This window comes from Bradyrhizobium sp. Pha-3 (assembly GCF_042258325.1).
Classification (GTDB): domain Bacteria; phylum Pseudomonadota; class Alphaproteobacteria; order Rhizobiales; family Xanthobacteraceae; genus Bradyrhizobium; species Bradyrhizobium elkanii.
On sequence record NZ_CP170151.1, the window covers coordinates 1,526,086 to 1,582,731 of the forward strand.

Genomic DNA, 56,646 nt, shown 5'->3' on the forward strand with positions numbered 1-56,646 from the left:
GGTCGCGATGGCCGACGGCTTCAGCCGCGCCTCCGGCAAGCTGGTCGCCTGCAATGTCCATGTCGCACCCGGCCTCGGCAACGCGATGGGCTCGCTCTACAATGCGAGCTTCACCGGCACGCCGCTGATCCTCACTGCCGGGCAGCAGGAACAGGGCCATGGTCTGACTGAACCGGTGCTCTATGGCCCGTTGGTGCAGATGGCGACGCCGCTGGTGAAATGGGCGGTCGAGGTGACGCGGCTCGAAGACCTGCCGCGGATCGTGCGTCGCGCCGCCAAGATCGCGACCACGCCACCGACCGGGCCGGTGTTCATCTCGCTGCCCGGCGACATCCTCAATTCCGAAGCCGGCATCGAGCTCGGGCGCTCCACCCGGATCGACACGCGCGTCCGGCCGTCGGAGGAGCCGCTCAAGGCGCTGGCCGCGCGCATCCTGAAAGCCGAGCGTCCCGTCATCGTCGTCGGCGACGAGATCGTGAAAAGCGATGCGCTGCGCGAGGCGGCCGATCTTGCCGAGACGCTGGGCTGCCCGGCCTGGCAGTCGCCGACGCCCTATGGTTCGCACTTCTTGTCCGAAAGCCCGAGCTTCATGGGCGCGATCGCGCGGCTGCAGAAGGTCGCGCGCGACGTGCTGGCGCCGCATGATCTTCTGATCGCGCTCGGCGGTGATCCGCTGCGGATGTCTGTTTACAGCGAGGTCGATCCGCTGCCGGACGGGCTCTCGATCGTGCAGGTCGGCCTGGTCGACAGCGACCTCGCCAGGAACTATGGCGCCGAGATCGCGGTGAAGGCGGACGTCAAGGAAACGCTGCGCGCGCTGGTTCCTGCGTTGAAGGAGGCCGGCGGCGGCGCGCTGGAGACGCGTGCCAGGCAGGGACTCGCGGCGTTGTCGACCAAGAACTGGGCGGCGAAGCGCAAGGCGCTGGTCGAGCAGATCTCGAAGGCGGGCCAGACCTCGCCGATCGATCCGGACTGGCTCGCGTTGCAGGTCGTGGAGGCGATGCCCGACAACGCGATCCTGGTGGACGAGGGCCTGACCTCGTCGCGCCAGATCATCGCGCTGCGCGCGCATCGCGATCGCTACGGCTATCACGCGCTGGCCTCCGGCGGCATCGGCTGGGGCCTGCCGGCCGCGGTCGGCGTCAGCCTCGCCAATCCGCAGCGCCCAGTGGTGTGCTATTCCGGCGACGGCTCGTCGATGTATTCGATCCAGTCGCTGTGGACCGCAGCCAATCACAAGCTGCCGCTCAACTTCGTCATCGTCAACAATGGCGGCTACCGCATCATCAAGCAGCGCCTGCTCGCCTTCCACGGCGATGACAATTATGTCGGCATGGATTTCATCGATCCGCCGGTTGACTTCACCGGCGTCGCGCGCTCGCTCGGGCTCGAGGCGATCAGGATCACCGACCCGCAGGAGCTGAAAGGCGTGATGAAGTCGGCGTTCAGCCGCCCGGGCGCTAAGCTGATCGAGGTGGTGGTGAGCAATGCGGTGAATTGAGCGCACCGGGCGCCTCTATCACCGTCATCCTGAGGTGCGAGCGAAGCGAGCCTCGAAGGATGTACGGCCCGCCTGGTGGCCGTCGATCCTTCGAGACGCGCGCAAGAGCGCGCTCCTCAGGATGACGGGATGGGCAGATGTGTGTGCCGCGTCATTGCGAGGAGCGAAGCGACGAAGCAATCCATAATCCCGCATATGCGGAACGATGGATTGCTTCGCTTCGCTCGCAATGACGGCGCGGATCACTCCGCCGCAGCGCTACGCTTCACCCGATATCGGGTCGCCGGATGAGTCGCGTCCAGCCTCGCACGCCCTTCGCCGAACAACTTCTCGCGCAAGGTGCCCTTCGCATACTCCCGCTTGTAGCGGCCGCGCTTGACGAGCTCCGGCACCAGCATGTCGGCGATGTCCTCGAAATCGCCGGGCGAGATCGCAAACGCGACGTTGAGGCCGTCGACGTCGGTGTCCTCGAACCATTGCTCGATCTTGTCGGCGACCTGCTCCGGCGTGCCGACCACCACGGGCCCGGCGCCGCCGATGCCGACATGCTCGGCGACCTCGCGCACGGTCCAGACCCGGTCGGGATCGGCGCGGGTGACGTTGTCCATCGCGGAGCGGCCGGCGTCGTTCTGCACGTGCCGCACCTCCTGGTCGAGCGAATAGGTCGAGAAGTCGACGCCGGTCCAGCCCGACATCAGCGCCAGCGCGCCTTCATGGCTGATATGGCTGCGATACTCGGCGTACTTCGCTTTCGCCTCCGCCTCGGTCGGCGCCACCACGATGCACATCATCGAGAACATCAGGATCTCGGCCGGGTTGCGGCCCTTCGCGGCCGCGAGCTCGCGGATCGCCGACACCCGCGGACCGATCACCTTCGCCGACGGTCCCGACATGAACACGCATTCGGCGTGCTCGGCGGCAAACTGCCGGCCGCGCGGCGAGGTGCCGGCCTGGTAGAGCACCGGCGTGCGCTGCGGCGAAGGCTCCGACAGGTGGATCGCGTTGAGCCGGTAGTTGTTGCCGTCATGGTGTACCGGATGCACCTTGCTCGGATCGGTGAAGATGCCGCGTGCGACGTCGCGGATCGCGGCGTCGTCCTCCCAGCTGCCTTCCCAGAGCTTGTAGACCAGCTCCATATATTCGTCGGCGAGCTCGTAGCGGTCGTCATGCGCGGTCTGCTTGTCCTTGCCGGCGCCGCGCGCGGCACTATCGAGATAGCCGGTCACCACGTTCCAGCCGACCCGGCCGCCGGTCAAATGGTCGAGCGTCGACATCCGCCGCGCGAACGGGTAGGGCGGCTCGAAGGAGAGATTGCTGGTGACGCCGAAGCCGAGATTTTCCGTCACCGCGGCCATCGCCGGGATCAGCATCAACGGTTCGTTGGCCGGGGTCTGCGCCGCGTTGCGCAGCGCTGCATCCGGACTATTGGCATAGACGTCGTAGACGCCGAGCACGTCGGCGAGGAACAGCCCGTCGAACCGGCCGCGCTCCAGCGTCTTCGCCAGATCGATCCAGTAGGACAGCTTGTTGTAGTCCTTGGTGCGATCGCGCGGATGGGTCCACAGCCCCGGCGACTGATGCGCCACGCAGTTCATGGCAAAGGCGTTGAGCCGGATTTGTTTTGTCATTGTCGAAAACCTTGGTCGAAACCTTGCGCGCCGCTTCGATTGCTGCCCGGTCGATGCCGGGCGTCCCGCATCAACTTGTTGCGACTTCCCACGTTTTGGCAAGGCCCATTCGCATTTCGCGCCCTTCCGGTCGTGAGCCGATCCCGATAGGTTGCGCCTCTCCAGAAGCATGATCGGGGCGCAAAGCGTCGCGTTCGGGTGGGATCATGCCAAGACACGACCGGACGAAGGAACAATCATGGCGACACGGGCCGACGCAATCGCAAACGTGCGAGAGCATTTTCAATCGGGACAGTTCCTGAAGGAGCTGGACCGCAGGGTCGGCTACCAGACCGAGAGCCTGAATGCCGACAAGGCCGCTGCGCTGCGCGCCTATCTGGTGGAGAATCTGCAACCGGCCTTCGCTGAGCTCGATTTCAAGACCCACCTGATCGAGTCGCCGACCGGCCGCGGGCCCTATCTGATCGCCGACTATCAGGAAGACGCTTCGCGGCCGACCGTGCTGACCTATGGTCACGGCGACGTCGTCGACGGCATGGTCGGCGAATGGCGCGACGGGCTCGATCCCTGGCAGACCACGGTCAAGGGCGATCGCGTCTATGGCCGCGGCACCGCCGACAACAAGGGCCAGCATTCGATCAACGTGGCCGCGCTGCGGGCGGTGAAGCAGGCACGCGGCGGCAAGCTCGGCTTCAACGCCAAATTCATCATCGAGACCGGCGAGGAGATCGGCTCGCCCGATCTGCGCGAGGTCTGCGAGGCGCATCGTGAGGAGCTGAAGGCCGACCTGTTCATTGCCTCCGACGGGCCGCGGTTGTCGGCGGAGCGGCCGACCATCTTCCTCGGCTGCCGCGGCGGCAACCGCATCCATCTCGACGTCAATCTGCGCGAGGGCGGCAACCATTCCGGCAATTGGGGCGGCGTGCTCGCCAACCCCGCGACGATCCTGGCGAGCGCGATCGCGAGCCTGGTCGACGGCAAGGGCCGCATGAAGCTCGAGATCCTCAAGCCCCCGCCGATCTCCAACCGCGTCCGCGCCGCGCTCGCCGACGTCGAGGTCAAGCCGTCGGCAGACGAACCGGCGCTGGCGGAAGACTGGGGCGAGGAGGGCCTGACCGCGGCGGAGCGGCTCTATGCGTGGAATACGCTGGAAGTGCTGGCGATGTCGTCGGGCAATATCGAAAAGCCCGCCAACGCGATTCCCGGCAAGGCCAATGCCGTGCTGCAGCTTCGCTTCGTCGTCGGCACCCGGCATCTCGAGGTGATCGACGCGGTGCGGGATTATCTGCACAACAACGGTTTCCCGATGGTCGAGGTCTCGGGCACGCAGCGCTTTGCCGCCTCGCGCACCGACATGGACAGCCCGTGGATCGACTGGGCGGCGAACTCGATCCGCGCCACCACCGGCAAGGCGCCGGCGGTGCTGCCGAACTTCGGCGGCTCGCTGCCGAACGACGTGTTCTCCGAAGGCCTCGGCCTGCCGACGATCTGGGTGCCGCATTCCTATCCGGGCTGCTCGCAGCACGCCCCCGACGAGCACATCCTGCTGCCGGTGACCGAGGAGGCGCTGACCATCATGGCCGGCCTGTTCTGGGACCTCGGCGAGGCGCCGCACAAGGGGTGAGGAGCGAGGCTCGCTTGTTCCCCGTCATCCTGATTTTCCCCGTCATCCTGAGGAGCGCGCTCTTGCGCGCGTCTCGAAGGATCGACGGCCACCGGCGGGGCCGTGCATCCTTCGAGGCTCGCTCCGCTCGCACCTCAGGATGACGGGGGGAAACGAGGATCGTCAGCACATAGGCGAGCGGACGCGACGCCGTTCTTGAATAGCCATACCCGGCTATGACGAGTTGAAGGCTGGTGCCTGCACTGGCAAAGGAAATCTGATGACGCTACCGACGCCGACCGCAATGTCCGGCCCAGACGCCACAACCAAGAAAAACATCACCCGCCTGATCGTCGCGACCTCGGTCGGCAATGCGCTCGAATGGTACGACATCTCGGTCTACGCCTATTTCGCGGTGTATCTCTCCAAGGCGTTCTTCCCGGCCAATGATCCGACCACCTCGCTGCTCCTGACTTTCGGAAGCTTCGGCCTGTCGTTTCTGATCCGCCCGATTGGCGGCATCATGCTCGGCGCCTATGCCGACCGTCACGGCCGCAAGGCCTCGCTGATGCTGTCGATCGTGCTGATGACGTTCGGCACGCTGGTGCTGGCGCTGATGCCGACCTATCAGACCATCGGCATCCTGGCGCCGATCGCGGTGCTGCTGGCGCGGCTGGTGCAGGGCTTTTCCGCCGGCGGCGAGTTCGGCTCCTCGACTGCGTTCCTGGTCGAGCACATGCCGGAGCGGCGCGGCTTCGTGGCGAGCTGGCAGTTCGCGAGCCAAGGCGTCAGCGGGCTTCTGGGCGCGGGCTTCGGTGCGCTCCTGACCTCGTTGATGAGCCCGGAGGATCTGCAATCCTGGGGCTGGCGGCTGCCGTTCCTGTTCGGCGTCTTGATCGGCCCGGTCGGCATCTACATCCGCAACCATGTCGACGATGCGACCCCGCCGCCGGCCGCGAAGCAGGAATCGCCGGTCAGGGAAGTGTTCGCGCGGCAGAAGCTCGCCACGATGCTTGCGATCGGCGCGCTCGCGGTGTCGACCGCGGTCAACTATTTGATCGTCTACATGCCGACCTATGTGGTGAAGACGCTCAACCTCGCGCCGTCGGTCGGCTTCATCGCCTCGTTCGCCGCGCAGACCGCGGTTGCGCTGCTGGCGCCGATCGCAGGCATGGTCTCCGACAAGATCGGACGCACCACCCACATGATCCTGTTTGCGCTGCTGCTGCTGGTGTCGATCTTCCCGGCCTTCCTCTTGCTCACCGGCAAGCCGACGCCTGTGATCATCCTGATCGGCGTGCTCTGGCTCGGCGTCCTCAAGTCGCTGTATTACGGGCCGCTCGCCGCGCTGATGTCGGAACTGTTTCCGGCGGCGACGCGTGCGACCGGGCTCGGTCTCAGCTACAATATCGGTGTCACATTGTTCGGCGGCATGGGGCCGGCGATCATGACCTGGCTGGGCGGCTTCGCGGCGATCGGCGAGCTCGCGCCGGGCTACTATCTCACCGCGGTCTGCATCCTCAGCCTCTGCGCGCTGTTCACGATCCGCAGGATGCGGCTGGCGTAGTGCATGATCCGAAAAAGTGCGAAGCGGTTTTTCGAAATGATCATGCGCAAATCGCATCAGATTTCGTGATGCGAAATTCAGATATCCTTATTGTTGCACAGCAACGTAGATAGTCGAAATGAAAGTTTCATCTGACGAAAGTATACGGTGTCCGGCGCACGTCATCCGTCCTAGGATGATGTCCGCCGGGCGCCTCTCTTCGTCGTGCCCGGTTCAGGATCTGGAATTGACGGCAAGGAAGGCCATGGCATGAATGCCTCCACGACTGCGACCGCACGGACCAGCCGCAAGAGGCCACTGCCGGAGCCCGGCCAACCCGACAAGTTCAACGCGATCCAGAAGGTCTGCGCGATCCTGCGTGTGCTGGCGCAGCGCTCGCCGCTGCGGCTCACCGACATCGCCGACACCACCTCGCTGAACAAGGCGACGGCGCTGCGTATCCTCAACTCGCTGATCGAGGAAGGCTTCGTCAGCCGCGTCGCCGGCGCCAAGACCTATGAGCTCGGCCAGGAGGCGCGGGTGATGGCGGTCGGCGCGCGCCGTTCGGTCGACATCGCCGAGCTGGCGCAGCCGAGCCTGCTCCGGCTGTCGGAGCGCTCGGCCGATACGGCGCTGCTGTCGGTGCGCTCCGGCGTCGAGGCGCTCTATCTGGCGCGCTCGGTCGGCAACCATCCGCTGCAGCCGAACTATCTGCAGATCGGCAGCCGCCGTCCGCTCGGCGTCGGCGCCGGCGCGCTGGCGCTGCTGGTCTGGCTGCCGGATGCCGAGATCGAGGCTGTGATCGAGGTGATCGTACCGCGGCTGGCGAAATCGCCGCGCATCACGCCAAAGTTCCTGCGCGAGCGGATCGCCATGGCGCGCAAGGCCGGCCACACCGTGCTGATCGACGCCGCGTTTCCCGGCATGGGCGGTGTCGGCGTGCCGGTCCGCGACGATGCCGGCGAGGTGGTCGCCGCGCTCTCGATCGGCGCCGCGTCCGACCGCATCCGCCGCCGCGAAGGCGAGCTCGCCGACATGCTGAAGAAGGAAGCCCAGGTGCTGGCCCGCGCGCTGGCCCAGGCGCCGAAGAACGGGCGCGCGGCGAAGATGGGTTGAGCGGTCGGGAGTAAGACCTTCCGCGGACTGGCTTCACCTCTCCCGCTTGCGAGGGCTTTGCGCAAAGGCGAATCTGCGATTCTCTAGGACCGATCTGAAGGGGGAGGCGGGGATGGCGTATCGGCAGGTTGGTCAAGCGAGCTTCGCAGATGCGCTGGTGTCGCGGCGGGGGAAAGGGAGTTCGGTGCTGAGGCGGATTGGCGAGCTGGTCGATTGGGCGGCTGTGGAGTGCGTGCTGCGCAGCCTTGCTGAACCGGAGCGTGGAGCGCCGCCCTATCCACGGCTGGTGATGTTCAAGGCGTTGTTGTTGCAGCAATGGTATGGGTTGTCTGATCCGGAGCTGGAGGAGGCGCTCGATGATCGGGCCTCGTTCCGCGAATTCTGCGGCTTTGTGCTCGGTGACGAGACGCCCGACCACACGACGATCTGGCGCTTCCGCGAAGCTTTGCAGCAGGCCGCTCTGGAGGAGAGGCTGTTCGGCGAGATCCTGCGCCAGATCGACGCGCGCGGGCTGGTGCTGCGCCGGGGCACCTTGATCGATGCGAGCCTGATCCCGGCGGCGGTGAAGCCGCCGAAGCCGCCGAAAGACCCGCTGCCGCTCGGCCCGGACGGCCGTGCGCCGAGCAAGCTGGTCAACAGCGAGCGGGATGCGGATGCGCGATGGACCAAGAAGGGTGGCAAGCGGTACTTCGGCTACAAGGCGCATGTCGGCGTCGACCAGGGCTCGGCGATCATCCGTCGCAGCAAGCTGACCGACGCCGCGGTCAACGACACGGTGCCGGCCGACGAGTTGATCTGCGGCGACGAGAAGGCGGTCTACGCCGACCAGGCCTATGACAAGCACGAGCGCCGCGCCCTCCTCGCGGCCCGGGGCATCAAGCCGCGGCTGATGTTCCGGCCCAACAAGCATCATCCCCTGACCGCGCGTCAGAAGCGCTTCAACGACGCCGTGGGACGGCGCCGCGCCCCGGTCGAGCAGGTCTTCGCGCGCCTCAAGGGCGTCTATGGCTGGGCGCGCGCTCGCTATCTGGGCTTGGCACGCAATCAGACCCATCTGCATCTTCTCTGCCTCGCCATGAACCTCAAACGATGGGCAATGCTGCGTCCAGCGGGAGTTGCGCTGTGACCGCCGCTCCGCAATGCCGTCAATCGGCCGCCCAAACCAAGCTGTCCACTCCCCCGCGCCCCCAGAAGCCACGCAAAAAAAGGCCTGACACTGGCCTGCACTCGCGCACGCCCGATTGCGCAAAGCCCTCGCTTGCGGGGTCGAGACGAGCGAAGCTCGCTCTTAGGTCGGATTGCGTCGAAGACGCAATCCGGGTGGGGGCTCTATCCACGATGTGACTCGTGGAGATACCCCACCCCAACCCTCCCCCGCGAGCGCAGGGTTATCGCATATGCACCTTGGCGACCGCGCAAGTGCTGGGCCTCGTGGTTCGAGACGCGCCGCAAGCGGCGCTCCTCACCATGAGGGTCTACTATTGTGCCGCAAAACAAGACCTCATCCTGAGGAGCCCGCCGAAGGCGGGCGTCTCGAAGGATGGCCACGAGGGCACCGCCACGAAATGCGATTCCCCTGCCCGCAAGCGGGAGAGGGGGCGCACCACCGACTTGATGCGACTCAACTCGCTCTCGTCGCGCGCTACGCCCCCTCATCCAGCGCCACCAGCTCGCGCTTCTTGCGCAGCGAGGGCAGCAGCGGGCCGACCAGCAGCACCAGCGCGAAGGCGAGGCAGATCGCCGAGATCGGCCGCTCCACGAAGGTCATGAGATCGCCCTGCGAGAGGATCAGCGACTTGCGCAGATTGTTCTCCAGCATCGGCCCGAGCACGAAGGCCAGCACCAGCGGCGCCGGCTCATAGCCGAGCTTGCGCATGAAATAGCCGATCACGCCGAACGCGATCATGACGTGGACGTCGAACACGTTGTTGCTGGAGCAGTAGACGCCGATGATCGTGAACAGGATGATCAGCGGGAACAGCACGTTGTAGGGCAGCCGCAGCAGCTGCACCCACATGCCGATCATCGGCAGGTTGAGGACCAGCAGCATCAGGTTGCCGATATACATGCTCGCGACGATGCCCCAGAACAGCGTCGGGTTCTGCGAGATCATCAGCGGTCCCGGCTGCAGGCCGTGGATCACGAAAGCGCCGAGCAGCAGCGCCATCACCACGTTCGGCGGGATGCCGAGCGTCATCAGCGGAATGAAGGCGCCGCCGGCCGCGGAATTGTTGGCCGATTCCGGCCCCGCGACGCCCTCGATGGCGCCGTGGCCGAAGCGCTCCGGATGCTTCGAGAGCCGCTTCTCCAGCGCGTAGGATGCGAACGATGCCACCACGGCGCCGCCGCCGGGCAGGATGCCGAGGAAGAAGCCGAGCACCGTGCCGCGCGCCACCGGCCCGGCGCTGGCCTTCCAGTCCTCCTTGCTCGGCAGCAATTGGTTGATCCTGGTCTTGATGATGTCGCGCTTGATCGCCTGCTCGGTGTTGAGCAGCACCTCGGCGACGCCGAACAGGCCCATCACGACCGGCACGAGGCCGATGCCGTCGATCAGCTCGAGGCGGCCGAAGGTCAGCCGCGGCTGCGCCGTGATGCTGTCGAGCCCGACCAGGCCGAGCACGACGCCGATGCAGGCCATCAACAGCGCCTTGGCCATCGAGCCCTGGGTGAGGAAGGTGAGCACCACGAGGCCGAGCACCATCAGGCTGAAATATTCGGCCGGTCCGAACGCGATCGCGACGCTGGCAAGCGACGGCGCCACCAGCATCAGGGCGATCAGCGCGAAGGTGCCGGCGATGAACGAGCCGAACGCGGAGATGCCGAGCGCGGGGCCGGCGCGGCCCTGCTTGGCCATCTGGTGGCCGTCAATGCAGGTGACGACGGAAGCCGCTTCGCCCGGGATGTTGACCAGGATCGAGGTGGTCGAGCCGCCATACATCGAGCCGTAATAGATGCCGGCCATCATGATGATGCCGGATTCCGGCGTGCCGGACAGCGTCACCGGCAGCAGCAGCGACATCGCCGAGATCGGGCCGATGCCGGGCAGCACGCCGACCAGCGTGCCGATGAACACGCCGATGAAGCAGTAGAGCAGGTTGATCGGCAGCAGTGCGACGCCGAGGCCGTGGGCGACGTTGACGAGAGTATCCATGGGCGCTCAACCGATCTCGAACATGCCGCTCGGCAGCTGGATCGCGAGCAGATGCTTCAGCACCCACCACATCCCGAGCGGGGCAAGGATGGACAGCGGGATCGCCAGCGACCAGCGCACCGGATCGATCACGCGGAGCAGCAACAGCATCAGCGGGATCGCCGACAGCAGGAAGCCGAGCGGCTCCAGCGCAAAGGCGAACGCCGTGAGGCAGACGATGACCAGGACCGGCTTGCCCCAGCGCGCATGCTCCCAGCGCGAGGCGAAGGTCGGGCCGCCCTCGGTGACCGCCGCGATCATGATCGAGGCCGCGAACACGCACATCAGGATGCCGGTATAGAACAGCACGTAGCCGGAGCCGGGATCGTTGATGGTGCCGAGCTTCAGCTTGAGGCCCGACCAGATCACGAAGGCGCCGAGCCCGAGCCCGATCAGCCCGCCCCAGAGCTCGGAGTTGTTGAGGCGGAATTTGACGTTGGTTTGGTCTGTCATGGGAAGCGGCCTTTAGATCACCGTCGTCCTGAGGTGGCGAAGCGCAGCCCTCGAAGGGCGGCGGTGCCCGTGTCCATCCCTCGAGGCGCGCAACAGCGCGCACCTCAGGATGACGCCTGTGCTCGTGGTGAGCCTAGCTCGATTTCTCTACTTCTTCGCCAGCCCGAGCGTGTCGATCACCTTGCGCTCGGACTCGGTGACCTCGCCCACGAACTTCTTGTAGTCCTCGGTGTTCTTGTAGTTCGGCACCATGTCGTATTTGGCGAGGGTTGCGATCACCGCCGGGTCCTCGATCGCCTTCTTGAAGGCGTCGTGCAGCTTGGCGACGATCTTGGGGTCCATGCCCTTGGGGCCGGCGATGCCGAACGGCGAGTCATAGACCATGGGGTAGCCGAGCTCCTTCAGCGTCGGCACGTCGGGATAGTTCGGCGAGCGCGCGCCGGTCCACACCATCAACAGGCGCAGCTTGCCGGCGTCGACAAGCGGCCGCCAGCCGGTGGAATCCGCCTGCAGCATGGTGTGCTGGCCGAGCACGGCGGCATTGGTCTCGGCGCCTCCCTTGAACGGCACCTGGGTCAACTTGATCCCGGCCATCAGCGCGATCTGCTCCATGCCGACATGCAGCGAGGTGCCGGTGCCGGGCGTCGCATAGGTCACCTTGCCCGGGTTCTTCTTGGCGAAATCGACCACGTCCTGCCAGGTCTTGAACTGCGACTCCGCGTTGGTGGTGACGCCGAAGGTGTAGCCGGTGAGGTGAATGATGTAGGAGAAATCCTTCGCCGGATCCCACGACACTTCCTGCATCAAGGGCAGGCGGAACACGGTGATCGGGATCTGGGCGATGGTGTAGCCGTCGGGCTTGGCGCCGGCGGCCATCGTCGCGGGGCCCACGGTGCCGCCGCCGCCCGCCTTGTTGTCGACCGCGATCGGCTGGCCCAGCACCTTGGAGGCGCTCTCGGCGATCGCACGCATCGAGATATCGGTCGAGCCGCCCGCCGGCCAGGGCACGATCAGCGTGATCGGCTTGGTCGGATAATCCTGCGCGAGCGCCGCTGTTGACACCAGCATGCCGGCGGCGGCGAGCAGGACCATCAAGCGATTGCGGTGCGACATCTCGATCTCTCCCTTGTGGCCGCGTTCGATCGTGGCCGCGTCTTGTTCGGTGTTGGCAATGATCGTCCCCGTCATGCTGGGACCGAGGGCGCATTGGACAGAACGGGGCGGGCAACGGAAGCGCGAATTGCGCTCGAAGCGCCGGCTGCGACAATTGGTCTGCCGCGACCTGCCGAGCGGCGGAATTCAATCGGCATTTGGTCTGACGGATTGGCCGTTCCCGGCAGCGAGCGAGGAGGGCGCGGGGTGTGTGCGCCTGACCGGCAAGCCGGGTTTGGTCAAGCGAATAATGAAGGGAACCCAAGGGCATCGGCGCCTTGCGGGATTGCGCGCTTGCCGTCATCATGGCGCCGCCCGCTGCAGGAACGCCGCCCGACAGATGACGCCATCGCCTGACGCCACCGACGACGCTGTGACGAGGGCGTTTGCCGGCCTTCCCGCATTGCTCGACGAGGCCCCTCGGCTGGTTGCGCGCGGGCGACTGCTCGATTGCGACTGCCTGATCGGCCCGATGGCGCGGCCGTTTCATGCCGCGATCCGCGGCGGGCGCATCGTCGAGCTTGCGCCGTCGCCGGTCCTGATGCGCTCCTGGCGCTTTTCCTATCGCGCGACGCCGCAGGCCTGGTCCGCCTATTGGCAGGCCGAGCCGAAGCCCGGCTGGCACGACCTGTTGGCGCTGACCAAACGCGGCGAGGCGGTGCTGGAAGGCGACCTGCATCCCTTCATGACGCATCTGCAATACTTCAAGGACCTGCTGGCGCTGCCGCGGCAGCATTTCGCGGCGGCCGTGTCATGAGCGGCGCGATCATGAACGGTCATATCGAGCCGATGGTCGGCCGCTACGTGCACGTCGAGATCGGCGGCGAGCTGCACCGCATCTACTTCGAGGAAAACGGCAAGGGCATTCCGCTGGTCTGCCTGCACACCGCGGGATCAGATGCGCGGCAGTGGCGCCATCTGCTCGCGGATACGCAATTTGCCGAAAATTTCCGCATCATTGCCTTCGATATGCCCTGGCATGGCAAGTCGAATCCGCCGATGAGCTGGACCGGCGATGAATACCAACTCACCACTGCGCGCTATACCGAGACCATCCGCGCTTTCTGTCGGGCGTTGGGGCTGGAGAAGCCTGTGGTGATGGGCTGCTCGATCGGCGGCCGCATCGTGCTTAACCTTGCGATCGAATATGCCGCCGAGTTCCGCGCGCTGATCGGGCTCGAGGCTGCCGATTTCCAGGCGCCGTGGTATGACACCAACTGGCTGAACCGGCCGGACGTTCACGGCGGCGAAGTCTGCGCCGCGCTGGTGTCCGGGCTGATCGCCCCGCAAAGCCCTGAGCCTGCGCGGATGGAAACGCTGTGGGCCTACAAGCAGGGCGGCCCCGGCGTGTTCAAGGGCGATCTGTATTTCTACCGTGTCGACGGCGACCTGCGCGGCCGGGTCGCGTCAATCGAGACTAAAGTATGCAAGCTCTATCTCCTCACGGGCGAGTATGATTTCTCCTGCACGCCCGAGGACACGAGGCGGACCGCAGCGGCAATAGGGGGCGCCAGCGTCACGATCATGGAGAAGCTCGGTCATTTTCCGATGAGCGAGAATCCGGAACAGTTTCGCCGCTACATCGCACCCGTCCTCGCCGATATTCTCACACAGTAAATCGACCGTTTCCACGCAAGGAGTAGACGTATGACACGCAAGTATTTCATCGGCCTCGCGCTCGCCGCCGCGGTCGGCGCGAGCCAGGCGCAAGCCCAGGAGCTGACCGGCACGCTGAAGAACATCAAGGACACCGGCGCGATCACGCTCGGCTACCGCGATTCCTCGATCCCGTTCTCCTATCTCGACGACAACCAGAAGCCCATCGGCTACGCCATGGACATCTGCTACAAGATCGTCGATGCCGTGAAGAAGGAGCTGAAGCTCGACAAGCTCGAGGTCAAGCTCAACCCGGTGACCTCGGCGACGCGTATCCCGCTGATGGCCAACGGCACCGTCGACCTCGAATGCGGCTCGACCACCAACAATGCCGAGCGCCAGAAGCAGGTCTCCTTCACCAACAGCCACTTCCTGACCGCCAGCCGCTACGTCACCAAGAAGGCGAGCAAGATCAATTCGATCGACGATCTGAAGGGCAAGACGGTGGTCTCGACCGCCGGCACCACCAACATCAAGCAGCTGACCGAGGCCAACCTTGCGCGCGGGCTGAGCGTCAATATCATCCCGGCCAAGGATCATGCCGAGGCCTTCCTGATGGTCGAGACCGATCGCGCGGTCGCCTTCGTGATGGACGACATCCTGCTCGCGAGCCTGGTCGCCGGCTCGAAGTCGCCGGATGACTACGTGATCTCCAAGGATGCATTCTCCAAGCCCGAGCCCTACGGCATCATGCTGCGCAAGGACGATGCGCCGTTCAAGAAGGTCGTCGACGCCGCCACCGCCGCGCTCTACACCAGCGCCGAGGGTCAGAAGATCTACGACAAGTGGTTCAACCAGAAGATCCCGCCGAAGGGCCTGAACCTCAACGTGCCGCTCGGGCCGGAGATGAAGAAGCAGCTTGCCAAGCCGTCGGATTCACCGGATCCGGATGCGTATCTGGTCAACTGATCGCATTGCTGCGTATGGCCTGCCGCCTCGCGGCGGCGGGTCCTGAGAGTTTGCATGTCCGGCCATTTTTGGAGGAGAATGGCCGGACATTTGCATGGACGCCGCGCGCGATGCCGGCGTAATGCCGTGACCGGCGCGGCCGCGTGGGGGACCTGTGAACTACAATTGGAACTGGCACATCTTCCTTGAGCCGAACCCGATGGGGACCGGCACCTATCTCGACCTGTTGTTGGCGGGACTGGTGGTCACCATCAAGGTGTCGGTGCTGGCCTGGATCATCGCGCTGGTGTCCGGCTCGGTGATCGGCGTGCTGCGCACGCTGCCGTCGCGGACCGCGTCGTGGATCGGCTTCTGCTGGGTCGAGTTCTTCCGCAACATGCCGCTGCTGGTGCAGCTGTTCCTGTGGTTCTTCGTGCTGCCCGAACTGCTGCCGCGGTCGGCCGGGCTGTGGCTGAAGCAACTGCCGAACGCGCCGTTCTGGACCGCTGCGATCGGCGTCGGCTTCTTCATGTCGGCGCGCGTCGCCGTGCAATTGCAGGCCGGCATCACCTCGCTGCCGCGCGGGCAGAAGCAGGCCTCGACCGCGCTCGGCCTCACCACGGTGCAGACCTATCGCTACGTGCTGCTGCCGATGGCATTCCGCATCATCCTGCCGCCGCTGACCTCCGAATTCCTCAACACCATCAAGAACAGCGCGGTCGCCATCACCATCGGCCTGATCGAATTGACCGGCCAGGCCCGCTCGATGCAGGAGTTCTCGTTCCAGGTGTTCGAGGCGTTCACGGCGGCAACCGTGCTCTACCTGCTCCTCAATTTCGTCGTGGTGACCGCGATGCGCTTCCTCGAGCGCTATGTCGCGATCCCCGGCTACATCACGGGCAAATGACGATGATCGGCAGTTTCGATTTCGACGTCATCCGCCGCTCGCTGCCCTACCTGTTCCTGGAGGGCATGCGCTTCACGCTGACCTTGACGGCGCTCGCAGCGTTCGGCGGCCTGGTGTTCGGCACGCTGATCGCCCTGATGCGGCTGTCGAGCTACAAGGTGCTCGGGCGCATCGCGGGCTTCTATGTCGACTTCATCCGCTCGCTGCCGCTGGTGCTGGTGATCTTCTGGTTCTACTTCCTGGTGCCGTATATCGGGCAGTGGCTGACCGGCGCGTCGCGGCCGATCACGGTCGGCGCCTTCGCCTCCTCACTGATCACCTTCATCGCGTTCGAGGCGGCGTACTTCTCCGAGATCATGCGCGCAGGCATCCAGTCGATCTCGAAGGGCCAGCCGGCCGCGGCCAGCGCGCTCGGCCTGACCTATGCGCAGTCGATGCGCTACGTCGTGCTGCCGCAGGCGTTCCGCAACATGCTGCCGGTGCTGCTGACGCAGACCATCGTGTTGTTCCAGGACACCTCGCTGGTCTACGTGCTGTCGATCCCGGATTTCCTCGGCGCCGCCAGCAAGGTCGCGCAGCGCGACGGCCGCCTGGTCGAAATGTACCTGTTCGCCGCGCTGGTCTACTTCGTCGTTTCCTGTATCGCGTCCTACGGCGTTCGCCGCCTGCAGGCGCGCATTGCGATTGTCCGGTAGCCAGTTATGCTTTCGAACATTCGAGACACGGCCCCCTTCACCTCTCCCATCGGGAGAGGTCGGATCGCATTAGCGATCCGGGTGAGGGGTTTTGCTCCATCGATAGACCGCAATCCCTCACCCGGCGCTGCGCGCCGACCTCTCCCGATGGGAGAGGTGGAAGCGCGCTCGCTGCAACGCCTGAGTCACGCATGATCGAGATCAACCACGTCAATAAATGGTACGGGCCGTCCTTCCAGGTGCTGAAGGATTGCACCACCAGCGTCGCCAAGGGCGAGGTGGTGGTGGTCTGCGGCCCGTCCGGCTCGGGCAAGTCGACCCTGATCAAATGCGTCAACGCGCTGGAGCCGATCCAGGGCGGCGACATCACGCTCGACGGCGTCAAGGTCAACGATCCCAAGACCGACCTGCCGAAGCTGCGCTCGCGCGTCGGCATGGTGTTCCAGCACTTCGAGCTGTTTCCGCACTTGCGGATCATCGACAATCTCCGCCTCGCGCAGGAGAAGGTGCTCGGCCGCAAGGCTGAGGACGCCACCGCCAAGGCCATGAAGCTTTTGGAGCGCGTCGGCCTGAAGGATCATGCCAACAAGTTTCCGGCGGAGTTGTCCGGCGGCCAGCAGCAGCGCGTCGCGATCGCACGCGCGCTGGCGATGGACCCGATCGCGATGCTGTTCGACGAGCCGACCTCGGCGCTCGACCCGGAAATGATCAGCGAGGTGCTCGACGTGATGGTCGACCTCGCCGGCGAGGGCATGACCATGATGGTCGTGACCCACGAAATGGGCTTCGCCAACAAGGTCGCCGACCGCGTCATCTTCATGGACCGCGGCGAGATCGTCGAGGACGCCAAGAAGGCCGACTTCTTCGGCAAGCCGCGCAGCGACCGCGCGCAGAAGTTCTTGTCGAAGATCCTGCAGCACTGAGGCGCTGCGCATCGGCCAAACCCGTCATCCTGAGGAGCGCGTAGCGCGTCTCGAAGGATGCACGGCCACCAGCCGGGCCGTCGACCCTTCGAGACGCGCGCAAGGGCGCGCTCCTCCAGCGACAAAGGCGGAGCCTTTGCGCGGGGGTGACGGTAGTGGATTTACGCACTTCACGGGCGCCGTCGGGAGGGTTTTCCCCCGTTAACAATTTGCGTATACGAAGGCCTGAAACCCCCTTCGTCCGCAGGAGAACTCGCGTGGAAAAGATCGCTTACATCAACGGCTCGTTCGTGCCGCATTCGGAGGCCAAGGTCTCGGTGTTCGACCGCGGATTCCTGTTCGCCGACGGCATCTACGAGGTGGCGGCGGTGCTGGAGGGCAAGCTGATCGACAACGCCTCGCATCTGGCGCGGCTCAAGCGTTCGGTCGGCGAGATCCAGCTCGCGCTGCCGGAGACGCTGGAGCGGATCGAGGAGATCCAGAAGGAGCTGGTTGCGCGCAACGACCTCGTCAACGGCATGGTCTATCTCGAGGTCACCCGCGGCGCCGACAAGGGTCGCGACTTCGCGTTCCCGAAGGCCGACGTCAAGCCGACGCTCGTGATGTTCACCTCGGAAAAGGACATCATCAACGCGCCCTCGGCCAAGACCGGCATCAACGTCATCACGGTGCCCGACATCCGCTGGGAACGGCGCGACATCAAGAGCGTGGCGCTGCTCGCGCAGGTGCTGGCCAAGCAGGCCGCGGTCGCGGCCGGCGCCGGCGAAGCCTGGATGATCGAGGACGGCAAGGTCACCGAGGGCGGCTCGTCCTCGTCCTTCATCGTCACCCAGGACGATGTCATCGTGACCCGGCAGAACGGCAACGAGATCCTGCCGGGCTGCACCCGCAAGGCGGTGGTCAAGCTCGCCGAAGAGCGCCAGCTGCGCATCGAGGAGCGCGCCTTCACGGTCGAGGAAGCGCTCGCCGCCAAGGAAGCCTTCATCACCAGCGCCTCGGTGTTCGTGCAGGGCGTGGTCGCGATCGACGGCAAGAAGGTCGGAGGCGGCAAGGTCGGCCCGATCACCGACCGCCTGCGCGAGATCTACATCGAGTTCGCCCGCGCGACGGCGGTCTGACACTGCGTAGGGTGGGTTAGCGCAGCGTAACCCACCGACTTTGCTCACCGCGGAGAGAATGGTGGGTTACGCCTTCGGCGAACCCACCTACGGTCTGCGCATCGCCTTGGCACCGTCACCCTCAGGTGGCCGCTTCTTCAGCGGCCCTCGAAGGGTCGACGGCCCGACTGTGGCCGTGCATCCTTCGAGACGCCTGCTGCGCAGGCTCCTCAGGATGACGGGGATGGATCGTCCGCGCCGCTCACGCCGCCACTTTCACCTTCACCGGATGCACCGCGCGGAAGCCGATGGCGATCCGGTTCCAGGCGTTGATCGCGCCGATCAGCGTCGTCAGGTTGACTAGCTCGCTGTCCGAGAACTGGGCGCGCACCGCTTCATAGTCGGCGTCGGGCGCATGCGTCTCCGCAACCAGCGTCAACGCTTCGGTCCAGGCCAGTGCCGCGCGTTCGCGCTCGCTGTAGAGCGGCGACTCGCGCCAGGCGTTGAGCAGATAGAGCCGCTGTTCGGTCTCGCCGTGCTTGCGGGCATCCTCGGTGTGCATGTTGATGCAGTAGGCGCAGCCGTTGATCTGCGAGGCGCGGGTCTTGACCAGCTCGATCAGCGATTGCTCGAGGCCGCTCGCAGCGATCTGGTTCTCCACCGCGACCAGCGCCTTGATGGTCTCGGGTGCGGCCTGGCAGAAATTCATACGGGGCTTCATGGTCGTTCTCCTTGGTCGTGGTTTGGTTAGTGCGCACCGCCGCCAGCGAGCTGGCCCGGCTTCTTCAGGAAGAGTGTCGCCGCAAGTGCGATGATCAGCGCGACGCCGAGCAGGTAGAAGGTATCACTGAAGGCGAGGATATAGGCCTGCTTCTGCACGACCTTGCCGATCGCCGCGATTGCGCGGTGCGCGGCCGCGGCCTGGTCGGCGACGCCGTGGTTCATGAAATACTGCGTCAGCTGCTCGATCCGGTTCCGCGTGGCCTGTTCCAGCAGCGAGACCGACTGCATCAGCACGTTGGAGTGATATTGCTCGCGCTTGGTCAGCAGCGTCTGCAGCACGGCGATGCCGACGGCGCCGCCGAGGTTGCGCATCATGTTGAACAGCGCGGAGGCCGAGCCCGCGTTCTCCAGCTCGATGCCCGCGGTCGCAACCGCCGACAGCGGCGCCATCACCAGCGCCTGGCCGATCGCGCGGACGATGTTGGGCCAGAACAGCTGGTCGGTGGCATAGTCGTTGGTCATGAAGATGTTCATGAAGTTGGAGCCGGCGAACAGCGCGAAGCCGACGCCGATGATGATGCGGGGGTCGAAGCGCTGCATCAGCCGCGGCACCAGCGGGATCAGCACCAGCTGCGGCAGCCCGGTCCATGCCAGCACCATACCGATCTGCTCGGCGTTGTAGCCCTGGATGCGCGACAGATACTGCGGCAGGATGAACACCGAGCCGTACAGTGCGATGCCGAGCAGGAAGTTGGCCAGCATGCCGAAGCCGAAATTGCGGCGGGCGAGCAGGCGCAGATTGAGCAGCGGCTTCTCGACGGTGAATTCGACGATCAGAAAGGCGACCAGCGCGACCGCCGCGATCACCGACAGGCGGACGATGAAGGGCGAGCCGAACCAGTCGTCCTTGTTGCCTTCCTCCAGCACGGTCTGCAGCGCGGCGAGGCCGATCGCCATGGTGATGATGCCGAGCCAGTCACCCTGGCGGATCAGCGACAGCTTCATCGGGCTCGGATCGAGCGAGACGTACAGCATCGCGATCATCACCGCGCCCGGCACCAGGTTGACATAGAAGATGTACTGCCAGCCCCAGTTCTCGGTGAGATAGCCGCCGATGGTCGGGCCGATCGCCGGCGCGAACGTCGCCGACAGCGCGAACAGCGCGAGCCCGATCGGCTGCTTGGCTTTCGGCAGCAGCGTGATGATCAGCGTGAACGCCATCGGGATCAGCACGCCGCCGGTGAAGCCTTGCACGGCGCGCAGCGCGATCATCTGCGGCAGGTCCTGCGCCAGCGCGCATGCCGCCGAGAACACCAGGAACAGGGCGGCATTGGTGAGCAGATAGATGCGCACCGAGAACACCTGCGCGAGCCAGCCGGAGAGCGGGATCACCACGATCTCGGCGATCAGATAGGAGGTCGAGATCCAGCCGCCGTCGTCGATCCCGGCGCCGATCGCGCCCTGCACATCAGCGAGCGAGGCATTGACGATCTGGATGTTGAGCACCGCCATGAACGCGCCGAGCGTCGCCCCGATCACCGCGATCCAGGTTTTTGTCGGGATCGCGGGTGTCGCCGGCGTGGCGGGGGCGGGGAGCGCGGCGGCGTTCGCTGCGTCGGCTGTGGGCTGAAGTGCGGTCATCGGGGTCGTCCTTGCTGGCCCACGCAAGATGTATTAGGCGGCGCCTTTCGATAATCCGGGAAAGAGTGGAAGGATTGTCAGGTAACGATTGATAATCGAGTGGTGGCGGCAATCGCGGCTGCGCTGCGGCCAGCGGCACGACGCAGCGCTTGGTCTGCATGATGACGACCGGTGAGGTGAGCACGCCTCTCAGGCACCCTCCCCCCTTGCGGGGGAGGGTGGGGAGAGGGGTAAGCCCAGGGCGCTGACGTCAAAGATTTGCGCGGACTGCTTCAATGCTGCCGTACGCGTTCTCAGCAGGAGCGTCCGCTAACCAACAAACGTCAGCACAATGTTCAACCGGCATGATTCCCGACATTTTGGACCGGCATGATCCCCGACAGTTTGGGTTAAGCGGTCTGTTCACCCGGTTCGCGCAGCCCCTCACGAGGCGGAGCGAACCGGGTGAACAGGCCGCGGCGGTCGATGAGACCGACGTCGAGGTCGCAGAAGCGGACGACGTGGTCACCGGTATCGAGTTCGGCGATGCCGACAAGTTCGTTCACCAGCGCCTGACCGATAAAGACGAACTTGCCTTTCCATTTAATCTCCCCGTTGCCGCGAACACGGCGGGCCTGGTGATCGGCGTCATACCAGGGGTCTTGCTCGCGATCCGGCATGGTGCGTTGAGATGCTCGATAGGCGTCCTCCGGCGGCCGTTGGCCCAGCGCTTCGTGAGGACGTTCCCTATTGTAATGCTCTCGGAAAGCATCAAAGCGGGCCTGTTGCTCCGACGCATTATCTGCCGGTGGGCTCGATGTTTGCGCCTTCAAGGTGCGATGCATGCGCTCATGGCGACCGTTCTCCTGCGGCGAGGCCGGACGGATGAAGTGCGGCGTAATGCCGAGCTTCAGCCACCAGACCGACAATGTGGTGAGACCGCCGGCGCCGCGCGAGCCGAACGGCGAACCATTGTCGCAGCGGATTGCCCGCGGCAGGCCATGCTCGCGGAAAGCTCTTTCGAAGCGGGGGCGGACGCCCTCGGTCGTCGGTGCGACGATCTGCAGTTCGATCAGGAAGCGGCTGTGGCTGTCGGCCACCGTCAGGGGATCGACCCGGCACTGGTCGCGGGTGCGAAACCAACCCTTGAAGTCCACGCTCCACTCGTCGTTCGGCTCCTGCACCGGCGTGCAGGGACGCCGCTGGTCGAGCGGACGGCGACGGCGCTTCACCGGCGAGATCAGCCCCGCGCGCTTGAGAATGCTCCCAATCGTCGACGCCGCCGGCCAATCGATCTCCGGCGCCTGGCGGTCGAGCAAGGCGAGCAGCTTGCGCGGTCCCAGATAGGGAAAGCGCTGCCGAGCCGCGATCACCTTCTCTGCAATCGCTGCGTCGGTCGTTTGTCGGCATTGCTGCGGCGCGTGCGAACGGTCCCTGAACCACTCCGGATCGCCGCTCTGCTTCCGCTGGCGCCATGCGTAAAACGTGTCGCGGCAGATACCGTGACGGCGGCACAACTCCGACACGCTCCAGTTCCCGCTCTCGTACTCCATAAACATCCGGATACGCTCTTCCATCCGACTGGTCTCTCTGAACGGCATCGTCGGGCCCTCCCGCCGATGCTTCTAGAAACCTGTCGGCAATCATGCCGGTCCAAACTGTCGGGTATCTATCCGGTCTGTACCCAAGCGGCACCCCTCTCCCCAACCCTCCCCCGCAAGGGGGGAGGGAGCCCTTCCACCGGTGTGCGCGGAGCGAAGAAGGGCACGGCAAAACGCGATCGACCACCGCGTGGGTGATCGATCGCGTGAGAATAGTCGAAGTAGCTCTCGGCGTTACCCGCCGTTCGCCCGCGTCGCCGACGCCAGCCGCCGCTTCTCTTCGCGTTCGGCCAGCACGGTTGCCTTGGTGTTGACGGTCGGGAGCGCCGACATGCCCGGGCGCAGCAGTCCGGTGAGGCTGTGATCGTCGAGCACGATCTTCACCGGCACGCGCTGCACGATCTTGGTGAAATTGCCGGTGGCGTTGTCGGGCGGCAGCAGCGCGAATTCGAGGCCGCTGGCCGGTGACAGGCTGTCGACATGGCCCTTCAGTGTGGTGCCGCGAAAACTGTCGACGGTGAGCTCGACCGGCTGGCCGTTGCGCACATGGGTCAGCTGCGTCTCCTTGAAATTGGCGACGACATAGACCGCGTCCAGCGGCACCACCGCCATCAGCTGGGTGCCGGCCTGCACATATTGCCCGACGCGGAGCGTGCGGGCGCCGACCGTGCCGTCGACCGGCGCGGTGATCCGCGCGTAGGACAGGTTGAGCTCGGCCTGCTGTTCGGCCGCGCGAGCCCTGTCGGCTTGGGCAACAGCCTGGGCGCGCTGCGTGGTCAATACGTCGACCTTGCGCTGGGCCGCCGACAGCGCCGACTTGGCGTGCTGCAATTGCGCGGTGTTGGCGCGCAGCGCCGCGTCGGTCTGTTGCGCGCGCTGAATGGTGCCGGAGCCGGACTTCATCAGCCCGTCGTAGCGGGTCTGCTCTTCCTGGGCGAATTTCAGATTGGCCTCGGCGGCGGTGACGTCGGCCGTGCTCTGGTCGATGATCGGCTGCTGCAGTTCGAGCTGGGCATCGAGGTTGCGCACCGAGGCTATGGCGGCGTCGACATCGGCCTTGGCCTGGCCGACCGCGGTGCGGTAATCGCGGTCGTCGATTTCAGCCAGCAGCTGGCCGGCCTTCACCGGCTGGTTGTCGGTGACCAGCACCTTGGCGATGTAGCCCGAGACCTTCGGGGCGATGATCGTGGAGTCCGCCTTCACATAGGCGTCGTCGGTGGCTTCAAGGTAGCGGCCGGTGGTGAGGTAGTCGTAGCCAAAGTCGGCTGCCACAGCGGCGCCGATGATCGCGGCGAGCCCGAGCGCCACCCGCTTGACCGTTTTCCGCGACGGGCGGAGACCGATTTTTGCCGATTCTTCAGGGACATAAGTGGTGGTCGACATGCCATCCTCCGGCTCGAACATTCGCGTCCTTCCAGAAAGGGCGCCCAGTATGGCCCCTTAGATGCAATGTCCTTCCCGCTGTGATAATCCCGATAAAACTGGAAGCATTATCAAGCCAGCGCTGATAATCCGGACCTTGCCGAATGGATCGCCTGACCAGCCTGACCGCCTTCGTCCGGGTCGTGGATTCCGGCGGCTTCTCCGCTGCCGGCCGCAAGCTCAACATGTCCACCACCATGGTGAGCAACCACGTCCAGTCGCTGGAGGACCGGCTCGGCGCCCGGCTGCTCAACCGCACCACGCGCAAAGTCAGCCTCACCGAGGTCGGCCAGGCCTATTACGACCGCTGCGTCCAGATCCTCGCCGATATCGAGCAGGCCGACGACATCGCGGGCGCCCAGCAATCGGTGCCGCGCGGCACGCTGCGCATCTTCACCAACACCCATCTCGTCCAGTTCCTGTCGCCGGCGGTGGCCGAGTTCCTCGCCACCTATCCCGAAGTCAAGGTCGATCTCACGATAGGCGAGCGCAATGCCGATCTGATCGACGAGAATTACGATCTCGCCGTGCGCATGGTGCCGCCGCCGGACTCCAGCCTGATCGTGCGCACCATCGCGACCTGGCGCCACGTGCTGTGCTGCTCGCACGGCTATCTCGAACAGCACGGCAAGCCAACGCTGCTGGCCGACCTCTCCGCGCGCAACTGCATGCGTCACGCCAATTACCCCTATGGCGACGAGTGGCGCTTCGCCGACCGCAAGGGCACGCCGGCCGCGGTGCGGGTCTCCGGAAATCTGATCTCCAACAGCGGCGAAACGCTGAAGCTCGCGGCGCTGGCCGGCGTCGGCGTCTTCCTCGCCGCCGGCTTCCTGGTCCGCGACGAACTGGAATCGGGACAACTGGTCCGCCTGCTGCCCGAATACCGGCCGGTCGAGCTCACGATGAACGCGGTCTATCCGCACCGCCATCATCTCTCGGCGAAGGTCCGCACCTTCATCGACCTCCTGGTCCGTCACGCCACCGAGCAGCAGAAGCTGATCAATCCGTATTCGTGAGCGAAGGTGCGCGGATGCTTGCGATGATGGCACGCGTGCGCCCTTCATCACCGTCATCCTGAGGAGCCGCGCAGCGGCGTCTCGAAGGATGCACGGCCCGGCTGCTGGCCGTTCATCCTTCGAGGCTCGCTCCGCTCGCACCTCCAGCGACAAAGGCGAAGCCTTTGCGCGGGGATGACGGGACTAATAGTGCGACGTTCCTTCCGCATCATGACGGTCCGGCATCCCTTGCATGGCGTTCGCGTGTATGAAGACGGCACCGTCTGCCGCTGGGGCCTGCCATGCCGCTTCGTCTTCTCGCATCACTCCTGTTCGCGCTTGCAGCAAGTGTTCTGCTGCAACTGCCGGCGCGCGCCGCCTATCCCGATCACATCGTCAAGATCGTAGTGCCGTTCGCGCCGGGCGGCGGCACCGATGTCGTGGCGCGGACGTTGGCACAGGAGATGCAGAAGGATCTCGGCGTCACCGTCATCATCGAGAACAAGCCGGGGGCGGGCACCATCATCGGCACGCAGAGCGTCGCGGCGAGCCCAGCCGACGGCTACACGCTGCTGATGGCGACCTTCGCCAATGCGGTCAATCCGAGTCTCTACAGCAAGCTGCCCTATGACGCGCACAAGGATTTTGCGCCCGTGGCGCTGGTGGCGCGCTCGTTCAACGTCGTCGTGGTCAATCCGGCTTCGCCGATCAAGTCGATCGCCGATCTGATCGCGGCCGCGAAGGCCGACCCGGAAAAGCTGTCCTACGGCACCTATGGCACCGGCACCTCGGCGCATCTTGCCGGCGAACTGTTCAAGCACATGGCCGGGGTCAATCTTACCACCGTTCCCTACAAGGGCGCGGCGCCCGCCATCACCGACCTCTTGGGCGGCCAGATCCAGGTGATGTTCACCACGGTGGCAAGCTGCGCCTCGCTGGTCGAGGCCGGGCAGCTGCGCGCGATCGGGGTGACATCGACTGAGCGCTCGGCCGCGTTCCCGCAATTGCCGACGGTGTCGGAAGCCGGCGCATCCGGCTATGTCGCGGAATCCTGGTACGGCCTCTACGCGCCGGCCAACACGCCGCCGGACATCATCGACCGCCTCAACAAGTCGGCAGCCAAGGCGGTGCAGGCGGAGGCCTTCAAGAAGCTCAGCGTCAATGAAGGCCTTGTGATGGTGGCCTCACCGCCGGCCGAGCTCGACCGCTACTTTGCCGGCGAGGAGGCGCGCTGGCGCAAGGTGATAAAGGACGCCGGCATCAAGGCCGAATAGGCGGCATGCGCCAGGTGACGATCACATCTTTTTGCGTCGCATTGCCGTAACCGTGATTCTAGACGCAACGAACCGGTTCCTGGATCGTTGCCATGATCAGCGGAACCTGTCGCCTTGAGCTGTGTCTTGCGTCAAAGAGTAGGCCATGTGGATTTTGTTGCTGCTGCCGTTCATCGGCTTGCTGTGGGTGCCGTTCTATAATTTCGTCGAGCCCTCCCTGTTCGGCTTTCCCTTCTTCTACTGGTACCAGCTCGCCTGGGTGCCGATCTCCTCGCTCCTGATCTGGCTGGTCTATCGCAGCCGCCGGCCTGATGCCGACGAGCCGCGGTGAGGGGACAGCCATGACCGATCACATCGCTTGGGTGGCGCTCTGCGTCTTCATCTTCTTCTTTGCGCTCGTCACCGTGATGGGCTTCTTCGCGGCGCGCTGGAAATCCGGCCCGGTCAGCGAGCATCTCGACGAATGGGGTCTCGGCGGCCGCCAGTTCGGCACCTGGATCACCTGGTTCCTGGTCGGCGGCGATTTCTACACCGCCTACACCGTGATCGCGGTGCCGGCGCTGGTCTATGCGGTCGGCGCCTATGGCTTCTTCGCGCTGCCCTACACCATCATCGTCTATCCCTTCGTGTTCGCGGTCATGCCGGTGCTGTGGAAGAAGGCGCATGCGAGCGGCTACGTCACCGCCGCGGACGTCGTCCACGGCGCCTATGGCTCGCGTGCGCTAGAACTCGCGGTGGCGTTGACCGGCCTGGTCGCGACCATGCCCTACATCGCGTTGCAGCTGATCGGCATGGAGGTCGTGATCAAGGCGATGGGGCTGTCAGGCGAACTGCCGATCATCGCCGCCTTCGTGATCCTCGCGCTCTATACCTATAGCTCCGGCCTGCGTGCGCCGGCGCTGATCGCATTCGTCAAGGACATCATGATCTACATCGTGGTGTTGACCGCCGTGGTCGTGGTGCCGGCAAAGCTCGGCGGCTATGGCGCGGTGTTCGCGGCCGCCAACGACGCCTTCACGGCAAAGGGCGGCGCCACCGGTCTGACGCTGAAGCCTTCACAATATCTGCCCTACGCGACGCTGGCGCTGGGCTCGGCGCTTGCGGCCTTCATGTATCCGCACACTCTGACCGGCATCTTCGCCTCGAAGTCGGCGGATACCATCCGCAAGAACGCGATCCTGCTGCCGGCCTATACGCTCTTGCTCGGCCTGATCGCGCTGCTCGGCTACATGGCTTATGCCGCCAACATCAAGGTGACGTCGCCGAACGACGTGGTGCCGATGCTGTTCAAGACGCTGTTTCCCGAGTGGTTCGCGGGCTTCGCGTTCTCCGCGATTGCGATCGGCGCCTTGGTGCCGGCGGCGGTGATGAGCATCGGCGCCGCCAATCTGTTCACGCGCAATGTCTGGAAGTCCTACGTCAATCCGGACATCTCGCACGCCGGTGAGGCGTCGGTCGCGAAGATCACCTCGCTGGTGGTCAAGGTCGGCGCGCTCGCCTTCATCCTGTTCCTGCCGACGCAGTATGCGCTCGACCTGCAACTGCTCGGCGGCCTCTGGATCGTGCAGACGCTGCCGGCGCTGGTGTTCGGGCTGTTCACCGCCTGGTTCCGCGCCGAAGGGCTGCTGCTCGGCTGGGCGGTCGGCATCGGCTGGGGCACGTATACGGCGTGGAGCAACGGGCTGAAGCCGCTCGCCAGCATCTCGTTTGGCGATTCCAGCTACAGCTTCTATGTCGGGCTCGGCGCGCTGCTGCTCAACATCGTCGTGGCGGTGCTCGCGACCGTCGTGGTCGGCCTGATATCACCCGCCAAGCGCCGCGCGGCGGCCTGAGCCGTCGCCTTGGTCTGACGGGGCGGAGGCAAGCCGCGCGGTGAGCCGCGCGACCTCCGCCCTGGTCTTTTCGATCGCGGCGTCCTTCACCGGCCCATAGCCGCGGATCTCCATCGGCGCTTTTGCCAGCGCGACAAGGTCGGGCAGCCGTGTCTTGTCGAGCTTGCCGAGCATGGTCTCGATCAGCGCCTCATACCAGGTGATCAGTTCGCGCTCGGCGCGGCGCTCCGCGCTGTAACCGAACACGTCGAAGGGCGTGCCGCGCAGCCCTTTCAAGCCCGCGAGCAACCTCAGCGGCGTCTGGATCCATTGGCCGAACGCACGCTTTTTCGGCCGTCCCCGTGCATCGCGTCGCGCCGGGAGGAACGCCGGTGCAAGGTGATATTGCACCGTGAAGTCGCCGTCGAATTCCTGGCTGAGCTCGCCGAGGAAGCCCGACTGCATATGCAGCCGCGCCACCTCATATTCGTCCTTGTAGGCCATCAGCTTGAACAGCGCCCGCGCCACGGCGTCGGTGAGGGGAAGATCTTGTCTGCTTGATTCGATCTGTCCGCGTGCCCCGTCCGCCTCTCCCGCTTGCGGGGGAGGCCGGATCGCATCGACAGATGCGATCCGGGTGGGGGCTCTCTCGGCGATGTGACTCGTGGAGAAACCCCCACCCCGACCCTCCCCCGCAAGCGGGAGAGGGGGCGCACCTTCTTCGCGATCGCTGCCGAGCGTGGCCTCGGCGCGGCGGACGCGATCCACCGTGGTCCGATACCGCGCGGCATAGGCCTCGTCCTGATACTCCCTGAGGAAATCCGCGCGGCGCGCAATCATCTGCTCCAGCGTTTCGGGCACACCGGCCGCAGCGCCGTCGGCCTTCGGCAGGAAATCCGGATCGGCAAAGGCGATGCGGCCCCAGGTCAGCGCCTGCCTGTTGCGCTCGATCGCGACGCCGTTCAATTCGATCGCGCGGGTCAGCGCCTCCAGCGAGACCGGCACCAGGCCCTGCTGCCAGGCAAAGCCGAGCATCATGATGTTGGCAAAGACGCTGTCGCCGAGCAGCCGCTCGGCCAGCGCGTTGGCGTCGATCACGGTGAGGTTGCCCGACCCGATCACCCGCTCGATCGCGCGCAAGCGAACCGGCGAGGCGAGGTCGGCATCGCGAAATCGCACCACGTCGCCGGTCGGCATCTCGGCGATATTGACCGCAGCGCGCATCCCCTTGCGATAGGTGCCGGACGCCTTTGCCGACGAACTCACCACGAGGTCGCAACCGATCAGCGCGTCGGCCGCGCCCTGGTCGATCCGCACCTGATGCAGCGCGTCGGGGGTAGCCGCCAGCCGCAGATAGCTTAGCACGGGGCCGAACTTCTGCGCGAAGCCCGTGAAGTCGAGCACCGAGACGCCGCGGCCCTCGAGATGCGCGGCCATCGCGATCAGCGCGCCGACGGTGATGACGCCGGTGCCGCCGACGCCGGTGACGAGGAGATCGTAGGGACGCTCGAGCGCCGCGAGCTCCGGCACCGGCAGCGCCGCCGCGCGCGCGAGTGGATCGATCGCGCTTGCCGTCTTCGCCCGCCGCTTGCCGCCTTCGATCGTCACAAAACTCGGGCAGAAGCCGTTGAGGCAGGAAAAATCCTTGTTGCAGGTCGAGAGGTTGATCCGGCGCTTGCGGCCGAACGGCGTCTGCTTCGGCTCGACGCTGAGGCAGTTCGATTCTACCGAGCAGTCGCCGCAGCCTTCGCAGACGAGGTCGTTGATGAAGGCGAAGCGCGCGGGATCCTCGATCTGCCCGCGCTTGCGCCGCCGCCGCTTCTCGGTGGCGCAGGTCTGCTGATAGATCAGCACGGTGACGCCGGAAATCGCGCGCAGCTCGCGCTGCACGGCGTCCATCTCCTCGCGCGGATGGATGGTGACGCCGGCGGGCAGGTCGGCCGGCGAAAAATGTGCGGGATCGTCCGACACCAGCGCGATCCGCGCGACGCCCTCGGCACGGACAGAGTGCGCGATCGCTTGCACGCTGACCGGGCCGTCGACCGGCTGGCCGCCGGTCATCGCCACCGCGTCATTGAATAGGATCTTGTAGGTGATGTTGGCTTTCGCGGCGATCGCCTGCCGGATCGCCATCGAGCCGGAGTGATAATACGTGCCTTCGCCGAGATTCTGGAACACGTGGCTGTTGCCGGTGAATTTCGACGACGCCGCCCAGTTGACGCCTTCGCCGCCCATCTGGATCAGCGACGAGGTCTCGCGGTCCATCCAGCTTGCCATGAAGTGGCAGCCGATGCCGGCCAGCGCCTTGGAGCCCTCGGGCACTTTCGTCGAGGTGTTGTGCGGGCAGCCCGAGCAGAAATACGGCGTGCGGGTCGCGCCCGGCACCGCGATCATGCGATCCTGTTCGGGTGCCAGCGCGGTGACGCGGCGGGCCAATTGCAACTCCGGAAACATCGGATCGAGCCTGCGCGCCAGCACGTCGGCGAGCATGCGCGGCGACAATTCGCCGGTCCAGGAGATCAGCCGCGCGCCGCTCTCGTCATGCTTGCCGACCATCCGCTCCGGCTTGGCGCCGGGATAGTCGTAGAAATACTCCTTGAACTGGCTCTCGATGATGCCGCGCTTCTCCTCGACCACGAGGATCTCGCGCTTGCCCGTCACGAACTCCATCGCATCGTGCAGCGCCAGCGGCCACACCATGCCGACCTTGTAGATGTCGATGCCGAAGCGGCGGCAGGCCGTCTCGTCGAGGCCGACCAGCCGCAGCGCCTCCATCAAATCGAGATGCGCCTTGCCCGTGGTGACGATGCCGTAGCTCGCATCCTTGATGTCGTAGATATGACGGTCGATCGGATTGGCTTTCGCGAACGCGTAGACCGCGTGCTTCTTCGCCTCCAGCCGCTCTTCGATCTGCGGGCCCGGCAGATCCGGCCAGCGATAATGCAGGCCGCCGGGCGGCGGCACGAAATCCGGCTGCACGAAACGGCGCGTCGGCCGCAGCTCGACCGAGGCGCCGGATTCCACGATTTCCGAGATCGCCTTGAAGCCGACCCACATGCCGGAAAATCGGCTCAGCGCGTAGCCATATTCACCGAAGGCGAGATATTCGCCGACATCGGCCGGATGCAGCGTCGGCATGAACCAGCTCATGAAGGCGACGTCGGACTGGTGCGGCATCGAGGACGAGACGCAGCCATGATCGTCGCCGGCGACGACAAGCACGCCGCCATGTGGCGAGGAGCCATAGGCATTGCCGTGCTTCAGCGCATCGCCGGAGCGGTCGACACCGGGGCCCTTGCCGTACCACAGGGCGAACACGCCATCGACCTCGCGATCCCTTTGCGTCTCGACCTGCTGCGCGCCGAGCACCGCGGTCGCCGCGAGGTCCTCATTGACCGCGGGCAGGAATTCGATGCGGCTGTCCTTGAGTTGCTCGCCGATCTTCCACAGTTCGAGATCGACGCCGCCGAGCGGCGAGCCGCGATAGCCGGAGATGAAACCTGCGGTGTTGAGGCCGGCGGCGCGGTCGCGCCGCGCCTGGTCGAGCACGATGCGCACGATCGCCTGCGTGCCGGTGAGGAAGACGCGGCCGCGGTCGCGGCTGTAGCGCTCGGACAGCTGGTAGGCGTCGAGCAACGGCATCTGGCCCATGACTGACCCCTCCGGGAATCGCGATGTCTGATCCGACAAGGCTATGCCTGTGGGCTTGGTAGGTCTTACCTATCCATTCATTCGTCGCAGAAAAATCGGCAGGATGTTGCTGAAAGTGATATAAATCGGTAGAATTTACCAAACCACCGGAGGTTCGCGATGGTTGAAGAGCAGGACCAGAAAATCCTCGCCGAACTGCAGAAGGACGGCCGCGCCACCAACCAGCAGCTTGCGGAAACCGTCGGGATGTCGACCTCCGCCTGTTGGCGCCGGGTCCGCGCGCTGGAAGAATCCGGCGTCATCTCGGGCTATTCGGCGCTGGTCGCGCGCGAACGCGCCGGCTTTGCGACCTCGGCGATCCTGCACGTCTCGCTGGAGCGGCACGATGTGAAGTTCGTCGACGAGTTCGTCGCGCGTGTCATGAAGCGCCGCGAGGTGCTGGAATGCTTCGCGACAACAGGCGATGCCGACTATCATCTCCGCGTCGTGGTGCGCGACATGGACGCCTACAACAAATTCCTCGACGAGTTCATGTTCCGGATCCCCGGCATCCGCCACGTCCGCACCAACGTGATCCTGAAGGAGATCAAGACCGGGGTGGCGCTGCCGTTTTAGCTCGTTGCAGCGCTTCGTAGGATGGGTAGAGCGCAGCGAAACCCATCATTCGTGCCGCGGGTTCGACTTGATGGGTTTCGCTTCGCTCTACCCCTCCTACGAGGATACGGGTCATGCCGCCTGTTCTGCCGATTTGGCGCGCATCAGCAGCATGAACACCATGACATGGCTGACCAGCAGCAGCGGCACATAGAGCGCCGGAATGTAGATGCCGGCGCCGAACAGGCCGGGATCGCCGATCTTCACGCCGTTGTAATAGGCGTTGAGCAGATCCAGCGTGCCCCAGACGTTGAACACCCAGACGATCGGAATCGCGATCGACCAGCGCCAAGACAGCGCGGCCATGGCAAGCAGCGCGAGAACGGCGGCGGTGAGATCGCCCCATCCGACCTCGCCCGCGAAATCCGCGCTCAACTGCGGCGACACGAACCCGGCGACCATGAAGTTCATGCCCAGAAACCTGAACGCATGGAACGCTGCGAGCAGCCTGAGCGCGTTGTCACGTGGCATCGCGCGGACCGCCGGCCAGACATAGGTGACGGCCACGACAGCACTTGTCAGAAACGCACCGGCGACGCTGAGGACGAATGGAAGATTGAAGCCCGGGGGCATCGGCGGATTCCCTTCTGTTGTCGATTGGGTTCGCTCGAAACGCGCTTAGGGCCTGGCGACGAGCAGGCGGAGCGGCAGCAGCGGGCCGACCCCGATGTACTCGTGATCCATCAGATCGAGCCTGGACAACGGCAGACCCTCCATGATCGCGTGCGCCTCGGCGGCATCATTGGCGTCAAGCAGCAGGACCACGCCGCGTCCGTCGGACCGCGAATACCATTCGCGAATCTTGCCGTTGAGATAGAGCTGCACGGTCTGCCGGATTTCGTCCGGCATCACGGCCATCACCTGATCGCGGGTGACGCCGGCTTTCGCGGTGAGGATGACCATCACACCGGTGGTGACAGTGGAGGTGGCTTGGGCTTGTGCTTGAGCTTGGGCAAAGGAGGGAGCGGTCATGGAAGTGGTGCCTGTCAAAGTGAGGGTGAGAGCCAGGATTGTGTGACGGATTGCTTGCATCGGTCGCATGTCTCCGTTCACGACGGATGTCGTGATCGCGTGGGTCAGCGCGCTTCGCGCTGCTTGTGGCTCCGATGTAAGGCGGCTTTCCGCGAGCGACTATTCGCGATAATGTTCACAGGCCATGAAGCAAAACTTCACAGTCCGGCAGGGCGCGCTCGACGGCGTCGAGGCATTCCTGGCCGTCGCCCAGCACCGCAGCTTTCGCCGCGCGGCGGCCGAGCTCGGCGTCACGCCGTCGGCAATCAGCCAGGCGGTGCGCGCGCTCGAGGCGCGCCTCGGCGCTGTGCTCTTCATTCGCACCACCCGCAGCGTCGGGCTGACCGACGCCGGCGAACGATTTCTGGCGCGCGCAAGACCGGCATTCGAGGAGCTGGTCGCGGCGAGCGGGGCGGCGCGCGAACTCGGACAGAAGCCGGCCGGGCTGTTGCGCCTCACCGTGCCGCGCTCGGTGGTGCCGATCCTGCTGGAGCCGCTGATCGCCTCGTTCTGCAAGGCCTATCCCGAGATCGAGGTCGAGCTCGCCGCCAGCGAGGAACTGGTCGACCTCGCCGCCGGAGGCTTCGATGCCGGCATCCGCATGGGCCAGTTCATCAACCCGGACATGGTCGCGGTGCGCCTGACCAAGCCGTTTCCGTTCGCCATCGTCGGCAGCCCGGACTATCTCGCGCGCCGCGGCCGCCCCAAGCGTCCGGACGATTTGCGCGAACACGCGTGCCTGCGGCTCCGGCGATCGAACGGCGGGCTCGCGCCATGGTCGCTGAACGACAACGGCCGTTCGATCGAGCTTGCCGTCTCGGGGTCGTTCATCGGCCATGACTTCCCGACGCTGGTCGGCGCCGCGGTCGAAGGTGTGGGACTGGCGCAAGTGCCCGCACCGCTGGTATCAGGCGCCGTGAAGGAGAAGAAGCTCGTCCGTGTGCTGGATGCATTCGCGCCGACCACGCCGGGCGTGTTTCTCTATTATCCCGGCCACCGCCAGATCATGCCGAAGCTGCGCGCCTTCATCGATCACGTGAAGAGCAGGCCGCGGGCTGGGCGGTGAGGGGAGCCCGGATTTGCATTGCTCGTTCAGGTCATCTCGGAATGACGGGAGGGTCTAGGCGCGCTTCTGAGGATGCCAGTCAGGCACCGTCTTGACCATGTGCCAGACCAGCAGGTCGAGGGCGCGGGTCATGCCTTCCCGCGACCTGGTATTGGTGAACGCCGACCAGCAGAAATCGCCGCTGGTTCGCACCGAGATCGTCGTCGTTCCGTCCAGCAGGCCGTTGTGCCACCAATTGTTGTTCGCGGTGACGAACAGGCCCTTGGCGTAGCGGGGGTTGATGGCGCTGGGGGTGCTCATGACGCGGAGGCGTCGTCGGTCAGCAGCTGCTCAGTGTCCTTGAAGCCGTCGATATGGACGAACAGCGTCGTCAAATCGCCCGGCGTCGCAATCCAGCCGCCGTGCGAATCCATCCGGGCGACGTTCATCCGGTACGGATCGCCGGTCTGGCTGTAGTACTTCACTTCGTTGCTTGCGCGCTCGCTCAGCGTATTGCCGGCAATCTGCATGTCGGTGATGCCACATCGCTTCAGGACGGCGTCCTTGATGTATTGCTCGTAGCTCCGGCCGCTCAGCTTCTCGATCACGCGGCCGAGGATGCAATAGCCGAAGTTCGAATAGGCATAGGCTTCGCCTGGCGGACTGGTGAGCGGCATATGCTCCAGCGTCCAGCTGATCAGTTCGCGATGCTTCAGGTTCTGGTTCATGAACATCGGATCGCGAGACTGGTTTCCCCAGGTCCCGGTGGTGTGGGTCAAGAGATGCTCGACCGTGATCTGCTCGACATGGGAGCGAGACGCGCCTGACGGCATCAGGCTTTGCAGCGTGGGTGTCGTCGGATAATCGTTGCCGAGAATGGAGCTTGCGCCGAACACATAGTCGCCGAGCCGCAGTTTGCCGGCCTCGACCAGGGTGAAGATCCCGGTCGAGGTCACCGGCTTCGATATGCTCGCGATCCGGAAGCGGTGTTGCGGGGTCAGTGCTTCGCCGGTCTCCCGATCCGCAACGCCGAACGCCTCGACATAAGCCGGCTTTCCCTTGATTGCGATCGCGATCGAAAGACCCGGTACGTCGTAGTCCTTCATGAAGCCGGCGGCCAGGTCAGCCATCTGCTTGCGTTGCTCCGATGTCGGAAGCTCCGCGGGCTGCTCGGCAAGGGCGGTCGACGGCCCGCGGATGATCCCTGCGGCCGACAGCAGGGTGCCCTGAAGCAACGTTCGGCGTGAAAGTGGCATGGCTGACTTGTCTGATGAGTGCGCGCGGACCTTATTGCGCTTCGCCCTGTGTTGTCACGATGCGAACGGCTGTGTGATCACGTCACGATGGCCCGTCGGGCAAATGATGTCGCGAGAATGCGGATGTATGATCCACAAGCGCCGCCACAAACTCGCCGTCGTCCCGGCCTAGTGCGCAATTGCGCACGGGGGCCGGGACCCATAACCACCGATGCTCATTGTTGCGCGACGCCGTGGCCACAGCTTTCTTCAACAATTCAACCCTGTGGCTATGGGTCCCGGCCTTCGCAGGGACGACATTGAGAATGAGGCGCGCGCGTAGGCGCAATCTCACACCTTCTCCTTCACGAACCTGTTTCGCAGCGTGCCGATCCCGGTGATGTCGATCTCGACGACGTCGCCGTCCTTCAGGTCCGGCGAGGCGCCGTCGGTGCCCATCCAGATCACATCGCCGGGCGACAGCGTGAAGTATTTCGAAAGCTCGACGAGGAAGGGCACGATGCCGAAGATCATCTCGTTGGTGCGGAAGCGGCCGGTCTCCTTGCCGTTGACGCGGATCGCGGTCTCCATGCGGTCGAGGTCGACATCGGTCTCGATCCACGGGCCCATCGGCTTGAAGGTGTCGGCGTTCTTGGCACGCCACAGCCCGCGATCGGCCTTCTGCCAGCTGCGTTCGGAGACGTCGTTGCCGATGGTGTAGCCGAACACGCAGTCCATCGCGTTGGCTTCGGTCAGATGCTTGGCTTTCTTGCCGATCACGACGACGAGCTCGCCCTCGTAATGGATCTTCTCGGTGGCACCAGCCGGAATCACGACGTTCTCGTCATGGGCGATCAGCGCGTTCTGCGCGCGGTAGCCGATCTCGGGACGGTCAGGCACGTTCGGCACGGTGCCGGCCTTGTCGGCGGCTTCCTTGAGATGCTTCTGATAATTCAGCCCGACGCAGTAGAAGGTGCGCGGGATCAGCGGCAGCTCGATCTTGACGTCCTTCAATGCGTGGGTCTTCGACGTCTTGTTCCATTCGCCGAACGGATCGCCGCTAACGGTGGTGACGGTGTCGCCCTCGACGAGGCCCCAGGAAGTCGTACCCGCGGCGGTGAATTTCAGCCAGCGCATGATGATGTCCCTCTATTCCGCGGCCTGCGCGCGGGTCTTCCAGGCGCCCGCGGCCGGGCGCTCGAGCCCGAGATTTTCGCGCAGCGTCGTGCCGGCGTAGTCCTTGTGGAACAGCCCGCGCTTCTGCAACTCGGGCACCACGTGGTTGACGAAGTCGGCATAGGAGCCCGGCACGTAGCTCGCCGCGACGACGAAGCCGTCGCAGCCGCGACCTTCGAACATCTCCTCCAGCCGGTCGGCGATCTCCTTCGGGCCGCCGACCATCGCGTCCTGCACCTGGCCGCGGCCGGAGAAGGTGATGAAGTCGCGGGTCGAGGGATTGCTCTTGCCGGAGGTGCGCAGCACGCCGTCGCGGATGCCGAGCATGCCTTGCATGCCCTGCAGCTCCTCTGATGTCAGCGGCTCGTCGATCGGTTTGGCGCCGAAATCGAAGTTGAGGCCTTCGGCGAGCAGCGACAGCGCGTCGATCTCGAGCGGCAGCTTCTGGATCACCGCCATCCGGTCCTCGGCCTCGGCCTTGGTCGCGCCGGTGACCGGCGTGATCAGATTGCAGAGGAACATCTGGTCGGGATCGCGTCCGGCCTTGGCGGCTTCGCCCCGGATCGCGTCATAGCCCTGCTTGGCATTGGCGAGGTTGCGCGCCGCGGTGAAAATCACCTCGCCCCAGCGCCCGGCAAAGCGCTGGCCGCGGCCGGAGGCGCCGGCCTGGATCACGACGGGATGGCCCTGCGGCGAGCGCGGCACCGTGAACGGGCCGCGCGAGGTGAAGAACGCGCCCTTGTGGTCGAGCCGCTTCACCTTGGTCGGATCGGCGAAGCGGCCGCTCTTCTTGTCGATCACCAGCGAACCGTCTTCCCAGGCGTCCCAGTGGCCGAGCACCACCTCCATGAACTCGTCGGCGCGGTCATAGCGGTGATCGTGCTCGAGATGCTGCTTGCGGCCCATGTTGAGCGCTTCGCCGTCATTGACCGAGGTCACCACGTTCCAGGCGGCGCGGCCACCCGTCATCAGGTCGAGCGTGGCGAACCGGCGGGCGACGTCGAACGGCTCGAAATAGGTGGTGGAGGCGGTCGAGGCGAGGCCGAGCTTGGTGGTGACCATGCCCATCGTGGTCAGCACCACGATCGGGTCCATCTTCACGCAGCGGATGCCGTATTCGACGGTGTGGGCGTGATCGTTGCCGTAGCGATCGGGCATTGCGAGACGATCGTCGAAGAACGCCATGTGGAACTTGCCGCGCTCCAGGATGCGCGCGATCTCCTGATAGTAGTCCGCCGACATCGAATCGTCGCGCGATTCCGGGTGGCGCCAGGAGCCGGGCAGGTTGGTGCAGTTCTGCGCCTGCAAAAAGCCAACCAGCGCCATTTGCCGTGTCATGTCGTTCTCCTGTGTTCGGAACTATCAGCGAAGGTCGAGCTGGTCGGTGAGCTTGTAATCGGCGGCGAGCGCCTTGAGCTTGTCCCAGGTCGCATCCTCGATCTCGATGCCGTCCTTGCGCCGCTGCTGCTCGCGCAGATATTCGATCTCGCCGGGATAGAACACGCCGCGGCTCCCTTCCGAGGGCGGCGTCGATTTCAAATAGCGGGCGAAGTCGGCGACTTCGCGCCTGAAGTCCTTGAGCGGACGGAATGCGGCGACGTTGAACACCGCCATGAAGCAGCCGTCGTTATGCCGGCCGGTGGGCTCGACGCCGAAGCCGAGCCCGGTCAGCAGGCCGCACAGCACCTCGACCATCGCGGAAAGGCCCGAGCCCTTGTAGCCTTCGCTGCCGCCGAGCGGCAGCAGCGCGCCGCCCTTGCGATAGTCCGCAGGGTCAGTGGTGTCGCGTCCGTCGGCATCGATGATCCAGCCCTTCGGGATACTCTCGCCGCGCGCCACCGCGAGCTGGATCTTGCCGGCGGCGACCGCCGAGGTCGCCATATCGAGGTAGAACGGCGCCTCGAGGTCGGACGGCACCGCGATCGAGAGCGGGTTGGTGCCGAGCCGCGCCTCGCGGCCGCCGAACGGCGCCACGTGTTTCGGCGAACGGCCGGAATCGGCGGCCGCAATCCCGATCATGCCTTCGCGCATCGCCATCATCGGGTAATGCGCGAGACGTCCGACATGGCTCTGCCGGAACACGGTGCAGGCCGCGACATTGGCGGTCTTCGCCTTGTTGATGGTCATCTCCATCGCCTTGGCGTTGACGTGGAAGCCGAAGCCCCAATGACCGTCGATCACGGTCGTGGTCGGCGTCTCCTGCACGACGGTCCATTTCGCGCCGGGCACGATGTGGCCGGCCTTGATGCGGTCGATATAGGTCGGGATGGCTATCACGCCGTGGGAGTCGTGGCCGGCGAGGTTGGCGTTGACGCAGCCGGAGGCGACGGCGCTCGCCTCCTCCTCCGATGCACCGGCACCCTTGAGGAGCGCCGCGCCGATGCGCGTGAGACGGTCGGCCTGGACGATCGGCATGGGATTTTCCTCGCGGTCTGCCCGCGTGCTGCGCGGGTCGTGCTTGCTGTTGTCGGCGTCATGCTCTCAAAGCGCAGCAGGGCGAGCAAGGGCAGAAAATCCGGGCGGCCATACCGCCAGCAGGGTGCTCACGGCGATGTTTTCACTGAGTGGAACGGGCGCGGTCGCGATGCGGAATTTGGTCGCTCCGGCGGCGCCGGCAGGGCGCGAATCCCGGCAGTACGGCCCTCCGCCTCAGGCTGGCACACTGGTGTCCGTAATATCCCGGAAAGCCGCGGTCCGCGTTCGTCAGCCGTTTACTTTGTCGTGCAACTTGCCGGATACGCTAACCACCACTTAGGCCTCTCGCGGGCAATGTTCCCCGCCAGATTGGAGGGGTTGGCCCCGGGGCCTTCAGGAATCGTGCAGTCGAGCATCGGGCGTACATTCGCGGCGTTGAGTGCCACCAACGAAGCGATCCTGTACGCGAAATCACCAGAAGAATTGTACGGCAAGGTCTGTGAAGCCGCGTTCTCGAGCGGGAGCTTCCTGGCCGTGACCGTGTTTTTGCTGGAGCCGGATACCGGTCGCTTGAAGTTCGCGGCCGGCTTCGGCGACGATGTCGCGCGACTGCGCAGCATCACCATTTCCGCGCTCGCCAACACCCCGGAGGGAGAAGGCGTCGCCGGCCGGGCGTTCCGCGATCAGAACGCCTGCGTCGCCAACGATTATGTCAACGACGCCCGTTCGGCCGCCTGGCGCAGCGGTGCCGCGGCGGCCGGCGTCGGCGCGGCGGCGGCCCTGCCGCTGGTCTGCAACCGGCGCAGCGTCGGCGTCTTCATGGTGACGCGGCGCGAGGCCCAGTCGCTGGGCGAAGAGATCGTTTCGCTGCTGGAGCGCATGGCCGCGAACGTGTCCTTTGCGCTCGACAATTTCGACCACGAAGCGTCGCGCAAGAGCGGCGAGCGGGCGATGCGCCGGCTCAACCGCATGTTCGGTGCCATCAGCGCAACCAACGAGGCGATCCTTCGCGCCAAGACCGAGCACGATCTCTATCAGCGGGTCTGCGATGCCGCGGTGTTCAGCGGAAAGTCCTTCGCCACGGTGGTGCTGCTGGCCGAACCCGACACGCACTGGTTCGAGCCCGTCGCCGGCACCGGCGAGGCGCTCGACCTGATCACGCAGACGCGCTTCTCGACCGATCCGGACAACGTCTACGGCAAGGGGATTTGCGGCGAGGCGTTCCGGACCCAGCGGCCCTGCGTCGAGCACGACATCCCGATATCGATGAGCCCGTCGCATGAGCCGATCGCCGGCAGCGGCCTGATGGCCTGCGTCGCACTGCCGCTCACCCGGTTCGGCAAGAGCGTCGGCGTCCTGATCTTCTTCACCGGCAATTCCTGGGCGCGTGACGAGGAGATCATCGCGCTGCTCGCGGGGATCGCCGAGAATGTCTCGGTCGCGCTCGACAATTTCGGCCGTGCCACCGAGAAGGCCAAGGCCGATGCCGAACGCGAGCGGCTGTCGCGGATGTTCGCGGCACTGAGTGCGACCAACGAGGCGATCATGCGCGCGAGGTCGCGGCTCGAGATGTTCGAGCTGGTCTGCGCGGCCGCGGCCCATGGCGGCGGGTTCAACTCCACCAGCATCCTGATCGCGAAGCCCGGCGACGATTTCCTCGAGATGATGGCGGTCGCAGGGCCTACCGCGGCAAACGCGCGCCGCCTCAACGTCTCGCGCAGCGAGGCACGTCCCGAAGGGCGCGGCGTTTGCGGCCGGGCGTTCCGCTCCCGGCGCGCCTGCATCAACAACGATTTTCTGGGCGACGTTGCCAGCAACCCGTTCCGCGACGTCATCGACCGCGAGGATGCGCGATCGGGCGCGGCATTCCCGCTGATCGTCGACGACGAGCCGGTCGGCGTCATGCTGTTCATCTCCGCCAAGCGCAACACCTTCTCGGCTGAATTCGCCGAGCTCCTGCAGCGGCTCGCTGACAACGTCTCGTACGCGCTGGGCAGCTTCGACCGTGCCGACGAGAAGGCACGGACCGAGGAGCAGAAGGAGCGGCTGCGGCGGATGTTCGCGGCGCTGAGCGCGACCAACGAGGCGATCATGCGGGCGAAATCCCGCAGCGAGCTGTTCGATATGGTCTGCGATGCCGCAGCGGTGGGCGGCCAGTTCGTCTCGGCCACGATCAGGCTGGTACGCCCCGGCGAGGTGTTCCTGGACAATGTGGCCGCCTCGGGCCCCGACCGGGTGCGGGCCCGCGAGGTTCAGCTGTCGGCCGACGCGACGCGTCCTGAGGGGCAGACGCTGACCGGCGTTGCGATCCGCACGCGCCGGCCCTGCATCAGCAACGACTATCTCAGCGACTTCGGCTCCGAATCGCACGTCTATCCGGCCGTGCGCGACAGCGGCAGCAAATCAGGCGCAGCCCTGCCGCTGCTCAAGAACGGCGAGGCGATCGGCGCGCTGGTGTTTCTCTCAAGCGAGTTCGGCACCTTCAGCCCGGAGATGATGGCGCTGTTGCAGCGGCTTGCCGAGAACGTCTCGTTTGCGCTGGCCAATTTCGATCGCGCCGACGAGAAGGCGCGGGACGACGAGCAGAAGGAGCGGCTGTCGCGGATGTTCGCGGCGCTGAGCGCGACCAATGAGGCGATCATGCGGGCGAAGTCCCGCGCTGAATTGTATCGACTGGTCTGCGCGGCGGCGGCGACCGGCGGCAAGTTCACCTCGACCACGATCGCGCTGGCGCAGACCGGAAGCGACTATCTGCGGATCGTCGCGATTGCGGGGCCGGCGGCCGAGGGCGCGCGCCAGGTGACGCTCTCGACCAGCGAGGCCCACCCCGAGGGCCGCGGCGCCTGCGGCCGGGCGTTCCGGTCGGGCAAGGCGTGCGTCATCAACGACTATTTTGCCGATGCGGAGACCGCCGCCTTCCATGAGCGCGCCCGGCTCGATGGAACGCAGTCCAGCGCCTCGTTTCCGCTTGTTGTCAGCGGGCGGGTGGTCGGGGTCATGATCTTCGTCGCGCTTGACAAGGACACCTTCACGCCGGAGTTCGCCGAGCTGCTGCAGCGCCTCGCCGACAATCTGGCGTTCGCGCTCGAGAGCTTCGACCGCGCCGATGAGAAGCACAAGGCCGACGAGCGCATCGAATACCTTGCCTCGCACGACAGCCTGACCAATCTGCCCAACCGCGAGACGTTCAACGAGATGCTGCATCACGCGATCTCGGCGGCGGATCGCCATCGCCGGCAGCTCGCGGTGTTGTTCATCGATCTCGACCGCTTCAAGGTGATCAACGACTCGCTCGGCCACGACGCCGGCGACATGCTGCTGGTGGCGATCGCCGAGCGGCTGCAAGGATCGTTGCGCGCGAGCGACGTGGTGGCGCGGCTCGGCGGCGACGAGTTCGTGGTCATCCTCGAGGAGACCGCCGAACGCGACGATGTCGAGCGCATCGCCGGCGATCTGCTGATCTCGCTCAGCCAGCCGCTGACGATCAGCGGACATGAGTGCCACACCACGGCCTCGATCGGCATCGCGATGTATCCGGCCGATGGCTCGGACGTGCAGACGCTGACCAAGAATGCCGACATGGCGATGTATCTCGCCAAGGAAGACGGCAAGAACGGCTTCCGCTTCTTCTCCAACGAGATCAGGGCGCAGTCGATCGAGCGCTTGACGATGGAGAGCGCATTGCGCCGCGCGCTGGAGCGCAACCAGTTCTCGCTGGACTATCAGCCCAAGGTCGATATGGCGAGTGGAGCGATCAGCGGCGTCGAGGCGCTGCTGCGCTGGACCCATCCGGAGCTCGGCAAGGTATCGCCGGGGCAGTTCATTCCGCTCGCCGAGGAGATCGGCCTGATCGTGCCGATCGGCCGCTGGGTGCTGAAGGAAGCTTGTGCGCAGAACATGGCGTGGCAGCGCCGCGGCCTCAAGGCCGTGACGATGGCGGTCAACCTTTCACCGCGGCAGTTCGGCGATCCGAATTTGCTCGACGACATCGACGCGGCGCTGGAGGAGAGCGGCATGTCGCCGGCGCTGCTCCAGCTCGAGGTCACCGAGAGCATGGTGATGCGCAACGTGACGCGCGCGGTGCGCGTGCTCGACGCGATCCAGAATCGCGGCATTCGGCTCGCGATCGACGATTTCGGCACCGGCTATTCGTCGATGTCGCTGATGAAGCAATTCCCGATCGACACCATCAAGATCGATCGCTCCTTCGTGCGCGACCTGCCCAATGATTCCGAGGACGTCGCGATCGCGCAGGCGATCATCTCGATGGGCAAGGCGCTCGGCATGACCATCGTCGCCGAGGGGGTCGAGACCTCCGAGCAGCAGGAATTCCTGCGCGCCCACGCCTGCGACGAGATGCAGGGCTTCCTGTTCAGCCGGCCGCTGCCGCCGCGCGATCTCGCCGAATTGTTGAAGCCGTCGCAGGCAGAGGCGTCGCCGCCGTTGCAGCCGTCGTTGGATGACGAGGCGACTAGCGAGGCTGGGCCGGATCTAGGGCGGAAACGCGCTGTCGTCTGACGGCTGCACGGGCAGGTCGCGAACGTCGGAATCGGTCGATGCGACCTTGCGCGAGAAATCATATGGCCACGGCAGGATGTCCTGGCCGGCCAAAGTCTGGCGCAACACAAGGGCAGCCTCCGCAAAGCTCGCGCCGTCAGGCAGGCGGAGGCGGCGGCTCCAGGTGGGCGGCAGCGGATCGGCGGCATCGCGCATCTCGAATGCCGGCCCCCACCACCAGGCCGGCGCGGGCGGCCGTTCCGGTTCAGGAATGGCGCGCCAACGCACGAATTCGTCGACGATGCGGGCAAATTGCAGCTTGGCGGCGGGATGCATCGGAGGCCCTTCCTCGGGCCGGAATGATAGCATCGCTCCCACCTCGCGCAACGCGGCTATTGGCGGCCGTGCTGCCAATGCGCCGTCACGTCGGAGCCCGATTTGTTGAGGTGGACGTGCTGGTCGACATGGTCGACCCAGGACAGCGGAATGAAGTGGTGGTGCTGACCGTCAGGCGAGCTTTGCTTGGTCAGCTTGATCTTGTCGGTGCCTTCCATGTGGTCGACCTTGCCGACCGTTTTCTTGTCCGACGAGATCACATCCATATGTTCCCGAACGTCGGCAGCGTTTGCCATGCGTCATCTCCTCGTCATGATGATGAGGGGATGAAACGCCGCGTGGATGCAAAGGTTGCTAGCCGGTTCCGGCTACTTCTGCTCGACCTCGGTCGCGGTGGCCGGGCCTTCGCCCATGATCAGCAGCACGGCATCCTCGTCCTTGGCGCCGTCCCAGTGCACCTGCTTGCCGAAATGGGTGACGAAGCTTCCGGCCGGCATCGCCACGGTGCCGTGATTGGGATCGAATTTCGGACCCGAGCCGACCCACCAGGTGCCCTTGAGCACGACGATGTAGCGGTCGTTGGGATGGAAGTGCGGACGGCTGAAGTGATTGCCGTTGGTCCATTTGGTGTAGACCATGTAGAAGCCGGGTTTCGATGGATCGCCGACCACGACCGCATTCTGCGCGCCGCGCGCATCGACCGGGCTCCAGGGAATCTGATCCGGCAGCTTGTAGGTGACGGCGGCCGGATTGAGCTCGGCAGCGGAGCTGACGCTCAGCACGCCGGCAAGAGCCAATGGCGTCATCAGGTATCGCCAGGATCGGTTCGACGCCGTCATCGGTATGCTCCCAGATCGGATTTCTCGGGCGACTGCCGCGCCCGTATGCCGCGCGATGCTAGTCGACCTCGCTTCCGCCCGGCAAGACGCGGCCGTGCATGTCTGATCTCAGGATTGCGACAGCGATCCGTGACACAACGCAGTTGCAATATGAAAAAGCATTTACGCCGCCGCAGACGATGATAGGTTGCGCGCCAACCAAAAGACGGGAGGATAACCTTGAAGAAGCATCTGTCGATACTGGCGGCGGGACTTGTGATCGGTGCGGCCGCGCTGCAATTTTCCACCACCGCCTCGGGGGACGACGGCTGGATCACGCTGCTCGACAGCTCCAAGAAGGGTGACTGGGACGAGGTCGGCAAGGCCAATTGGGCGATGAAGGACGGCGCGCTGGTCGCCGACAAGCTCGACGGCAAGGATCTCTCCTATCTCGTCAGCAAAAACCAATACAAGGATTTCCAGATCCGGGCGGAGTTCTGGACCGACGAGGATGCCAACAGCGGCATCTTTATCCGCTGCGAAGGCAACAAGGTGATCGACTCCAAGGTCTGCTACGAGGTCAACATCTTCGACAAGCGACCGGACCCGACCTACGGCACCGGCGCGATTGTCGACGTCGGCAAGGTCGATCCGATGCCGAAGGCGGCCGGCAAGTGGAACGTCTACGAGATCACGGCGCAGGGGCCGCATTTCGTCGTGACGCTGAACGGCCAGAAGACCGTCGACGCCCAGGACTCCAAGCACGCCAACGGCTACATCGCGCTCCAGTATGGTTCGGGCGTGGTCAAGTTCCGCAAGGTGCAGATCAAGCCGCTCTGACGGCATCGGTTGAGCGGGGCCTCGGTCGCAACGCGACGAGGCCCCTCCTCATTGAGGAGCACTGTCGGTCGTAGAGACCTTCCGATCGTCGCCTTGCGTGCGCAGATGATGGCCGATCACGAGCCCGGTCAGGCACAGCAACAGCCCAAGTGCCGGCGGCGCAAACAGCGCCTCTTCCTGGAAGATGCCGTTCACCAGCACGACCATCGTGCCGAAGGCGGCGAGCCCTTGCATGAGAATTCCCGACGAGGCGTAGAGCCGCCAGGCCTTCAGCGCCATCGCCAGGAAGTAGCCGAGCGGCACCAGCGAGCCGATCCCCATTTGGTACAGCAACACGCCGACGGCACTCTCCACCGCGCCGTCCATCGTGCCGGCCGCCTGCGCGGCGTTCCAGTCGATCGAGAAGTAGCCTTCGGAGAGGTTGCCGCCGACGCCAAGTCCGCGGCCGATCGGGTTCTGCCGGAATCCATCCCAGCCGCCCATGAAGCCGATCACGTGGAAGTCGCCGATCTGGAGTCCGATATAGATCGCGGCAATGGCGTACAGCACGAGCCCGACCAGCGCGACGGCAAGGGTGATGGTGGCGCCGAGCAGCCAGGTTGCCGTCCAGGCCAGGGCGACGAAGATGACCAGGATGAGCGCACCTTTCACGCTGCAGCAGATCAGCAGGGGGATTGCGGCCAGCGCCAGCCAGCGATATCCGACTGCGAACAGGAACAGGATGGAGAAGGCGATGCCGTAACCGAAGCTGATCGGGCTCATGTTCGGTCCGAAGATGCGCAGCAACGACGAGAGGCCGAGGTCCTCGAACAACGGGCTGTTGAGAAAGCTGAAACGGAAGCGATCGATCAGATCCACCGGTACCCTGCCGGTTGCGCGCATCTCGGCTTCCCAGGATCCGGAACGGGTTGCCTTCAGCTCGTCGAAATGCCAGAACGTGTAGCCGTTGGTGATGGAGAGCCAGAAATCGCGGAACAGCAGTTCGACATATCCGCAGACGATCAGCAGCGCGGCAACCGTCACCAGGAAGGGCGTGATGCGGATCTCGAAGGTTGCGGCCGTCAGCAGCGACAGCTGAAACAGAAACAGCGGTAGCGCGATGTTGCGCAGATAGACGAGGGCCGCGTGCGAATCCTGCGTGGCGCCGAGCAGGAAATACGCCGTCACGGTTGCGAGGGTGATCAACCCCCATTTCATGATCCGGTCGATCTCGGCGGAATGTTTCCGCTGGTGCAGCGCATAGAGCGCCAGCGTGACCAGCCACATCACCGCGCAGACCAGGAAATTGTAGCCCTTGACGAAATCCATCTCCTGCTCGGTCGTCATATAGGACGACAGAATCGAGACGAAGAGATTCTGGAAGAAGATGATGAAGATGGCGATCGACGGCGCGTAGGCCGGCACCGCGAGCACGATGGCGCAGCCGATCAGGCTTTCGACGACGATCGCGAGCCCGGCGTTGGCCGCCTGCATGATCGGTGCGAATGCGATCGACGCCACGGCGATGCCGAGTGCAGGAATCAGATCGCCGGCCAACAGCGGCCGCGGGGCTATCTCTGCTCGCACAGGCTCTGACCTAACGTGACCGGACGTGTGGGCGTGCCACACCAGCATCGTCGATCTAGCCGCTCATTGTGTAAGAACCGGTTAACCAGATGGGTCAGCGGGTGCCGAGCAGGGCGCTCAGCGCATCGCGGTCGACCTTGCCGGTGACGGCGTCGGCGAGGCCGAAGCCCTGCGACAGCTCCCAATGGGTCCAGCCCCAGCATTGTTGCCGGGCGTAGGCCGTCACGCCGGCGAGCCAGCGCAGCCGGCTGTCGCGCGGCGCGCCGGCCTTGAGCACGCCGAACTCATTGATGATGATCGGCCGCGAATATTGCCGTTGCCAGGCGGCGGCAGGCTCGAGCCATTTGTCGATGCCGCGGTCGGGAATGGCGCGGTCCACCATCGCGAGTGCCTTGCGCTTGTCAAGCGCGGTGAGCTGCTCCCGCAGCTGTTGAACCCTGGGATCGTCGGCGCGGACCGGATAGGGCAATCCGGTGACGTCGTGCAGCGGCTCACTCGGATCCCAATGGGCCTGATGGGTGAACACCATCGGATCGTAGAAGTGGATGGCATAGACGACGTTCGGATCGTCGAGCGGCGTGAAGCCCGGCAGCGAATCCGCGCGCTGCCAGTTGACCGGCCCGGTGACCAGCGTGGTCTGCGGCAGCAACTGGCGAACGAAGCCCGCCAGCTCCCGGATTTCGCCCTGCCATTGCGCGGCCTCGACATCCGGCTCGTTCAACAGCTCCGCAAACACACGGTCGGACGGATAGCGCTGCATGACCGTTGCGAGCTCGGTCCAGGCGCGCTTCAGTTCGGTCATCGCACTGGTGGGATCGTCCTTGTGCAGCGCGTTGAAGCGCTCGCCGGAATGCAGATCGATCGACACTGCATAACCGAGGCCGAGCAGGGCCTTGAGCGCCGCATCGATGGTGCGCAGGCGGCTGTCGATCTCCGCTTTCGCGGCGGAGCGCGGCATGACGAAGTCGGCGGGCACCGGCAGCCGGATGTGGGTCATGCCGGCCTTGCGCAGCTCGAGCAGCAGGCCGCGGGGCGGCGCCGACCGCGGATCGGCGATCCAGCCGTCGGCATTGACGCCGCGCGACAGCGCCTTGAGCCGGTCGGCCGGGACGCCGTCGGTCAAGGCGGGACAGGCCCGCGCGGCGACCGACAGCAGAATGGACGCGCTGACCGCGAGGGCAAGGATCGATGGCCGCATCATGACCGGTCAGCGTGCGATGGTTGTCGCGGGATCGTGACGGGTTGCGGGGCGCTCACGAATATACTGCCTGTTGTGTTTCGAGCCGGCCGGGGTCGCGGGGCGTCGTCCGAAGGATAGCTCGGCCAAGCAACGATGCGGTAAAGACGTAACACGAAAATTTAACTTATGCGCCTTCGTCGACTATCCACGAGAATCGCAAACGAAGCGTTTGGTCGCGACCGCGCCGTGCTGGCGCTGCGTCACTATCCGAAACTCTCCGCACGGCTGAAGCAGGCGCTCGGCAAGGCAACGCCGTCGCGCGAAGAGGATTGAGCCGCCGGTGCGGCGCGTCGCTAGATCCCTCGAACCACGCCCGGCTGGCCCGGAGCGCATTCCAGCGCAGCACGGTTCCAGTTCGCGTTGATGGCCGCTGCCTCATAGCTCGATTGCAGGAATTCGAGCAGCGCCTTGTCGGGGTCTGCAGCCATTCGCACGGCATCGTAGGGCAGGACGAATTCGCCGAGTGCCTCGCTGAAGAACGCAGCATCGGGCCGTACCGGCGCGCTGCGATAGCCCGCGGGCTCCGGATAGGCGTAGGAGTAGAATGCGGGATAATCGATCGCGCCGCCGCCCGGCCAGAAGCCTGCGCTGCTGACCTCGTGCGAATAGGCCTCGTGCGCCACCTCGTCGGGCAAATGGGGCACGCCGCCGGGATGCCGCGGTGCGGTTCTGCCGGAAAACCGCGTCACCGCGAGATCGAAGCTGCCCCAGAAGAAATGCACCGGGCTCGCCTTGCCGAGAAAGCCGGTCCGGAATTGCTTGAACACGCGATCGCAGTTCACAAGGATCCGGTGAAACCGGCGCACGGCATCCGCATCGTACGATGCATGCTGCGTATCCTGCGAGAAGCGGATCGGGTCGGCGACTTCGTTCGGTATCTCGTCAATGGCGACGTCGATGCCGAGGTCCTTCAGATTGGTCATGACCGCCGCGTAGAAGCTCGCGACCGATTGACCGGCCAGGGCGAATTGCCGCTCGGTGCCGTCGCTGGTCGAGATGCGGAGCATGTGATCGATGGAATCGAAGTCGATCTGGAAGGTGCGATCGCCGTCGGGGATCGGCGAGGTCGTCAGCCCGCGCGCCGTGACATAGAGCGTGACGTGCCAGGAATGATTGAGCCAGGGCGACTTCGCCAGCCGGATCTTGCCGGCGATCTGGGTGAAGAGCTGGAGCGTGGCACAGCTGTCGCGCCACGCCGCAGTCGGCAGTTCCGGCCAGCGGGTTTTTTGTGTGTTGGTCATGGCAAACCTCTGAGCTGCGCCGACAAGATGTCTTGCGGCATACCACGAAAGTGGTCCCGATGACTTCGGGAACCGACACTGCCGAAACAGCGGATCGGGCGGCAATCGTCCGGGAGAGTGCCGCCCTGTTGCGCGAGAATCCGGCCGGGCGTGAAGCTCAACCGGCTTCACCATGCGGCTTAGCCGCGAAGTTTCCTCGCGGTCTCCGCGATCGCACGGCCCTGATAGCGGGCGCCGGCGAGTTCGTTCTCGCTGGGCTGGCGGCTGCCGTCGCCACCGGTGATCGTGGTGGCGCCGTAGGGTGCACCGCCGGTGACCTCGTCGAGCCTCATCTGTCCGGCAAAGCCGTAGTTCAGCCCGACCACCGTCATGCCGAAATGCAGGAGGTTGGTGATGATCGAAAACAGCGTGGTCTCCTGGCCGCCATGCTGGGTCGCGCTCGAGGTGAAGGCGCCGCCGACCTTGCCGTTCAGCGCGCCCCTGGCCCAGAGGCCGCCGGCCTGGTCGAGGAAGTTGGCTATCTGCGAGGCCATGCGGCCGAAGCGGGTGCCGGTGCCGACGATGATCGCATCATAATTGGCGAGATCGTCGATCTTGGCGATCGGCGCCGCCTGGTCGAGCTTGTAGTACGAGGCCTTAGCGACTTCGGCCGGCACCAGCTCGGGCACGCGCTTGATATCGACGGTGGCGCCGGTTTCGCGCGCGCCTTCCGCGACGGCATTCGCCATCGCCTCGATGTGACCGTAAGCGGAGTAATAGAGAACGAGAACCTTGGCCATGATGGCCTCCTTTAGGGTTGAGGTAGGGGGGAGATGATCTGGGGAGGAGCATGCGCGGACGTCGGCCCGCGCATGCAGGGTGAGTGGTGGTCAGGCCGCGTCGACGAGCACGAGCTCGGCATCCTCGAGCGCGGTGATCTTCAGCTTGGCCTCGTCGCGGATCGCGGCGCCGTCGCGGGCATTGACGCGCACGCCGTTGACCTCGATGCTGCCGGCCGCCGGCACCAGATAGAGGTGACGGGCCTTGTCGGCGGCGTATTCCGCGCTCTCGCCGGCCTTCAGCGTGGTGGCGAGCACCCGCGCATTGGCACGGATCGGCAGCGCGTCATTGTCGCCGTCGATACCCGAGGCGATGGTGACGAGCTTGCCGGAGCGGTCCGCCTTCGGGAACGGCTTGGAGCCCCAGGTCGGGTGGCCGCCCTTCGTCGTCGGCTCGATCCAAATCTGGAAGATCTTGGTCTTCGCCGGCTCCAGATTGTATTCGGAGTGACGGATGCCGCTGCCGGCGCTCATCACCTGCACGTCCCCGGCTTCGGTGCGTCCCTTGTTGCCGAGCGAGTCCTGGTGCGTGATCGCGCCTTCGCGAACAAAGGTGATGATCTCCATGTTGGCGTGCGGATGCGCAGGAAAGCCGGAGTTGGGCGCGATCTCGTCGTCATTCCACACACGCAGCGCGCCGTGGCTGACATTGTCAGGATCGTAGTAGCTCGCGAACGAGAAGTGGTGCTTGGCCTTCAGCCAGCCGTGGTCGGCGCCGCCAAGCTCTGCGAATGGTCTGAGTTCGATCATGCTCATTCCCCTTGTTGTCGATGTTTAAGGAGCGGGCCGGGCGCACTGCGCCCGGCGTCTCCAGAAAATTTTTCGATCAGGCGCCGAAGCCGCCGTCGACGTTGAGCACGGTGCCGGTCACGAACGAGGCTTCCGGGCTTGCCAGGAACACGACGCCGGCTGCGACTTCCTCGGGGCGGCCGAAGCGCTGCAGCGCGTGCTGGAGGCGTTGCGTCTCGGCAAACTCGCCACCGTCCTTCGGGTTCATGTCGGTGTCGATCGAGCCGGGCTGCACCACATTCACCGTGATGCCGCGCGGTCCGAGGTCGCGCGCCGCGCCCTTGGTGTAGCCGACGACGGCCGCCTTGGTGGCGACGTAGTCGGCAAGGCCCGGGAACGAGGCGCGATCCGCCAGCATGGAGCCGACGGTGACGATGCGGCCGCCTTCGCCCATCAGCTTGGAGGCGGCGCGGATCGCGGTGATCACGCCGTCGATGTTGATCGCCTCCTGACGGGCGAGCGTCGCGGTATCGGCCTTGGGATCGTCGACTGCACCGCCGGATGCGACACCAGCATTGTTGACCAGGATGTCGAGCCGGCCAAAATCCCTGGCCACGGTCTTCACCAGCTGATCGACATCGGATGACAAGGCCTGGTCGGCCTTGTAGGCGCGGGCGTTGACGCCCTTGCCCTTCAACTCGGCGACGACGGCCTCGGCCTTTTCGGGAGAGGCGACGTAGCTGATCGCGACGCTCGCACCTTCCGCGGCGAGTGCACGGGCGCTGGCTGCGCCGATGCCGCGCGAACCGCCGGTAACGAGGGCGACCTTGCCTGAGAGCTTCTTGGTCATTGGATTTCTCCATCGATTGAATTTGATGGGACTTGGATATGCCTCCGGCTGTGGTATAGAAATAGAAACTATTGAAACTCATTGTTTCCAAAATTGGCAATCAGGACTGCTGCCCATGTCGAAACTGCCGGACTTCGAGGCGCTCGCGATCTTCGCAAAAGTTGTGGAATTACGGTCGTTTGCGGCGGCCGCGAGCGAGCTCTCGCTGTCCAAGGCGACGGTGTCCAAGGCGGTCAGCCGGCTGGAGGAGCGGCTGGGCGCCCGGCTGTTCAACCGCACCTCGCGGCGGCTGGCGCTGACCGATGCCGGCCAGAAATTGTCGGAGCGCGCCGCGCGGCTGCTCGCCGACGGCGAGGCCGCCGAGAACGAGGCGCTGGCGCAATCGACCACGCCGCGCGGCCTGGTGCGGCTCGCGGTGCCGATGAGCTTCGGCATCAAGACGGTGGCGCCGCTGCTGCCGGAATTCATGGAGGCCTATCCGGAGGTTTCGATCGACCTGCATTTGAGCGACGCGACGGTCGATCTGATCGGCGAGGGCTTTGATGCCGGCCTGCGCATCGCGCGGCTGCCGGATTCCTCGCTGATCGCGCGGCGGCTGTGTGGCATGCCGCGCTACACGGTGGCGGCGCCGTCCTATCTGAAGCGCCACGGCCGGCCGACCCATCCGATGCATCTCGCCGAGCACAAATGCTTCGGTTACGCCTATCTCTCGACCCAGGGCGTGTGGCACTACACCAACGCGTCGGGCGAACAGGCGAGCGTGCGTCCCGCCGGCCAGCTCCGGGTCAACAATGGCGAGGCGGTGATGCCCGCGCTGCTCGCCGGCCTCGGCATCGCCGATCTGCCCGACTTCATCGTCGGCGACGCGATCGCGCGCGGCGAGGTCGAGGTGATCCTGAAAGGCTGGAAGCAGCCCGAGGGCGCCGTGCATCTCGTTACACCGCCCGGCGGACCGCGTCCCGCCCGCGTCGAGGTGCTGGCGGATTTCCTGGCCAAGCATTTCGCCAAAGGGCGCGCCCAGCGGAAATAGAGCACCGCACTCAGCGGAAACGGACGTCCGCACGCGCACCGGCCGACCGCCGTGCGGCCCGTCACATTCGTGTCATCCCTTTTAAATTGTATAACTTATGTGAACTAACCCATGATCGTGGCTGCTGCGATCGTCTATTTCTGCGTCCTGAACCGGTGTTGCCGCAAAGCGCATTTTCGGAGGAACCAGATGATTGATCTGACCAAGCATGATTTCACGTCATTGTCGGTCAAGGACCTGCTCGATGCCCGCGAGGCCTATCACGTGCACCTCGCCCATCTGCAATCGGTCTACGCCACGGCGATCGGGCGCTATCTGATCCGGGACAACGATCGCAACGCGACGGAAAGGAAGGCGCACTCGAAGCCGCAGGCGCTCGGCCCGCGCACGCTGTTCAATTCGTCGGTCAAGGACTGGTCGTGGCCCTGCATCCTCGTCTTCGTCCGCGACTGGATGAAGCGCTCCGAGCTGAAGAACCATCCCGAGAAGCAGGACCAGCTGGTGCCGCCGTTCCTCTATCTGCCCGACGGTCGCGTCGTGCCCACCTGCGTCGTCAAGGTCGATCCGAACGAGGGCAGCCCCGGCACCGTCGATCCGCCGGTGTTCAAGAGCGATCTGGTCGGCGGCGGCTTTCCGGTGCAGACCATGATCCAGGGCAAGATCCACCGTGGCTCGATCGGCTGTCTCGTCACCAATGGCGAGACCGTGTTCGCGCTCTCCAACCGTCACGTGGTCGGCGCCGCCGGCCGCGAGATCTTCGCCGGCTTCAAGAACACCGACCGCCGCCTCGGCGTCAGCGATGCGCTGCAACTCGGCAAGCGCGCCTTCAGCGAGGTCTATCCCGGCTGGCCCGGCTCGCGCGTGGTGGCCAATCTCGATGCCGGCTTGATCCGCGTCGACGACATCAAGGGCTGGACCGCACAGGTCTACGGCGTCGGCCAGGTCGGCGACGTCGTCGACCTCAATGTCGGCACCTTCCGTCTCGACATCATCAACCAGCCGCTGATTGCGTTCGGCGCGACCAGCGGATTAATGAAGGGCAAGATCCTCGGCCTGTTCTATCGCTACAAAACCGTCGGCGGCATGGAATATGTCAGCGATTTCGTGATCGGCCCGCGCGACGGCGACACGCCGCTCAACAACTATCCCGGCGATTCCGGCACGGTCTGGTTCGTCGACGATCCGGACGCCAAGAAGAACGCCAGCGGCGCGCGCATCCTCAGTCCTCTGGCACTCGAATGGGGCGGCCAGGAACTGTTCGGATCGAGCGGCAAGGTCCCGATGCAGGTTGCGCTCGGCATCTGCATGGCGACGCTGTGCCGCGAGCTCGATGTCGAGTTGATCGGCGACTGGAACGCCGGCCACACCGAGTATTGGGGCGAATGGGGCCACGTCAAGATCGGCGCCTACGCGACCGGTCTGATCGATGCGAAGCTGCCCAAGCTCGCCACCATGATGGACGCCAATTCCGGCAATATCGGCCTCGACGACAAGCTGCTTGCCGACCTCAAGCCGCATCAGCGAGGCACGTTCTCGCCGCTCGCCGATGTCGCCGACCTGGTCTGGCGCTTCACCCGGCACACCGACGAAAGCAACCATTTCGCCGACATGGACAAGCCGGGCAGGGACGGCAAGACGCTGCTCGAGCTTTGCGCGGAGTCGACGCGCAACGTCGATCCGAAGGTCTGGAACGACTATTACGAAGGGATCGGCGAGGACCGGCGCGGTGCGCTGCCGTTCCGGGTCTGGCAGATTTTCGACGAGATGGTGGAGTACGCCGCCGCCAACAAGAAGCTGGAGTTCGTCTGCGCCGCCGGCATCGTCGCGCATTACATCGGCGATGCCTGCCAGCCGCTGCACATCTCGCAATTCCACCATGGCCTTGATCCGAACGACAAGGCGCATGCCAAGGTCCACAGTGTGTACGAGACCACGATGATCGGCCGCCACGGCAAGGATCTCATCAAGATGATCCCTGCCGCCCGGACCGGCGACGTCGCGGAGATTGCTCCGGGCGGCACGCCGACCGGCCGCGACGCCGCGGTTGCCGTGGTCGCGCTGATGCAGCGGACCGTGAAGCGGTTGCCGCCGATGACCATCGTCAACCTGTTCAATTCGCACATGGGCAGCGGCCAGGTCGAGGCGCTGTGGTCGAAGCTGAAGGATGCCACCGCGGCCTGCATGCAGGACGGTGCCAAGACCCTGGCCCGGGTCTGGGAAGCGGCCTGGCGCGCCGGTGCGGGCGAGGATCGCGGGCAGGGCGGCAAGTTCGATCAGGACAGTTTGAGCAAGCTCTACAACGACCTGAGCTTCCTGCCGGCGTTCCCGCTCCAGCAGCTCACACTGGATGCCGACGACCACCTTGTTCCGATCGGAGGAAGCAGCACGCGGCGCCGCAGCGCGACAACAGCGCGACGCGCGCGTCCGCAAGCAGCGAAGAAGGCCGCCAGGAAAGCTGCGAGGGAAACGGCCAGGAAGGCGCCGAAGAAGGCGGTAGCGCGCAAGCGGCCGGCCGCGGCAGCTCCGGTCCGACGCGCGGCCGCCAGCAAGAAGACCGCGACCAAGCGCGGCGTGGCCAGCAAGCGGTCGGTCGGAAAGGCCCGCAAGGCGGCGCGCAAGGGCTAGAGCAAGGCGACTTACATCGCATCGCGCAGCGGACCCAGCTTCACCTCGCCCCGCGTCGGGGAGAGGTCGGAACGCATCGTTAGATGCGTTCCGGGTGAGGGGGAGCCTCCACAAGTCCAACTGTCGCCATTTACGCGGAGGCAGCCCCTCACCCCAACCCTCTCCCCGTAAGAACGGGGAGAGGGAGCACAGCGCCGTCGTTATTCGATCGAATCTCAGCATGTACTCGGCCCGACCTGCCCGGCTCGATCTTCCCCATCGGTCAGTCCGCGTCGGATGCGGCAGCGGGACGCTTGAGATGCGCGTCCCGCTCCTGCACCATGCGACCAAGCCGCGGCTATGACCGTGGCATTGCGATCGGCTGCGATCGCCAAGAAGGATGACTGGGGAGAAACTCTCGATGAATCGCCGCGAACTCCTGCGCGCCGCCGCCGCATTGCCGCTTGCGCAGACTGCGCTCGCCAACTCCGCGTTTGCGCAAGGCGCCTATCCCAACCGCAACATCACGATGATCGTGCCGTTTCCGGCCGGCGGCCAGGCTGACCTTGCGGCGCGGCCGGTGGCGCTCGCGCTGGAGCGCATCCTCGGCAAGCCTGTGATCGTCGACAATCGCGCCGGCGGAGCAGGCGGATCGATCGGCAATGCACAGGCCGCGCGCGCCGAGCCCGACGGCTATACGCTGCTGATGACGCTGTCCTCGCTCGCGGTGCTGCCGGAGGCTGACCGGCTGTTCGATCGTCCGGTTGCCTATGAGGTGTCGCAGTTCGCGCCGGTCGCGCGCGTGCTCGCCGACCCGACGCTGCTGGCGGTGCCGGCCTCGGCGCCGTGGACGTCGCTGCAGGAATTTGTCGATGACGCGAAGAAACGCCCGGGACAGATCCCCTACGGCTCGTCCGGTCCGTACGGCACGCTGCATGTCGCGATGGAGATGTTCGCGGCGAGCGCAGGGATAAAGCTGTTGCATGTGCCGTTCCGTGGCGCAGGCCCGGCGCTCACCGCGCTGCTTTCCGGCACCGTGCAGGCATTGGCGTCGGCGCCGGGCACGCTCAAGCAGCAGGTCGAGGACGG

49 protein-coding genes (2 of these 49 cut by a window edge) are annotated in these 56,646 nt (G+C 65.2%); 24 read left to right on the forward strand and 25 right to left on the reverse strand.

The genetic code is table 11. The features are described from left to right. Positions 1–1,501: the 3' portion of a thiamine pyrophosphate-binding protein gene (locus ACE10X_RS07365; protein WP_304557494.1), read on the forward strand. The gene continues 164 nt to the left of window position 1, outside the view; only the last 1,501 of its 1,665 coding nucleotides appear in the window; its start codon lies off the left edge, out of view; the stop codon is at positions 1,499–1,501. Between the two features lie 242 nt (positions 1,502–1,743). On the opposite strand, the gene ACE10X_RS07370 is transcribed toward ACE10X_RS07365, so the two are convergent. Continuing rightward, positions 1,744–3,129 carry an LLM class flavin-dependent oxidoreductase gene (locus tag ACE10X_RS07370; RefSeq protein WP_038384274.1) on the reverse strand — a complete coding sequence of 462 codons (1,386 nt, stop codon included), beginning with the start codon at positions 3,127–3,129 and terminating at the stop codon, positions 1,744–1,746. Between the two features lie 238 nt (positions 3,130–3,367). On the opposite strand from ACE10X_RS07370, the gene ACE10X_RS07375 reads away from it, so the two are divergent. The 4 genes from ACE10X_RS07375 to ACE10X_RS07390 all read left to right on the forward strand — a co-directional run bounded on the left by ACE10X_RS07375 (position 3,368) and on the right by ACE10X_RS07390 (position 8,520). Further along, entirely contained in the window at positions 3,368–4,753 is a 1,386-nt protein-coding gene (locus ACE10X_RS07375; RefSeq protein WP_038384276.1) for a M20 family metallopeptidase, read from the forward strand. Positions 4,754–5,012: 259 nt separating this feature from the next. Next, the gene (locus ACE10X_RS07380; RefSeq protein WP_051002948.1) at positions 5,013–6,299 is read left to right on the forward strand and encodes an MFS transporter; all 1,287 of its coding nucleotides are present in this window, start codon (positions 5,013–5,015) and stop codon (positions 6,297–6,299) included. A gap of 249 nt (positions 6,300–6,548) precedes the next feature. After that, a complete protein-coding gene (locus ACE10X_RS07385; protein ID WP_051376052.1) occupies positions 6,549–7,394 on the forward strand; it encodes an IclR family transcriptional regulator in 846 nt (281 codons plus the stop codon). Between the two features lie 112 nt (positions 7,395–7,506). Beyond that, positions 7,507–8,520, forward strand: coding sequence for an IS5 family transposase (locus tag ACE10X_RS07390; protein WP_304557374.1), 1,014 nt, complete (start codon positions 7,507–7,509; stop codon positions 8,518–8,520). Positions 8,521–9,036: 516 nt separating this feature from the next. Here ACE10X_RS07390 and ACE10X_RS07395 read toward each other — a convergent pair. The 3 genes from ACE10X_RS07395 to ACE10X_RS07405 all read right to left on the reverse strand — a co-directional run bounded on the left by ACE10X_RS07395 (position 9,037) and on the right by ACE10X_RS07405 (position 12,150). Then, entirely contained in the window at positions 9,037–10,545 is a 1,509-nt protein-coding gene (locus ACE10X_RS07395; protein ID WP_028341157.1) for a tripartite tricarboxylate transporter permease, read from the reverse strand. Positions 10,546–10,551: 6 nt separating this feature from the next. After that, entirely contained in the window at positions 10,552–11,037 is a 486-nt protein-coding gene (locus tag ACE10X_RS07400) for a tripartite tricarboxylate transporter TctB family protein (protein ID WP_038384264.1), read from the reverse strand. Positions 11,038–11,184: 147 nt separating this feature from the next. After that, complete coding sequence (locus tag ACE10X_RS07405) at positions 11,185–12,150, reverse strand: tripartite tricarboxylate transporter substrate binding protein (RefSeq protein ID WP_038384272.1); 966 nt, start codon at positions 12,148–12,150, stop codon at positions 11,185–11,187. Positions 12,151–12,529: 379 nt separating this feature from the next. On the opposite strand from ACE10X_RS07405, the gene ACE10X_RS07410 reads away from it, so the two are divergent. From ACE10X_RS07410 to ACE10X_RS07440, 7 genes are all read left to right on the forward strand, one after another. Then, the gene (locus ACE10X_RS07410; protein WP_038384263.1) at positions 12,530–12,946 is read left to right on the forward strand and encodes a hypothetical protein; all 417 of its coding nucleotides are present in this window, start codon (positions 12,530–12,532) and stop codon (positions 12,944–12,946) included. After that, positions 12,943–13,806, forward strand: coding sequence for an alpha/beta fold hydrolase (locus tag ACE10X_RS07415; RefSeq protein WP_202948916.1), 864 nt, complete (start codon positions 12,943–12,945; stop codon positions 13,804–13,806). The genes ACE10X_RS07410 and ACE10X_RS07415 overlap by 4 nt, the downstream gene beginning before the upstream one ends. 30 nt (positions 13,807–13,836) lie before the next feature. Beyond that, complete coding sequence (locus ACE10X_RS07420) at positions 13,837–14,754, forward strand: amino acid ABC transporter substrate-binding protein (RefSeq protein WP_038384262.1); 918 nt, start codon at positions 13,837–13,839, stop codon at positions 14,752–14,754. 154 nt (positions 14,755–14,908) lie between these two features. Further along, entirely contained in the window at positions 14,909–15,640 is a 732-nt protein-coding gene (locus ACE10X_RS07425) for an amino acid ABC transporter permease (RefSeq protein WP_016845630.1), read from the forward strand. A 2-nt stretch (positions 15,641–15,642) separates the two neighbouring features. Beyond that, a complete protein-coding gene (locus ACE10X_RS07430) occupies positions 15,643–16,335 on the forward strand; it encodes an amino acid ABC transporter permease (RefSeq protein ID WP_028341151.1) in 693 nt (230 codons plus the stop codon). 191 nt (positions 16,336–16,526) lie between these two features. Then, positions 16,527–17,258: an amino acid ABC transporter ATP-binding protein gene (locus ACE10X_RS07435; RefSeq protein ID WP_038384261.1), complete on the forward strand. Its 732-nt coding sequence runs from the start codon at positions 16,527–16,529 to the stop codon at positions 17,256–17,258. Between the two features lie 257 nt (positions 17,259–17,515). Next, the gene (locus ACE10X_RS07440) at positions 17,516–18,376 is read left to right on the forward strand and encodes a D-amino-acid transaminase (RefSeq protein ID WP_038384260.1); all 861 of its coding nucleotides are present in this window, start codon (positions 17,516–17,518) and stop codon (positions 18,374–18,376) included. 241 nt (positions 18,377–18,617) lie between these two features. Here the strand turns inward: ACE10X_RS07440 and ACE10X_RS07445 are convergent, their stop codons facing one another. From ACE10X_RS07445 to ACE10X_RS07460, 4 genes are all read right to left on the reverse strand, one after another. Beyond that, complete coding sequence (locus ACE10X_RS07445; protein ID WP_038384259.1) at positions 18,618–19,076, reverse strand: carboxymuconolactone decarboxylase family protein; 459 nt, start codon at positions 19,074–19,076, stop codon at positions 18,618–18,620. Positions 19,077–19,102: 26 nt separating this feature from the next. Then, a complete protein-coding gene (locus ACE10X_RS07450) occupies positions 19,103–20,719 on the reverse strand; it encodes an MDR family MFS transporter (RefSeq protein WP_304557504.1) in 1,617 nt (538 codons plus the stop codon). Between the two features lie 389 nt (positions 20,720–21,108). Next, positions 21,109–22,275, reverse strand: coding sequence for an integrase core domain-containing protein (locus ACE10X_RS07455; RefSeq protein ID WP_244435723.1), 1,167 nt, complete (start codon positions 22,273–22,275; stop codon positions 21,109–21,111). 258 nt (positions 22,276–22,533) lie between these two features. Then, positions 22,534–23,682: an HlyD family secretion protein gene (locus ACE10X_RS07460; RefSeq protein ID WP_038384270.1), complete on the reverse strand. Its 1,149-nt coding sequence runs from the start codon at positions 23,680–23,682 to the stop codon at positions 22,534–22,536. A 143-nt stretch (positions 23,683–23,825) separates the two neighbouring features. Here ACE10X_RS07460 and ACE10X_RS07465 point away from each other — a divergent pair, with 143 nt between their 5' ends. From ACE10X_RS07465 to mctP, 4 genes are all read left to right on the forward strand, one after another. Further along, a complete protein-coding gene (locus ACE10X_RS07465; RefSeq protein WP_038384257.1) occupies positions 23,826–24,737 on the forward strand; it encodes a LysR family transcriptional regulator in 912 nt (303 codons plus the stop codon). Positions 24,738–25,018: 281 nt separating this feature from the next. Continuing rightward, positions 25,019–25,990, forward strand: a complete 972-nt coding sequence (locus ACE10X_RS07470; RefSeq protein ID WP_038384256.1) for a tripartite tricarboxylate transporter substrate binding protein — start codon at positions 25,019–25,021, stop codon at positions 25,988–25,990. Positions 25,991–26,135: 145 nt separating this feature from the next. Then, positions 26,136–26,321 carry a DUF3311 domain-containing protein gene (locus ACE10X_RS07475; protein WP_038384255.1) on the forward strand — a complete coding sequence of 62 codons (186 nt, stop codon included), beginning with the start codon at positions 26,136–26,138 and terminating at the stop codon, positions 26,319–26,321. Positions 26,322–26,331: 10 nt separating this feature from the next. Then, positions 26,332–27,822, forward strand: a complete 1,491-nt coding sequence (gene mctP, locus ACE10X_RS07480; RefSeq protein WP_038384269.1) for a monocarboxylate uptake permease MctP — start codon at positions 26,332–26,334, stop codon at positions 27,820–27,822. On the opposite strand, the gene ACE10X_RS07485 is transcribed toward mctP, so the two are convergent. Continuing rightward, a complete protein-coding gene (locus ACE10X_RS07485) occupies positions 27,793–31,452 on the reverse strand; it encodes an indolepyruvate ferredoxin oxidoreductase family protein (RefSeq protein ID WP_375764126.1) in 3,660 nt (1,219 codons plus the stop codon). The two genes, mctP and ACE10X_RS07485, sit on opposite strands and share 30 nt — an antisense overlap. A gap of 159 nt (positions 31,453–31,611) precedes the next feature. Between ACE10X_RS07485 and ACE10X_RS07490 the strand changes: the two genes are divergently transcribed. Continuing rightward, a complete protein-coding gene (locus ACE10X_RS07490) occupies positions 31,612–32,067 on the forward strand; it encodes an Lrp/AsnC family transcriptional regulator (protein WP_038384253.1) in 456 nt (151 codons plus the stop codon). Positions 32,068–32,178: 111 nt separating this feature from the next. On the opposite strand, the gene ACE10X_RS07495 is transcribed toward ACE10X_RS07490, so the two are convergent. Together ACE10X_RS07495 and ACE10X_RS07500 are read right to left on the reverse strand one after the other, a co-directional pair. Next, entirely contained in the window at positions 32,179–32,679 is a 501-nt protein-coding gene (locus ACE10X_RS07495) for a hypothetical protein (protein WP_038384252.1), read from the reverse strand. Positions 32,680–32,724: 45 nt separating this feature from the next. Beyond that, a complete protein-coding gene (locus ACE10X_RS07500) occupies positions 32,725–33,138 on the reverse strand; it encodes a hypothetical protein (protein WP_244435768.1) in 414 nt (137 codons plus the stop codon). A gap of 124 nt (positions 33,139–33,262) precedes the next feature. Between ACE10X_RS07500 and ACE10X_RS07505 the strand changes: the two genes are divergently transcribed. Next, positions 33,263–34,183 (forward strand): LysR family transcriptional regulator, encoded by a 921-nt coding sequence (locus ACE10X_RS07505; protein ID WP_038384250.1) that lies wholly within the window; start codon positions 33,263–33,265, stop codon positions 34,181–34,183. Positions 34,184–34,237: 54 nt separating this feature from the next. On the opposite strand, the gene ACE10X_RS07510 is transcribed toward ACE10X_RS07505, so the two are convergent. From ACE10X_RS07510 to ACE10X_RS07530, 5 genes are all read right to left on the reverse strand, one after another. Further along, positions 34,238–34,483 carry a hypothetical protein gene (locus tag ACE10X_RS07510; RefSeq protein WP_051002947.1) on the reverse strand — a complete coding sequence of 82 codons (246 nt, stop codon included), beginning with the start codon at positions 34,481–34,483 and terminating at the stop codon, positions 34,238–34,240. Next, positions 34,480–35,418 carry a serine hydrolase domain-containing protein gene (locus tag ACE10X_RS07515; RefSeq protein ID WP_375764127.1) on the reverse strand — a complete coding sequence of 313 codons (939 nt, stop codon included), beginning with the start codon at positions 35,416–35,418 and terminating at the stop codon, positions 34,480–34,482. Before ACE10X_RS07515 ends, ACE10X_RS07510 begins: the two co-directional genes overlap by 4 nt. Positions 35,419–35,748: 330 nt before the next feature. Continuing rightward, positions 35,749–36,534 (reverse strand): fumarylacetoacetate hydrolase family protein, encoded by a 786-nt coding sequence (locus tag ACE10X_RS07520; protein ID WP_038384249.1) that lies wholly within the window; start codon positions 36,532–36,534, stop codon positions 35,749–35,751. A gap of 12 nt (positions 36,535–36,546) precedes the next feature. Then, positions 36,547–37,911: an LLM class flavin-dependent oxidoreductase gene (locus ACE10X_RS07525; RefSeq protein ID WP_038384248.1), complete on the reverse strand. Its 1,365-nt coding sequence runs from the start codon at positions 37,909–37,911 to the stop codon at positions 36,547–36,549. A 24-nt stretch (positions 37,912–37,935) separates the two neighbouring features. Next, positions 37,936–38,988, reverse strand: a complete 1,053-nt coding sequence (locus ACE10X_RS07530) for an Ldh family oxidoreductase (RefSeq protein ID WP_375764128.1) — start codon at positions 38,986–38,988, stop codon at positions 37,936–37,938. Positions 38,989–39,390: 402 nt separating this feature from the next. Between ACE10X_RS07530 and ACE10X_RS07535 the strand changes: the two genes are divergently transcribed. Continuing rightward, entirely contained in the window at positions 39,391–43,506 is a 4,116-nt protein-coding gene (locus tag ACE10X_RS07535) for a GAF domain-containing protein (protein ID WP_375764129.1), read from the forward strand. On the opposite strand, the gene ACE10X_RS07540 is transcribed toward ACE10X_RS07535, so the two are convergent. From ACE10X_RS07540 to ACE10X_RS07550, 3 genes are all read right to left on the reverse strand, one after another. Then, positions 43,480–43,821 (reverse strand): hypothetical protein, encoded by a 342-nt coding sequence (locus ACE10X_RS07540; protein WP_038384245.1) that lies wholly within the window; start codon positions 43,819–43,821, stop codon positions 43,480–43,482. The genes ACE10X_RS07535 and ACE10X_RS07540 overlap by 27 nt on opposite strands. A gap of 56 nt (positions 43,822–43,877) precedes the next feature. After that, positions 43,878–44,117, reverse strand: coding sequence for a DUF2171 domain-containing protein (locus ACE10X_RS07545; RefSeq protein ID WP_038384244.1), 240 nt, complete (start codon positions 44,115–44,117; stop codon positions 43,878–43,880). A 72-nt stretch (positions 44,118–44,189) separates the two neighbouring features. Next, the gene (locus ACE10X_RS07550; protein ID WP_244435766.1) at positions 44,190–44,660 is read right to left on the reverse strand and encodes a cupin domain-containing protein; all 471 of its coding nucleotides are present in this window, start codon (positions 44,658–44,660) and stop codon (positions 44,190–44,192) included. A gap of 219 nt (positions 44,661–44,879) precedes the next feature. On the opposite strand from ACE10X_RS07550, the gene ACE10X_RS07555 reads away from it, so the two are divergent. Then, positions 44,880–45,479, forward strand: a complete 600-nt coding sequence (locus ACE10X_RS07555; protein WP_038384243.1) for a DUF1080 domain-containing protein — start codon at positions 44,880–44,882, stop codon at positions 45,477–45,479. A gap of 48 nt (positions 45,480–45,527) precedes the next feature. Here the strand turns inward: ACE10X_RS07555 and ACE10X_RS07560 are convergent, their stop codons facing one another. Together ACE10X_RS07560 and ACE10X_RS07565 are read right to left on the reverse strand one after the other, a co-directional pair. Next, the gene (locus tag ACE10X_RS07560) at positions 45,528–47,015 is read right to left on the reverse strand and encodes a hypothetical protein (protein WP_038384242.1); all 1,488 of its coding nucleotides are present in this window, start codon (positions 47,013–47,015) and stop codon (positions 45,528–45,530) included. 124 nt (positions 47,016–47,139) lie between these two features. Next, positions 47,140–48,246, reverse strand: a complete 1,107-nt coding sequence (locus ACE10X_RS07565; RefSeq protein WP_038384241.1) for a glycoside hydrolase family 5 protein — start codon at positions 48,244–48,246, stop codon at positions 47,140–47,142. A 165-nt stretch (positions 48,247–48,411) separates the two neighbouring features. Here ACE10X_RS07565 and ACE10X_RS07570 point away from each other — a divergent pair, with 165 nt between their 5' ends. After that, positions 48,412–48,558, forward strand: coding sequence for a hypothetical protein (locus tag ACE10X_RS07570; RefSeq protein WP_157787941.1), 147 nt, complete (start codon positions 48,412–48,414; stop codon positions 48,556–48,558). A 20-nt stretch (positions 48,559–48,578) separates the two neighbouring features. On the opposite strand, the gene ACE10X_RS07575 is transcribed toward ACE10X_RS07570, so the two are convergent. The 4 genes from ACE10X_RS07575 to ACE10X_RS07590 form a co-directional block, all read right to left on the reverse strand. Beyond that, positions 48,579–49,526, reverse strand: a complete 948-nt coding sequence (locus ACE10X_RS07575) for a DUF5996 family protein (protein WP_038384240.1) — start codon at positions 49,524–49,526, stop codon at positions 48,579–48,581. A gap of 179 nt (positions 49,527–49,705) precedes the next feature. Next, positions 49,706–50,305, reverse strand: coding sequence for an NAD(P)H:quinone oxidoreductase (gene wrbA, locus ACE10X_RS07580; RefSeq protein WP_375764130.1), 600 nt, complete (start codon positions 50,303–50,305; stop codon positions 49,706–49,708). Positions 50,306–50,395: 90 nt separating this feature from the next. Beyond that, positions 50,396–51,094, reverse strand: a complete 699-nt coding sequence (locus tag ACE10X_RS07585; protein WP_038384267.1) for a pirin family protein — start codon at positions 51,092–51,094, stop codon at positions 50,396–50,398. Positions 51,095–51,170: 76 nt separating this feature from the next. Further along, positions 51,171–51,923: an SDR family NAD(P)-dependent oxidoreductase gene (locus ACE10X_RS07590; protein WP_038384238.1), complete on the reverse strand. Its 753-nt coding sequence runs from the start codon at positions 51,921–51,923 to the stop codon at positions 51,171–51,173. Between the two features lie 115 nt (positions 51,924–52,038). Here ACE10X_RS07590 and ACE10X_RS07595 point away from each other — a divergent pair, with 115 nt between their 5' ends. The 3 genes from ACE10X_RS07595 to ACE10X_RS07605 form a co-directional block, all read left to right on the forward strand. Further along, positions 52,039–52,953: a LysR family transcriptional regulator gene (locus ACE10X_RS07595; protein WP_038384237.1), complete on the forward strand. Its 915-nt coding sequence runs from the start codon at positions 52,039–52,041 to the stop codon at positions 52,951–52,953. A 189-nt stretch (positions 52,954–53,142) separates the two neighbouring features. Continuing rightward, complete coding sequence (locus ACE10X_RS07600; protein ID WP_375764131.1) at positions 53,143–55,578, forward strand: hypothetical protein; 2,436 nt, start codon at positions 53,143–53,145, stop codon at positions 55,576–55,578. A 400-nt stretch (positions 55,579–55,978) separates the two neighbouring features. Beyond that, on the forward strand, positions 55,979–56,646 hold the 5' portion of the coding sequence (locus ACE10X_RS07605) for a tripartite tricarboxylate transporter substrate binding protein (RefSeq protein ID WP_038384236.1). It continues 322 nt past the right edge of the window; only the first 668 of its 990 coding nucleotides appear in the window; it begins with the start codon at positions 55,979–55,981; its stop codon lies off the right edge, out of view.

Coding starts and splice junctions, on each gene's coding strand:
- ACE10X_RS07370 (WP_038384274.1), bottom strand. CDS start 3,129: ATGACAAAACAAATCCGGCTCAACGCCTTTGCCATGAACTGCGTGGCG.
- ACE10X_RS07375 (WP_038384276.1), top strand. CDS start 3,368: ATGGCGACACGGGCCGACGCAATCGCAAACGTGCGAGAGCATTTTCAA.
- ACE10X_RS07380 (WP_051002948.1), top strand. CDS start 5,013: ATGACGCTACCGACGCCGACCGCAATGTCCGGCCCAGACGCCACAACC.
- ACE10X_RS07385 (WP_051376052.1), top strand. CDS start 6,549: ATGAATGCCTCCACGACTGCGACCGCACGGACCAGCCGCAAGAGGCCA.
- ACE10X_RS07390 (WP_304557374.1), top strand. CDS start 7,507: ATGGCGTATCGGCAGGTTGGTCAAGCGAGCTTCGCAGATGCGCTGGTG.
- ACE10X_RS07395 (WP_028341157.1), bottom strand. CDS start 10,545: ATGGATACTCTCGTCAACGTCGCCCACGGCCTCGGCGTCGCACTGCTG.
- ACE10X_RS07400 (WP_038384264.1), bottom strand. CDS start 11,037: ATGACAGACCAAACCAACGTCAAATTCCGCCTCAACAACTCCGAGCTC.
- ACE10X_RS07405 (WP_038384272.1), bottom strand. CDS start 12,150: ATGTCGCACCGCAATCGCTTGATGGTCCTGCTCGCCGCCGCCGGCATG.
- ACE10X_RS07410 (WP_038384263.1), top strand. CDS start 12,530: ATGACGCCATCGCCTGACGCCACCGACGACGCTGTGACGAGGGCGTTT.
- ACE10X_RS07415 (WP_202948916.1), top strand. CDS start 12,943: ATGAGCGGCGCGATCATGAACGGTCATATCGAGCCGATGGTCGGCCGC.
- ACE10X_RS07420 (WP_038384262.1), top strand. CDS start 13,837: ATGACACGCAAGTATTTCATCGGCCTCGCGCTCGCCGCCGCGGTCGGC.
- ACE10X_RS07430 (WP_028341151.1), top strand. CDS start 15,643: ATGATCGGCAGTTTCGATTTCGACGTCATCCGCCGCTCGCTGCCCTAC.
- ACE10X_RS07435 (WP_038384261.1), top strand. CDS start 16,527: ATGATCGAGATCAACCACGTCAATAAATGGTACGGGCCGTCCTTCCAG.
- ACE10X_RS07445 (WP_038384259.1), bottom strand. CDS start 19,076: ATGAAGCCCCGTATGAATTTCTGCCAGGCCGCACCCGAGACCATCAAG.
- ACE10X_RS07450 (WP_304557504.1), bottom strand. CDS start 20,719: ATGACCGCACTTCAGCCCACAGCCGACGCAGCGAACGCCGCCGCGCTC.
- ACE10X_RS07455 (WP_244435723.1), bottom strand. CDS start 22,275: ATGGAAGAGCGTATCCGGATGTTTATGGAGTACGAGAGCGGGAACTGG.
- ACE10X_RS07460 (WP_038384270.1), bottom strand. CDS start 23,682: ATGTCGACCACCACTTATGTCCCTGAAGAATCGGCAAAAATCGGTCTC.
- ACE10X_RS07465 (WP_038384257.1), top strand. CDS start 23,826: ATGGATCGCCTGACCAGCCTGACCGCCTTCGTCCGGGTCGTGGATTCC.
- ACE10X_RS07470 (WP_038384256.1), top strand. CDS start 25,019: ATGCCGCTTCGTCTTCTCGCATCACTCCTGTTCGCGCTTGCAGCAAGT.
- ACE10X_RS07475 (WP_038384255.1), top strand. CDS start 26,136: ATGTGGATTTTGTTGCTGCTGCCGTTCATCGGCTTGCTGTGGGTGCCG.
- mctP (WP_038384269.1), top strand. CDS start 26,332: ATGACCGATCACATCGCTTGGGTGGCGCTCTGCGTCTTCATCTTCTTC.
- ACE10X_RS07485 (WP_375764126.1), bottom strand. CDS start 31,452: ATGGGCCAGATGCCGTTGCTCGACGCCTACCAGCTGTCCGAGCGCTAC.
- ACE10X_RS07490 (WP_038384253.1), top strand. CDS start 31,612: ATGGTTGAAGAGCAGGACCAGAAAATCCTCGCCGAACTGCAGAAGGAC.
- ACE10X_RS07495 (WP_038384252.1), bottom strand. CDS start 32,679: ATGCCCCCGGGCTTCAATCTTCCATTCGTCCTCAGCGTCGCCGGTGCG.
- ACE10X_RS07500 (WP_244435768.1), bottom strand. CDS start 33,138: ATGCAAGCAATCCGTCACACAATCCTGGCTCTCACCCTCACTTTGACA.
- ACE10X_RS07505 (WP_038384250.1), top strand. CDS start 33,263: ATGAAGCAAAACTTCACAGTCCGGCAGGGCGCGCTCGACGGCGTCGAG.
- ACE10X_RS07510 (WP_051002947.1), bottom strand. CDS start 34,483: ATGAGCACCCCCAGCGCCATCAACCCCCGCTACGCCAAGGGCCTGTTC.
- ACE10X_RS07515 (WP_375764127.1), bottom strand. CDS start 35,418: ATGCCACTTTCACGCCGAACGTTGCTTCAGGGCACCCTGCTGTCGGCC.
- ACE10X_RS07520 (WP_038384249.1), bottom strand. CDS start 36,534: ATGCGCTGGCTGAAATTCACCGCCGCGGGTACGACTTCCTGGGGCCTC.
- ACE10X_RS07525 (WP_038384248.1), bottom strand. CDS start 37,911: ATGACACGGCAAATGGCGCTGGTTGGCTTTTTGCAGGCGCAGAACTGC.
- ACE10X_RS07530 (WP_375764128.1), bottom strand. CDS start 38,988: ATGCCGATCGTCCAGGCCGACCGTCTCACGCGCATCGGCGCGGCGCTC.
- ACE10X_RS07540 (WP_038384245.1), bottom strand. CDS start 43,821: ATGCATCCCGCCGCCAAGCTGCAATTTGCCCGCATCGTCGACGAATTC.
- ACE10X_RS07545 (WP_038384244.1), bottom strand. CDS start 44,117: ATGGCAAACGCTGCCGACGTTCGGGAACATATGGATGTGATCTCGTCG.
- ACE10X_RS07550 (WP_244435766.1), bottom strand. CDS start 44,660: ATGACGGCGTCGAACCGATCCTGGCGATACCTGATGACGCCATTGGCT.
- ACE10X_RS07565 (WP_038384241.1), bottom strand. CDS start 48,246: ATGATGCGGCCATCGATCCTTGCCCTCGCGGTCAGCGCGTCCATTCTG.
- ACE10X_RS07570 (WP_157787941.1), top strand. CDS start 48,412: ATGCGCCTTCGTCGACTATCCACGAGAATCGCAAACGAAGCGTTTGGT.
- ACE10X_RS07575 (WP_038384240.1), bottom strand. CDS start 49,526: ATGACCAACACACAAAAAACCCGCTGGCCGGAACTGCCGACTGCGGCG.
- wrbA (WP_375764130.1), bottom strand. CDS start 50,305: ATGGCCAAGGTTCTCGTTCTCTATTACTCCGCTTACGGTCACATCGAG.
- ACE10X_RS07585 (WP_038384267.1), bottom strand. CDS start 51,094: ATGATCGAACTCAGACCATTCGCAGAGCTTGGCGGCGCCGACCACGGC.
- ACE10X_RS07590 (WP_038384238.1), bottom strand. CDS start 51,923: ATGACCAAGAAGCTCTCAGGCAAGGTCGCCCTCGTTACCGGCGGTTCG.
- ACE10X_RS07595 (WP_038384237.1), top strand. CDS start 52,039: ATGTCGAAACTGCCGGACTTCGAGGCGCTCGCGATCTTCGCAAAAGTT.
- ACE10X_RS07600 (WP_375764131.1), top strand. CDS start 53,143: ATGATTGATCTGACCAAGCATGATTTCACGTCATTGTCGGTCAAGGAC.